Below are 55,017 nucleotides of genomic sequence, written 5' to 3'. Positions count from 1 at the left end.
CGCGACACGCTCGACTGCGACAGGCCCATCTCCTGGGCCATCGCCCGCGTCGACCAGTGCGTGGCGTTCTTCGGCGTGCTCTCCAGCGTCCGCTTACCACGGCGGCGACCTGCTCGTCGGTGACCGTTCCGGGCCCGCCGGAGCGCGGCATGTCGCCCAGGCCCGCGATCCGGTGCTCGACGAACCGCGCCCGCCACCGGCCCACCGCGTGCGGTGTCGAACCGAATCGGGCGGCGACATCCTTGTTCGACGCACCCGTCGCGCAGGCCAGGATGATCCGGCACCGCAGGGCCCACGCCTGCGGCGTGGAGCGGCGCCGCACCCACCCCTCCAGCGCAGCCCGCTCCTCATCCGACAGGATCAACTCGGCCTTCGGCCGCCCAGTACGCGCCACCCCACAACCCTACACATCTGAACAGAATTCCTGACTCAGAAGACTAGACCGCATCGGGCCGCTCGACGACGGACACCGCGGCCAACGCGGCGGAGACCGCGGCAGCCGCCCGCACGTCCAGCCGCGCACTCGTCCCGCGCGCCCGGTGCCCCAGCTCGTCCGCCGCGAGCCGCAGCAGCTGGGGCAGCAGGTCCGTGCAGCGCCGCACCACCCACGCGGTCCCCGCCGTGGCCAGCCACAGCAGGCTCGCCGACGTGGTGGGCGCCGGGAACTCCGGATCGGGCGAGGGCGCCCTGCCGGTGGCACGCTCCGCCTCCCGCAGCAGCGCGTGGAAGCGCACCGCCAGTTGGCGGTGCCCGCGCTCCCCCGGATGCAGCCGGTCCGCGCTCCACATCGCACGGTCCGTGATCCAGTCGGCCTCGGCCGCGTGCAGATGGACGGCCCCGTAGCGGTCGGAGAGCGCGTGGACCACCCGGTTGACCGCCCGCTGCCGCCGGGCCAGCGGGCGGGCCAGCGAGCCCGGGAGCCCGAGCATCGAGCCGGGGTCGGGCAGACAGGCCGTGAGCAGGGTCGCCCCCTGCCCGGTGAAGGCGGCGTAGACCGCGTCGAGCCGTTCGGCGACGGCGCGGATGTCGAACGTGCAGCGCAGGGTGTCGTTGACACCGATCACGACCGACGCGATGTCCGGCTTCAGTTCGAGACCGGCCGGTGTCTGGACCTCCAGCACCTCACGGGTCTGCGCGCCGCTCACCGCGAGGTTGGTGAACTCGACGCGGTGCGCGGCCAGCCCGTCGGCGAGCAGCGCAGCCCAGCCGCGCCACCCGTCCCCGACGGGATCGCCCACGCCCTCGGTCAGCGAATCCCCGAGGGAGACGAAACGCACCGGTCTCACGCCACGCTCCCGGGCAGGAAGGGACGCACCGGCACCGTCGCGTCGTGCGCGGCGAGGAAGGCGTCCACGGACGTGTTCCATCCGAAGCACTCCGCACGCGCGCGTGCGGCCCCGCGCCGGTCCCCCTCGGACAGGCCGAGCAGGATGTCGACGGCGTCGGCGAAGGCGTCCCCGTGGTCCGCCGCGACGGCTCCGGCCGACCCGATCACCTCGGGCAGCGCGGAGGACGTGCTCACCACCACGGGCGTGCCGCAGGCCATCGCCTCCAGGGCGGCCAGTCCGAACGTCTCGGCCGGACCGGGCGCCAGGCACACGTCGGCGGAGGCCTGGAGGGCGCCCAGCGCGGCGCGGTCGGAGACGTGCCCGAGGAAGGTGACCGGCAACCCGCGCTCCCGCGCGCGCTGTTCGAGCCGCGGGCGCAGCGGCCCGTCCCCGGCCACCACGAGCACCGCGCGCCTGCCCCGCCGCCGCAGCGCCTCCAGGGCGTCCAGCGCGGTGCCGGGCCGCTTCTCCACCGACAGCCGGGTGCAGGTGACGATCAGCGCCTCCTCCTCGCGCGCGTACCGTGCGCGAAGTCCCGGGTCGTGCAGCGCCGGGTGCCGCTCCACCAGGTCGACGCCCAAGGGGGCGCGGACGACATTGCGGGCGCCGATCCGCACGAACTCGCGCTCGGCGAACTCGGTGGTGCACACCACGCGCGCGTAGGTGTGCGCGGTGCGGACGTTGAGGGCGTCGGCGGCACGCCGGGCCGCCCCCTCCGGCACTCCCCAGGTCCGCAGCACGCCGTCGGCGGTCTCGTGGGAGACCATCACGGCGGGGACGCGGGCGCGCCGCGCCCACCTGCCGGTCCACCGGAGTGTCGTCCGGTCCGAGACCTCCAGCCGGTCGGGGGCCAGCTCCTCCAGAACCCGGGCCACGCGCCGCCTGTCGGTGAGCACCCGGTATCCGCCGGTGCCCGGCAGCAGCGGCCCGGGCAGGGTGATGACGCGCCCCTGCTCGGTGTCGCGGTCGTCGGCGCGCTCGCCGGGCACGATCAGCACGGGCTCGTGCCCGGCCGCCCGGAAGCCCTTGCCGAGTTCGCGCAGCGCGGTGCGCAGACCGCCGGACGCGGGGGTGACGAAGTTCGCCAGGCGCACGATCCGGAGCGAGTTCATGCCGCCACCGCCGTCTTCCTGCGCGCGGCCAGGACGTCCGCGTAGTGCCCGATGAGCTGATCGCCGACGGCCGCCCAGGTGCGGCCCTCGACGGTGGCACGCGCGGTGTCGCCGAAGGCGGCCCGCCGGGCCGGGTCGGTCACCAGGGACAGCACGGCGTCCCGTACGGCGTCGGCGTCGCGCGGCGGCACCAGCAGACCGGTGCGCCCCTGGACGACCAGGTCGAGCGGGCCGCCGACGGCGGGGGCCACCACGGGAACGCCGGCGGCCATGGCCTCCTGCACGGTCTGGCAGAAGGTCTCGAAGGGGCCGGTGTGCGCGAAGACGTCGAGGGAGGCGTAGATCCGGGCGAGTTCGTCGCCGGTGCGGCGGCCGAGGAAGACCGCGCCCGGCAGCGCCTCGCCGAGGGCCGGCCGGCTCGGGCCGTCGCCCACGACGACGACCTTCACGCCGTCGAGGCCGCAGACACCGGCCAGGAGCTCGATGTGCTTCTCGGGGGCGAGCCGGCCGACGTATCCGACGATCACCTCGCCGTTCGGGGCGAGCGCACGGCGCAGGGCCTCGTCGCGCAGGTCGGGGCGGAAGCGGTCGGCGTCCACGCCGCGCGGCCACAGCCTGACCCTGGGCACGTCGTGGGTCTCCAGGTCGCGCATCGACGCGCTGGAGGGGGCGAGCGTGAGGTCGGCGGCGGAGTGGACGGAGCGGATGCGCCGCCAGGCCGCGGCCTCGCCGGCGCCCATGTAGGTACGGGCGTAGCCGGCGAGGTCCGTCTGGTAGACGGCGACGGCCGGCACGCCGAGCCGGGCGGCGACCGCCATGCCGCGGACGCCGAGGACGAAGGGGCTGGCCAGGTGCACGACATCGGCCCGGTGCTCGGCGACGGCCGCGGCGAGGCGGCGGCTGGGCAGGGCGACACGGACCTGGGGATAGCCCGGGAGCGGAAGGGAGGGGACACGGACGACGGGGCACGGCGCCTGGGCGTCGGGCCCGGTACCGGCCCGGCCGACGAGAGCGGTGGCGGCCGGAGCGACGACGAGCGGGAGGTGACCGCGATCTACGAGGTGCCGGGCGGTCTGGAGCGCGCAGTGGGCCACGCCGTTCACGTCGGGGGGAAAGGATTCGGTCACGATGACGACACGCATACCCGTGTTCTCGCCGCACCGGACGTGGCCGCGTCAACGTGGATCTTTCCGGACGAGGAACGTCCCGTGAGCGTTCCTCCGCACGCCCGAGCAGGTCAGGCCGTGTCCATGACCGCCTGACCCGCGGGTCACCCGCTGTTCATCCGGCGGCCGTGCCGCCGACCGGACGATCGGTGCGGGGCCGGCTCACATCGCGGGCTCGTCGGGCGCGATGCGGCTGCGTACGGCTGTCTGCACCTCGGCCTCCTCGGCCGGGTCGGCGGCCAGCCTGCGGAGCTGCTCGACGACGCGGGCGTCACCGGTCTCGGCGTAGCGGGCGGCGACCTCCCGGGTGGTCTCCTCGCAGTCCCAGAGGCACTCGACGGCGAAGCCGGCCGGGAAGGAGGGATCGGTGGCGGCCAGGGCGCGGGCGGCCCGGCCGCGCAGATGGGACGAGGCCGTCTCGCGGTAGATGTGGCGCAGGACGGGGGCGGCGCAGACGATGCCGAGCCGTCCGGTGCCGTCGACGAGGGTCCACAGGGTCGGGGCGTCGGGCCCCTCGCCCCGTACGGCTTCGCGCAGTGCGGCGAGGACCAGGTCCCGGTCCTGGGCACCGCCGCGGCAGGAGAGCATGCGGCCGGCGGCGGCGCCCAGGGCGTCCGGCCGGCGGGCCCAGCCGCGGGCCCGTTCGACGGCGGCCACGCTCCGCATCCGTTCGAAGGCGTCCACGGCGGCCTCCACCACGAAGGGCGAGCCCGTCACGACGGCCGCCTCGATCAGATCGAGGGCGTCGGGATCATTGCTGTCGGCGAGGTAGCGCAGTGCGGTGCAGCGGGCTCCGTCGCTGCCGTCCTCGGCGGCCCGCACGATCTCGGGCCGGTCCTCGGGGCCGGCCACGGCCGTGAGACAGCGGGCGGCCGGGACGTGCAGCGCGGCCCCGCGCTCGACGCCCTGCTGAGCCCACTCGAACACGGCCTGCACGCTCCACCCCGGACGGGGCCCGGCGGGCCGCATCTGCCGCTGCCAGCGGTCGAAACAGCCGGTCTCCTGAGCGGCACGCACGCGCGTGGCGATCGATTCGCGCGGGTCCTCGGCCCACAGCCGCCACGGCCGGGGTTCGAAGGCGTCGCGCACGACGGCGGCCAGTTCGGCCTCGCCCTCGGCGTCGGTGGCGAAACGGGCCAGCACGGGCGCGGCCAGGGCGCGCAGCCCCGCGTCGTCGTCCCTGAGGGCCAGCTCGTCCAGGGCCCAGGCCCAGTTGGAGCCCGAGGCCGCGTACCTGCGCAGCAGCTCCAGCGCGTCCAGCCTGCCGTAGGAGGCGAGATGACCGAGCACCGCCAGGGCCAGGCCCGTGCGGGACTCCTCGGTGTCGAAGACGTCCTCGACGTCGAAGAGGTGCGCCTCGATCTCGTCCAGCTCGCCGTTCAGGTCGAGGTAGAGACGGGCGTAGTAGAGGGAGCGGTTCTCCACCTGCCAGTCGTGGCGGGGGTCGCGGAGCACACAGTGGTTCAGTGCAGCGAGCGCCTCGGCGCGCGGTGCGGTGAGTGCGTGCAGCGTGCCGTCGCCACGCCCCCTCTGCAGGAGGCCGAGCAGGGTTCCGCTGGGCGCTATGACCGGATCGAACATGGGAAACAGCCTCACATCAAGCGTCGACGCAACCGGGGAACACGCGTTACCTGGCCGCGTGACACAACGTCGGGGCGCCCGCCGTCTCTTGCTTGCTGTAGACCATCTTCCTCTGCCTCTCGTCAAGTGGCCCTCGCGGGCCGATCACGGTCCGCGCGGTGCGGCAACACCTGCCCAGCCATCGCGTCCGTGAATCACGACGTCATGATGACCCGGCACTTCGGCCTGCCGCGACCGAAATTTCGGCGGCCCTGTACCGCCTCCCCCGTTTCTAGTGTTTTCGCTGGTCGGAACAGACGGATCAGTGTGCGCCGAACAAGTCGAGCAGTTCCGCCTTGTCGAACATCCGTGCCGTGTCGACGGCCGACGGAGTACCCGCGGCCGGATCGGCACCGCCCTCCAGGAGGGCTTCGATCACTTCCGTCTCACCCTTGAAGACGGCCCCGGCGAGCGGGGTCTGCCCCCGGTCGTTGATCCGGTCGCCCTCGGCGCCGCGGCCGAGCAGCGCCCGCACCGCGTCGGCGTGTCCGTGGTACGCCGCGAGCATCACGAGCGAGTCCCCGCGGTCGTTGGTGAGGTTGGCCGGAACGCCCGCGTCCACGTACGCCACGAGCTCCTCGGTCCGTCCCTGCCTGGCCAGATCGAAGATCTTGGTCGCCAGCTCCACGACCTCGGGGTCGAGGGCTTCACTCATCGGCAGGACCGCCTTCCGTGCAACCGTTCAGGTGAATCGCCAGGGTACTGGCTCCGGTGGCACATGAGCCGCTTCACAAGAGGTAAGGATCAGCACAGAAGCGACCGGATGCACGAAATCACCTCGGCCCGTGCAGGACGGCGCGGCCATTCGAGTTAAAAACCCCGAATTTCACCCAATTGCACCTTTTGTAGTATGGATACATGCTGTGATCCTGGAAGTACTCATGGTGACTGTCCCCGTGAACCAGGAGAACTGAAATGATCTTGTCCATCTCCGGCGTGGTCCTGCTCGGCATCATCGTCTTCCTCTTCTTCCGCAAGGACGGGCTGAAGGCGTCGCACGCGCTGGTCTCGGCCCTGTTCGGCTTCTATCTCGCGAGTACGGCCATCGCCCCGAGCATCAAGGCCGGCGGCGAGAGCCTCGCGAGCCTCCTCGGCGGCATCAAGTTCTGACGCCGCCCGTCCCACCCGTACGCACCCACAGGAGACATCAGTGGCCCGGCGCCCCCTTCCTCGCATCCTGAGCACAGGCAGCGCGCAGATCGCCCGGGGCCGGGAACTGGCCCGGACCGCGGCCGACAGCGCCACCGACGTCCTCCACCCGCTGATCTCGATCACCCGTGGTCTGCGCCGGCTGGCAGCCGCCGGCCGGCGCAAGTGGGCCGACACGCCCCAGGACCGGCGCGGGCCGCTGCTGTTCCTGGCGGCCTCGGTGGTCCTGGTCGTGGCACTGATGCCGTACGGCCCGCTGCTCGCCGTCATCACCCTGATGGCGGCGGCAGCCTGGCAGGGCAGGGAGCAGCGCCGGCCGGCGGAGACCGACGGGCCCGACGAGTCCCAGTCCCAGCGCCTGCGGTCGCTCTACGAGGCGCTGGTCCCGTACTTCTCGCTCGCCGGCGACCCCTCCCCCCTGTACGCCCACGGCGGCGAGTGGGAGAAGGCGTTCCCCGCGTACGAGTTCGACGGGTCCGGCCGCATCACCCACCTCGTGATCCGCTACCCGGCGTACTTCACCGACGGCGAGATCGACTCCCGCACCCGCATCGAGCAGCTGCTGCACGCCAAGTCGGGCCGCGGCCGCGAATACCACTTCGCGTGGGACGAGGAAAGCAACCGGCTCACCGTCACGGTCCTTCCCCCGCTGCCCACCGACATCGCCGCCCAGCGATTCGTCACGGCGCCGGGCGAGACGGTCCTCGGCTTCACCGACCCCACCCAGGTCCGGCGCACGCTCCCGCTCACCCACGGCGAGGAGCGGCGCGACGTGCCACCGGTCGTCTGGCGCACCGGCGTCCGCTCCACCGAGCCGCATCTGCTGGTCATGGGCCAGCCGGGCAGCGGCACCACGTCCCTGCTGCGCTGCATCGCCCTCCAGGCGGTGCAGCACGGCGACGTGGTGATCATCGAGGGCGGCACCGGCGAGTACGCGTGCCTGACCGGCCGGGAGGGCGTACTGGCCGTCGAGTGCGGTCTGGCCGGGGCGCTCGCGACCCTGGAGTGGGCCGCCCACGAGACGGAGCGACGGCTCATCGCCGCCAACCGCGCCCGCCAGGCCGGCCACCCGCCGCCGGAGGACACCAGGCGCCCCCTGTGGATCCTCCTGGACCGGCCGAGCGCCTTCGCCCACCTCGCCGCCGCGGACGGCCGCACCGACCCGCAGTCCCTGCTCCAGGGACCGCTCCGGCACGGCCGCGCGGCGAACGTGACGGTCGTGGTGGCCGACCAGTTCGACAACGCGGAGGCGCTGAGCGACGCCGTACGGCAGCACACCCGCGCGCGTGTCGTCCTCGGCCCCGCCACGGCCGAGCAGCTGGCGGGCGTCCTCGGCGCCCTGCCGGTCACGACGCCGGCCGTCGACGTCCCGCCGGGCCGCGGCTACGCCCGCCTGGGCGCGGGCATGGTGCACCGGCTGCAGGTCCCCTCGACCCCGGACCCGTACGACGAGGAGACGAGCGACGCGGACCGCGAGGCGGTCCTGGCACTGCTTCCGCCGCGCACCACGCCGGCCGATGCGCGGCCCGCCGAGGGCGAGCCCGCCGACGCCGACGCGGCCGAGCCCTTCGGCGCGGACCCGCACGGGGCGCGCCCCGTCGTGCTGGAGAAGGAGCCGGTCACCACGGAGCGGGCACCCGTGGACATGACCAAGCAACCCGCCGGTCAGGACGGGGCCGAGGCCGAGCCGGTGTCCGCGAAAGCCGTACCGGCGGAGGCACCGTAGGGCTCCCGCCCGCCCGCTCCGCCCGGCTCCGGCCCGCTCAGCCCGGCTCCGGCCCGCTACGCCACGAACGTCCGCGGCGTCTCCCCGCCCCCCGTCGCCCCGCTCTCGACCAGCCGTGCCGCCGCGGCCAGCCGCACCGCCGCCTCCTCGGCGACCGCGCCTCCCACGGTGAACGGCAGCCGTACGTACCCCTCGAACGCACCGTCGACCCCGAACCGCGGCCCCGAGGGCACCCGCACTCCGACCCGCTCCCCCATCTCGGCGAGCCGCGAGCCGGACAGGCCACCGGTCCTTACCCACAGGGTCAGCCCGCCCCTGGGCACCTCGAACTCCCAGTCGGGCAGCTCGCGGCGCACCGCGGTGATCAGCGCGTCCCGGTTCTCCCGGGCCTGACCGCGCCGCACCTCGACGGCCTGCTCCCAGCCGCCCGTGCTGAACAGCCAGTTCACCGCGAGCTGTTCCAGTACGGGGGTGCCCAGATCGGCGTAGGCGCGCGCGGCGACCAGGCTGCGGATCACGTCGGGGGCCGCGCGCACCCAGCCGATGCGCATCCCCGCCCAGAAGGCCTTGCTGGCCGACCCGACGGTGATGACGCTGGAGCCGGCCGGGTCGAAGGCGCAGACGGGCCGCGGCATCGCCCCCTCCTGCAGGTCCTCGTCCAGCCACAGTTCGCTCATCGTCTCGTCGGCGATCAGCACCGTTCCGGCGGAGCGGGCCGCCTCCACCAGCTGCCGCCGCTGGCCGTCGCCGGCGAGCGCGCCGGTCGGGTTGTGGAAGTCGGCGACGATGTACGCGATCCGGGGCGCGGCGTCCCGCAGGACCTGCCGCCACCGGTCCAGGTCCCAGCCGGTCAGCCCCTCGGCCATCGCCACGGGCACCAGCCGAGCGCCCGCCTCCCGCATGAGCTGCAGGATGTTGGCGTAGGACGGCGACTCCACGGCGACGCGCTCGCCGCGGCCCGCGAAGAGGTGGCAGATCGCGTCGATGGCACCCATGGCGCCCGTGGTCACCATGATCTGCTCGGGCATCGTGGGGATCCCGCGCGCGGTGTACCGGTCGGCGATCATCGCGCGCAGCGCGGGGAGCCCGGCCGGATAGTCGCCGTGCGTGTGGGCGTACGGCGGCAGTTCCTCCAGGGCGCCCTGGACGGCGCGGGTCAGCCACGGCTCCGGCGCGGGCAGGGCGGCGCAGCCCAGGTCGATCATGGAGCCCAGGGCCTCGGGCGGCAGCGGCTCCAGGCCGCGCGCGGGCAGCGGGTTCCCGGCCGGCACGGCGGTCCAGCTGCCGGCGCCGCGCCGGGACTCCAGGAAGCCCTCGGTGCGCAGCGCCTCGTAGGCCGCCGCCACCGTCGTACGGCTGACGGACAGGGCCAGGGCCAGCTCGCGTTCGGCGGGCAGGCGCGCGGCCACCGGGACGCGGCCCTCCAGCACCAGCAGCCGGATGCCGTCGGCGAGCGCGCGGTAGGCGGGCGGGCGGCGTGTGCCGGGCCCCGCCGGGCGGTCCTGCTGGGAGTTGAGCAGTCTGGCCAGCTGCGCCGCGCCCATCGCCGAGGTCCACTGCGCCATGGAAATCAGTCCACCTTCCCCGAATTGGCCCTGGATGACACTTCCACCCAAGCCACAGGGTGACATGAGTCAGGCCACTGCCACCACTGGGGGGTATCTCTTGTCCACGAAGGGCCGTCACGGGCGGCGGCTGATCCAGCTGTACACCGGCCTGGTGCTGTACGGGGCGAGCTCCGCGCTGCTGGTCGAGGCGGGCCTGGGCCTGGAGCCCTGGAACGTCCTGCACCAGGGCCTCGCCGAACTCACCGGCCTCACCATCGGCGTCGTGTCGATCGTCGTGGGCGCGGCGGTGCTGCTCCTGTGGATCCCGCTGCGCCAGCGACCGGGGCTCGGCACGGTCTCCAACGTCTTCGTGGTCGGCCTCGCCATGGACGGCACGCTCGCCCTCGTTCCGGACGCGCACTCCCTGGCCGTACGGATTCCGCTCCTGCTGGCCGGCGTCCTGCTCAACGGCGCGGCCACCGGGCTCTACATCTCCGCCCGGTTCGGGCCGGGCCCGCGGGACGGGCTGATGACCGGACTGCACCGGCGTACCGGCCGTTCCATCCGTCTGATGCGGACGGCGGTCGAGGTGGCGGTGGTCGCCACCGGCTTCGCCCTCGGCGGCACCGTCGGCATCGGCACGGTCCTGTACGCGGTGTCGATCGGCCCGCTCGCCCAGCTCTTCCTGCGGGTGTTCGACGTCCCGTCGGCATCCGGCGGCAGCACGGTCGTTGCCGCGGGGCAACCGCAAGGGGCGATACTGCGTCCGTGACCTCGCGGATACGCCACCCCTATCTCGACCATCCCGGACCGATCGCCTTCGCCCATCGGGGCGGGGCCGCGGACGGCCTGGAGAACACGGCACTGCAGTTCGGGCGGGCGGTGGAGGCGGGCTACCGCTACATCGAGACCGACGTGCACACCACGGCGGACGGCAAGCTGGTCGCCTTCCACGACGCGACCCTGGACCGGGTGACCGACGGCGCGGGCCGCATAGCGGACCTGCCGTGGAAGACCGTGAGCCAGGCGCGCGTGGCGGGCAGGGAACCGGTGCCGCTGTTCGAGGAGCTGCTGGAGACCTTCCCCGGGGTGCGCTGGAACGTCGACCTCAAGGCGGAGTCCTCGCTGCACCCCTTCCTGGACCTGATCGAGCGCACGCGTGCGTGGGACCGGGTGTGCGTGGGCTCGTTCTCCGAGGCGCGGGTGGTGCGCGCCCAGCGGCTGGCGGGCCCGCGCCTTGCCACGTCGTACGGCACGCGTGGCGTGCTCAACCTGCGGCTTCGCTCCTGGGGCGTCCCGGCCGCGCTGCGCGCCACCGCGGTCGCCGCCCAGGTGCCCGAGGCGCAGTCCGGCATCCAGGTCGTCGACCACCGGTTCGTGCGCACGGCCCACGCGCGCGGGCTCCAGGTGCACGTGTGGACCGTCAACGAACCCGACGGCATGCACCGGCTCCTGGATCTGGGCGTTGATGGCATCATGACCGATCACATCGGAACGTTGCGCAAGGTCATGGAAGAACGCGGCGTCTGGGCCTGAGCGCCCGGCACGCCTCCCCGATCCTTCGCACCGCACGTCATCGGGGAAGCGAGGGCACGGGTGAGCGCGGACACCGTGCGGACGGACGTCCTGGACCGGCAGCGGGAACAGCGCGGCTGGTACTTCTACGACTGGGCCTGCTCCGTCTACTCGACGAGCGTGCTCACCGTGTTCCTGGGCCCCTACCTGACGTCGGTGGCCAAGTCCGCGGCGGACGCGGACGGGTACGTCCACCCGCTGGGCGTCCCGGTGCGCGCCGGCTCCTTCTTCGCGTACTCGGTCTCGCTGTCGGTGATCGTGGCCGTGCTGGTGATGCCCATGGTGGGCGCGGCCGCCGACCGGACCGGCCGCAAGAAGCCGCTGCTCGGCATCACCGCCTACGTGGGCGCCGCGGCCACCACGGGCATGTTCTTCCTGGACGGCGACCGCTATCTGCTCGGCGGCCTGCTGCTGATCGTCGCGAACGCGGCCCAGTCCGTCGGGATGATGCTCTACAACTCCTACCTGCCCCAGATCGCCCCGCCCGAGGAGCGTGACGCCGTCTCCTCCCGGGGCTGGGCCTTCGGGTACGCGGCGGGCTCGCTGGTCCTGATCGCCAACCTGGTGCTGTACCTGGCGCACGGCTCCTTCGGCGTCTCCGAGACCACGGCCGTCCGCATCTGCCTGGCCACCGCCGGCCTGTGGTGGGGGGCCTTCACCCTCGTCCCGCTGCGGCGGCTGCGGGACCGCGCCTCGACCGGGCCGAAGCAGGCCACCGCTCCCGGGGTGCGCCAACTGGCGGCCACCGTACGGGACATGCGCCGCCATCCGCTCACCCTCGCCTTCCTGGTGGCGTACCTCGTCTACAACGACGGCATCCAGACGGTGATCTCCCAGGCCTCGGTCTACGGCTCGGAGGAGCTGGGGCTCGGGCAGTCGACCCTCATCGGAGCCGTCCTGCTGGTGCAGGTGCTGGCGGTCGCGGGTGCCCTGGGGATGGGCCGGCTGGCCCGGACGTACGGTGCCCAGCGGACGATCCTCGGTTCACTGGTGGCCTGGACCGTGACCCTCGCGGCCGGGTACTTCCTGCCGCCCGGGGCGCCGGTGTGGTTCTTCGTCCTGGCGTCCGGGATCGGTCTCGTGCTCGGCGGCAGCCAGGCCCTGTCCCGCTCCCTGTTCTCGCATCTGGTCCCGCCCGGCAAGGAGGCCGAGTACTTCTCGGCGTACGAGATGAGCGACCGGGGCATGAGCTGGCTCGGCCCCCTGCTGTTCGGGATCACCTACCAGCTGACCGGAAGTTATCGTGACGCGATCATCTCGCTCGTCGCCTTCTTCGTCATCGGATTCGCCCTGCTCGCACGGGTACCCGTACGCCGGGCGATCTCCGAGGCGGGCAATCCGGTCCCGGACACGATTTAGCGCTCATGGCGAAAGGGCTGTAGTGTACGCGTTTGGCCTGCCAGGCGTACCGTTACTGCGCGTCAAAGATGCCGAAACGCTGGGTGACATCTGCTACCAGATGTGACAAACCGGGCGCCGGTGGGTACGACATTGGTCAGCAAGGCTGCGGCTACGACGGCGACGCATGACCCGGAACGGGACACGGGACGGGAATCTTTACCGCCGACCGGACGTTGACCGGATGACGACGACAGCGACACCTGTCCTGTGGGCGACAAGCCCGGGAGGCACGATTCATGAGTGAGCGAGCTCTTCGCGGCACGCGCCTCGTGGTGACCAGCTACGAGACGGACCGCGGTATCGACCTGGCCCCGCGCCAGGCCGTGGAGTACGCATGTGAGAAGGGGCACCGCTTCGAGATGCCCTTCTCGGTCGAGGCGGAGATCCCGCCGGAGTGGGAGTGCAAGGTCTGCGGAGCCCAGGCACTCCTCGTCGACGGCGACGGCCCTGAGGAAAAGAAGGCCAAGCCCGCGCGTACGCATTGGGACATGCTGATGGAGCGGCGCACCCGCGAGGAACTCGAAGAGGTCCTCGAGGAGCGCCTGGCCGTTCTCCGTTCGGGCGCGATGAACATCGCGGTCCACCCGAGGGACAGCCGCAAGTCGGCTTAGTTCCCGCCGGGGCCGAGCGGCGGACCGACGCACGCAAGCGACTGCGGGCGTCCACGTGGATTCACGTGGACGCCCGCAGTCGTCTGCCGTAAGGCGGTGATCAGCGCGTCAGCGGCGGAGGCGGGTCCTGCGGGGCGTCCCCGGGCTCGTCCCGGACGACCTCGCCCTGGACGACCTTGCCGTCGGGGCGGTGGATGCGCGCCTGCTGGAAGGCGTCGCCGAACCCGCCCGGCCGGGCCTCGCGCAGCCTGCGGTCGAGGGTGCGCCCGGTGAGGCGGCCGAGGGCCTTCTGGACCGGGGGGATCAGCAGGAGCAGTCCCACCGCGTCCGAGATCAGGCCCGGGATCATCAGCAGCAGACCGCCCAGCATCATCAGGCCGTTGCCACCACTGCTCTCGCTCTGCGGGGTGCCGCCGCGCTGCAGCGCCTCGTTGAGGCTCTGGAAGGCCCGGCGTCCCGCCTTCTTGATCACCGCCGCGCCGGCCACGAACCCGGCGAGCAGCAGCAGGAAGACGGTCAGCCCGTTCGACGCGCCCGCGACCACGGTCAGCAGCCAGATCTCCAGCACCAGCCAGGCCGCCACACCCAGCGGCAGGAAGGTCCGCAGCCGGGAGCGCCTCGGCCGGGCGGGATGGGTGGGGGTCGGAGCACCAGTCGTCATGCATCCAGTGTGCCTGGGCCCGGCTCAGTCCGGGATAAGCGCATGATCAACCGGTCCCGTGACACGAGGGGGACGCGGCGGCCGCTCAGCCCTTGCGGCCGCGGCCGGTGACCTTGTCGACCCGCTCCCCCACGCCCCACGCCGTGACCCGCCACAGGGCCTCGACGAGGATGTCGCGGCTCATCTTCGAATCGCCGAGTTCGCGCTCGACGAAGGTGATCGGCACCTCGACCACGTGGTAGCCGGCCCTGACCGCGCGGCGGGCGAGGTCGACCTGGAAGCAGTAGCCCTGGGAGGCGACCTGGTCGAGGCCGAGTCCCTCCAGCGTCTCGCGCCGGAAGGCGCGGTAGCCGCCGGTGATGTCGCGCAGCGGAAGGTCGAGGGCCAGGCGCGAGTAGAGGCTGCCGCCGCGGGAGATGATCTCGCGGCTCCGGGGCCAGTTCACCACGCGGCCGCCGGGCACCCAGCGGGAGCCGAGGACCAGGTCCGCGCTCTTGAGCGCGGTGAGCAGGCGCGGCAGTTCCTCCGGCTGGTGCGAGCCGTCGGCGTCCATCTCGACGAGGACTCCGTAACCGTTGTCCAGGCCCCAGCGGAAACCCGCGAGGTAGGCGGCGCCGAGGCCCTCCTTGCCCTTGCGGTGCAGCACCTGGACGTGGTCGTCCCCGACCGCCAGTTCGTCCGCGAGCTTGCCCGTGCCGTCGGGGCTGTTGTCGTCGGCCACGAGGACGTGCGCCTCGGGGACGGCCTCGCGCACCCGGCCGACGATGGACTTGATGTTCTCCGCCTCGTTGTAGGTCGGGATGATCACCAAGGCCGTGCCGAGCGGGCCGAACTTCCTCCCCGGGGACTGTGCCGCGAGGGTCCCGTCGCCGTCGTTCACTACTGCCCCTTCAAGTCCGTCGCAGACGTCCACCATAGTGGCCACGGCCTGCGATGACGTGACAGCTCGTTCGTATCGTGGTGTCGATTCCCCAAGAGCGGGGTAAGAACGCGTATTCGGGCGGGTTTGCGCCTGCGGATGGGGGCCCGGCGCCCTTCGGGCCGACCTGGGATCCGCTGGCTGCGGATCGACCGAAAGCCGTTGTCTACTGAGCGCCCGGGCCCCACCCGGGTCACACCTCCCCGGCCGGCCGGAACGTTCCCTCGTCGCGCGCGGGCGCTGAGCCTGGCTCCCAGTGGCGGTGCTCCGGTACGGCGCACCGTCCCTGACCCAGCGGCGCTGCGACTGGCGCGAAGAAGTTCCCCGGTCGGGCGTCCGGTGGTGGACTCGGCCGAACCTACCGGCCCCCTGCCATCGGCTGTCAACAGTCGTTTGACCTGCGAGTCTTTCGTCAAAGTCCTGGTCAGGGCCGAGGACACGCAGGTCGTACGACGCCGTGCCGGGCCCTGTTCGGCGCGGCGCCACCCCGGGAGATCACTCGCCCGGCCCTACGAAGACGGTCCGTCCGCCGACCACCGTGCGCAGACAGACGGGCAGGTCACGGCCGGGGGCGAGGTCGGGCAGGCCGGGGGTGCCGGAGCGGGGGTCGGTGGACCAGCGGGCGACCCGGTCGTCCGGAGCCTGGACCACCAGTTCGCCGGTGTGCCACACGGCGTAGTCGGCCGGCGCGCCGGGCACCAGGACGCCCGCGTCGTCCCGCCCGATCGCCCGCCAGCCCCCGCGGGTGTGGGCGGTGAACGCGGCGCGCACGGAGACCCGGTGCTCGGGAGTGCGGTGGAAGGCGGCGGCGCGGACCGTGCTCCAGGGGTCGAGCGGCGTGACCGGGCTGTCGGAGCCGAAGGCGAGCGGGACACCCGCCTTGAGCAGGGCCGCGAAGGGGTTGAGGGTACGGGCCCGGTCCACGCCCAGACGCCGGGCGTACATGCCGTCCTCGCCGCCCCACAGCGCGTCGAAGGCGGGCTGGACGGAGGCGGTCAGTCCCAGCTCGGCGAAGGCCGCGACGGTCTGCGGGGTGAGCATCTCGGCGTGCTCGACACGGTGCCGTGCGGCGCGGACGCGGGCCGGTCCGATCTTCTCGGCGGCGGCGCGCACGCCCTCGGCGACCGTGCTGACCGCGGCGTCGCCGATGGCGTGGAAGCCCGCCTGGAGCCCGGCCTCGGTGCAGGCCGTGACGTGGGCGGCCACGGCGGCGGCGTCCAGGTAGGCGGTGCCGGTGTGGCCGGCGTCGGCGTACGGCGTGTGCAGGCAGGCGGTGTGCGAGCCGAGGGCGCCGTCGACGAAGAGGTCGCCGGCCGCGCCCACGGCACCCAGCTCGCGCGCCTTCTGCACGTCCCGCTCCGCCCAGTAGCCGACGACCCGCGGGGTCGCCTCGTCGGCCGCCAGGCGCAGAAGGGCCGTGAAGTCGTCCTCGGAGGAGATGTCCGGGCCGGCGCACTCGTGGACCGAGCCGATGCCGAGGGAGGCCGCGTGGGCGAGCGCGGCGCGCTGGGCCTCGGCGCGCTGGGCCGGCGTCACGGCCGCGAACGCGGCGGCGCGTACGGCGTGGTGGGCGCCGGCGGTCAGCGGACCGTCGCCGGACTCCGCGCCCAGGCCGGGCGCGAGGTCCAGCAGGGAGGTCGTGACGACCGCCGAGTGGACGTCGATCCGGGAGAGATAGAGGGGGCGGCCGCCGGCGGCCTCGTCCAGTTCCGCGCGCGTCGGGGGGCGGCCGCCGGGCCAGCGGGAGGCGTCCCAGCCGTGCCCGAGCAGGACCGTGTCCCGCGGCCGGGCCGCGGCGAAGTCCCGCACGCGGGCGAGTGCCGTCTCCAGGGAAGGGGCGTCCGAGAGGTCGAGGCCGGTGAGGGCGAGACCGGTGGACGTGGTGTGCACATGGGCGTCGGTGAACGCCGGGGTGACGAGGGCGCCGTCGAGGTCGACGACCTCGTCGACCCCCTCGGCGAAGGCGTCGGCGGCGCCCTCGGAGCCGACCCAGGCGACCTGGCCGCGCTCCACGACCATCGCGGTCGCGAACGGGTCGGCGGGGCTGTGTACCTCTCCACGGCGGAGCAGGACGGTTCTCGGCTCGGGGGTGCGCGTGCTCATGACCGACAGTTTCTCGCGCCCCGGCGGCGGGCCCGCACCTGGGGCTCGCCTGCCGGGTCCCCCGGCGGGGCGGCGCGCCTCAGACGCGCGGCGGACGCGCCTCGTACGGCGTCGACAGGACCACCGTCGTGCGTGTGGAGACACCCGCCAGCGACCGCAGCCGGGCCAGCAGCTCCTCCAGTTCGTGCGGGGTCGCCACCCGGACCTTGAGGATGTAGTTCTCGTCGCCCGCGACGCTGTGGCAGGCCTCGATCTCGGGGACGCCGGCCAGGCGGTCGGCGATGTCGTCGGGGGCGCTGGGGTCGAACGGCTTCACCGAGATGAAGGCGGTCATGGGCAGCCCGACGGCTTCGGGGTCGACCACCGCGGCATAGCCGCGGATGACGCCACGCTGTTCCAGCCGGCGCACCCGCTGGTGCACGGCCGACGTGGACAGGCCCGTGGCCTTGCCCAGGTCTGTGTAGCTCATCCGCCCGTCCTTGACGAGCAGCTGCACGATCTGACGATCCAGCTCCTCCATGGCGCAAGAACCTACAGTGCGCCTGACCTCCCGGGATACCTCGGCAGCATGGCTCATGCCCGGTCTGTGACGTGGCCGGGGCCGGCGGTGAGCCGTCCCGGCGACACCCGGGCAGGCATCTGCGGGCGGCATGTGACGAACGCCACAGCCGACGGGGCCGCTCCGTGATGCTCTCGTGATTACCGCCGTGACGGGGCGGGAAGTGCTTGCTGTGGTCGAGGCCGCAGTGCCTGAACGGCCCAGCCCGAGGGGGAGAACCCATGAAGAGTCTTAAGCGCCCTGGCCGTACCGCGCCCAAGCGCCTCCAGGCGGTCACCGAGCCCGATCCGGAGGGCGTCGAACCGGACGACTTCGACGAGGAGTTGGACGCGTACGACACCTTCGAGATGTACCGGGTGATCTGCCCGGACTGCGCGCAGCCCATCGCGCTGCTGGCGGACGAGGAGATCCTGCCGGAGCACGCGCTGTGTGCCTCGCCGTGGAACCCGTTCGGCCTGACGGTGTGCGCCGGCACGGGCCGCAGGGCCACCGAGGCACGGGCCGCGGACGCGTCCTTCCGGCCCCAGGAGCAGGACACCGCGCTGCTGCTGACGCTCCCTCAGGGGCTCGACTGGCGGACGCAGCCGTTCTCGCACGTCGGCGGACCGGGCTCGCGCCCGATCCGGGTCCCCGTGCTGCGCGGCCAGGCCGCCTGAGCGCCCTCGCTCAATCCCAGTAGCTGCCCTGCACCATGGCCCGCAGACTGCCGTGGTGCAGGATCAGCGTGTCCGGGTCCGCCGGGACGGCCGCCTCGCCGAAGTGCACCTGCCGGTAGGCGATCCGCAGCATGACGATCGCGTGCCGCAGCGCGGCGTAGAGGGTGTGGAAGTCCATGTCGCGCGGTGTGTGGCCGGTGAGGCGGGCGTAGCGGGCCTCCACGCGATCGCGGCGCAGGAAGTCCGGCAGCCCCGGCCGGCCGAAGGCGCTCGTCAGGTCCTGGAAGAAGCGGTGCAGGTAGACGGTCCAGCCGAGGTCGACCTCGCGCGGGGCCAGGGCGGCCATCTCCCAGTCCAGGACGGCGACGGGCTCGAAGCCGTCGTAGACGACGTTGCCGATGCGCGCGTCGCCCCAGTTGAGCACCGGCGGGCCCGGGTCGCGCGGCCACAGCTCCTCCAGCCGGTCGAACGCCGCCTCGATGAGGGGTGAGCGGGCGCGCGTGTCGACGACCCACTCGTAGTAGGCGCGCTGGGCGGTGACATGCCGGCGCAGGGCGTCGCCCTCGCCCGGGAGGGCGAGGAACGCGGCCTCGGCGGGCGGCACTTGGTCGTGCAGCCGGGCCAGCAGCCCGATCGAGGCGGCCTCCAGCCGCCCGCGCTCGGCGTCACTGGCGGCGTGCAGCCAGTTGCCCTCGTAGGTGTAGGGCATCACGTCGGGCGGCACGCGGCCCTGGGCCCGCTCCATCACGAAGAACGGCGCTCCGAGCGGACCGGGGTCCTCCTCCAGCCACAGCAGCCGCGGCACGGGCAGGTCCGAGTGCTCCGCCACCACGCGCATCGTGCGGTACTGGCGCGGCATGTCGTACACCGGGAAGACGGTGTACGCGGCCGGGTCCGCCGCGAGCCGCAGCGCGCAGGCGCGCGCCGGGGGCCCGGGGTGCTCGATCTCGAAGAGCAGGGTCTCGCTGGACATGCCGTTGGACTCGGGGACGGCCGTCCTGACCGCACGGGCGCCGGGCAGGCGGGCGTCGAGCCAGGCGGTCAGGCGGCGGGCGGTCTCCTCGGGGTCGCGGGTTGCCCCGCGCGCGCGAAGCCGCGCCCGGGGTGGGGTGGTGGTACGAGGCCGGGGTGTCTTGGCCATGACGCGAACCCCCTACGGTGCGACCGATGTGAAGTCCGTGAAGCCGCTCGGGTCGTGCCGCCCGAACGAGCCGTGTTCGAAGATGCCGTACCCGGTGCGGCCGTCCAGGCGGAAGCGCGCGGCGTGGTCGGTGACGCCGTAGGCGGCCAGGCCGTGCGGCCGGCTCAGGTCGTAGGTGCGCCGGTCCGTCCAGCCGGGGCCGCGCCAGGTGCCGTGCTGCCAGTCGTCGGCCGGCGGGTAGCCGGCGCCGACGGCCAGCGGGGAGGAGGTGAGGATCTCGGCCTGAAGCTCCCGGGGCTCGCGGACGTCGCCCAGGTGGACGAGGGCGCGGACGGGCTCGCGGGTGCCGGGGCGGTAGCTGATCTCGGCCTGCGGCCAGCCGAGTTGGCGGTCGCGGTGGCCGGGGCGGACCAGGGTGGCGTCGTTCAGGGAGCGGTAGCCGTCCGCGTCCTCCTGGACGATCACCATCAGGAAGCGGTCCTCGAAGCGCACCGGGCACCACAGCCAGTGGAAGCCCTCGGTCGGATGCGCGTCGGCCAGGCGGCCGCCCTCCTCCCCCGGTATGGGCCGCACCCCCCAGCTGCGGTCACGGGTGCCGGTCCACCCGCCGGACGTGACCCGGAACTCCTCACCGCCGGCCCGGACGACCCCCGCCACCGTGCCCGCCTGCACGAAACGGCGCCCTTCCAGGGTGAGCCGGCCGCCCCGGCGCTGGAGGTGGTGGGGCTCCCACAGGGCCGGGAACCCGGCGGTCCAGGTGAGGTCGTACGAGAGCGCGTCGTCGTCGGCGACCAGCCGCAGCCGTCGCAGGGGCTGCTCCACCTCGATCCTGAGCGGGCCCACGGCCAGCTTCGTGCGGTCGTCGCCGAGGGCGTCCGAGGCGCGCAGCGCGTGCAAGGTGTCCCCGGTCCGCAGGGTCGCGTACGCGTCGATCACACCGACGTTGGGGTACACGCCGAGGCCCACGACGAGCAGCGCGCGTCCCTCGTGGTCGAGGACGTGGAAGATGCAGCGGTCGTAGGCGTTCCGGTCTCCGGTCGCCACGTGCTTCATGGAGAGCGGGACCTGGTGCACGGGGTACTCGTCGAGCGGTACGGGGCGGTCGTCGGCCACGCCAAACCTCCCTGGGGACACCTGACCTGACGGTACGTCAGACGGTCGGCGGTGACCAGGGCAGCGGCGGTACGTCCGCGAACTCACGCTCGATTCCGCGGAAAGGTGACCTGCCGCCCGTCTCCGCGTTGCCCTGGTATGACCCCCACCTACTCCGCCATCGGGCGTCAGCGCCGTGTGTTCGTGCCGCCTCCCACAGGAACGGTTCCGCCCGCGCCGCCGCAGCCGCAGGACCCGCCGATCTACCGCGACCTGATGCGCGTCTGGGCCGACCGGGGCCGCACGCTGCCGGGCCGCCACGACCCGGAGTGGGTCAGGCTGGCGGCCCCGCAGGTCGCGACGGGTGAGTTCAGCGGGTTTCCGGACCCGCGAGGTGACGCGCGATGACCATCCGCTGGATCTGGTTGGTGCCCTCGACGATCTGCAGCACCTTGGCCTCGCGCATGTAGCGCTCGACCGGGAAGTCCGCGGTGTAGCCGTATCCACCGAGGATCTGCACGGCGTCGGTCGTCACCTTCATCGCGGTGTCCGTGCAGTGCAGCTTGGCCATGGCCGCCTGCTTGGCGAACGGCCGCCCGGCGTCCCGCAGCCGCGCCGCCGCGAGATACAGCGCCCGGCCCGCCTCGACCTGGGTCGCCATGTCGGCGAGCATGAAGCGCAGCCCCTGGAAGTCGGCGATGGGGCGCCCGAACTGGCGCCGCCCGGTGGCGTAGTCGACCGCCTCGTCGAGCGCGGCCTGGGCGAGCCCGATGGCGCAGGCGGCGATGCCGAGCCGGCCGGAGTCCAGCGCGGACAGGGCGATCGCGAAGCCCTGGCCCTCCTCTCCGACCCGCCGCTCGTCCGGCACGCGCACTCCGTCGAGGTGGACCTGCGCGGTCGGTGAGCCCTTCATGCCCATCTTCTTCTCGGGGGCCGCACCGCTGAGCCCCTCGGCGTCTCCGCGCACCAGGAAGGCGGAGATCCCGCGCGGGCCGTCCTCGCCGGTGCGGGCCATGACCGTGTAGAAGTCGGCGATGCCGCCGTGCGTGATCCACGCCTTCGTGCCCGTGAGCACCCACGCGTCACCGTCCCGCACGGCCTTCGTGCGCAGCGACGCGGCGTCGGATCCGGAGGACGGCTCGGACAGGCAGTAGGCGCCCAGCAGGCCGCCGCCCAGCATCTCGGGCAGGTGCTCGACCTGCTGCTGCTTGGTGCCGTAGGTGGCGAGCGCGTAGGTGGCCAGTGTGTGCACGCTGACGCCGAGGCCCACGGTGAGACGGGCCGCGGCGAGTTCCTCCAGGACCTGGAGGTAGACCTCGTAGGGCTGGTCGCCGCCGCCGTACTCGGAGTCGTACGGCAGGCCGAGCAGTCCGGACCGGGACAGGAGCGTGAAGACCTCGCGCGGGAAGCGGCCGGCTTCCTCCTCCTCGGCAGCCTTGGGCGCGATCTCGCGCTGGGCGATGTCACGGACGAGCGAGATCAGATCCCGGGCCTCGTCCGTGGGCAGTTGACGGTCCACCGGCTGCGGGGCGCGGTCGGGCATGTCGACGCTCTCCTCCCTGTTTCGGGCACATCGGCGGATGCGCGCCTTGGGTGGGGGCGGCTCCGCCGGGTCGTACTGAGGCCGGGCCGATGCTCCGCCTCCGGGTCTCGGAAGCTGCTGACCAGCGGCTGTGCGCTGTGAGTATGCCCGATCGGAGACGGCCCGTCACCAGTTAACGACCGCTTACTTCAAGAATATCCCGACCCCCGCCGAACCGCCGCGCACTCCCCGTGCGATTGGTCCGCACCATCGACCGAAGTGGTCTAGTCCTCCTGCTGCCGCGCAGTACGTCGACTGGTACAACCCGATGACGTACGACTACTTCGGCGCCTGGGACGCGGCCGGGCCGACGGCCCCGCACTCGCCGCTGACCTCCTCCGGCATCCCCAGGGCCGCCTTCGACACCTCGTCGACCATCGCCAGGCTCAAGGGCCTCGGCATACCGGCGTCCAAACTGCTGCTCGGCATCGGCTTCTACGGCCGCGGCTGGACGGGCGTCACGCAGTCGGCCCCCGGCGGCTCCGCGACGCGTCCGGCCGCGGGGACGTACGAGCAGGGCATCGACGACTACAAGGTGCTGAAGTCCACGTGCCCGGCGACCGGCACGGTGGGCGGCACCGCGTACGCCAAGTGCGGCAACGACTGGTGGAGTTACGACACCCCGGCCACCATCGGCAGGAAGAGGACGTACAAGAACCGGCAGGGGCTCGGCGGCACGTTCTTCTGGGAGCTGAGCGGCGACACCGCGAACGGCGAACTGATCACGGCGATCAACCGACCGCGGCGGTGCGGTGACCGGGGGCGGCGGTGCGGGAGCCTCCGCCCCCGGTCACGAGTCCCGGCGGGCCGCGGCGGGCGCGGGGTAGGACGGGTCCAGTTCCTCCACGGCCCGCATGGCGCCGCCGAGCGTCTTGACCAGGAGTTCGCGCATCTGCTCACGGGAGATGCGGGGGCGGTCGATCCAGTCGAGCGTGGCGCCCTCGACGCTGCACACCCAGGCGAGCAGGCCCATGCGGGCGAGTGGGCTGATGTCCGTGCGGCCGTAGGCCCCTTCGGCGACGGTCGCGATGATCGCCTCGCGCACCCCGTCGCGGATCGCGTGCACCTCGGCGTCGAAGCCGACGCCGCCGCTGACGATCGCGCGGAACGCCGCCTGGTTGTGCTCGGCGTAGCGCAGATAGCTCTCCATGGTGCGGTGGACCCGGTCCACCTGCTCCAGTTCGACACCGCTCGCCGCATAGGTGACCAGGTCCGCGACGGAGTCCTGGATGATCGCCAGGTAGTAGCCGCGCTTGGACTGGAAGTAGTAGTAGATCAGCCCCTTGGCGACATGCGCCTGCCGCGCGATGTCGTCCATGGAGAGCGTGTCGTAGGACGTGTCGGCGAACAACTTCCGCCCGATGGAGATGAGTTCGGCGCGACGCGCCAGCGAGCGCTCGGTACCGCGCGCCCGGGGGCGGGTGGCCTCGCTCTGTTGGCTGATCTTCAATTTCGACCCTGGTCTCCAGCGGGCGGCGGGACCACCGCAGTATGTCAGAACAACCGCGCCCACTCGTTCGAGTCCGATCGACGGGCGGGCCCCGGGAGACCTGCCGGGGGTACGGGTCGGATCACAGCAGACCCAGCTGGACGACGAGCATCGCGACGGCCACGACGAGCGTCCAGCCCATGACGTGCTCGAAGATCTTCGGGCCGTCGTCCTTGGGGCCGCCGGTACGGGTGCGGGTGGCGGTGGCCGAGTGTGCGGTCATGGTGTCTCGCTGTGGTCGGGTATGTGGTGGAATCCCCCCTCTGCCCGTCCACCTTGCCACCGTGAACGGCGTTTGCGGCCGAGACCTTCGTCACACGGGAAAGGCCCCGGTCCCCCGGGGCCTTCGCACGGTGCGGGACGGGTCAGCGGACGCCGACCGCCGCGAGCGCCTTGCACTGGCGGGCCGTGGGACGGGCCGGGAAGTACAGGTAGCAGACGCCGCCGGTGCCGGAGACGACCTTGCCGCCGGCGTTGTGGCGCTTGGTGCGCAGCCAGATGTTCTCCCACTCGCGCCGCCGGTAGACGCGGCGCACCGCGTCGTCGCTCGGCGAGGCCGGGTCGTTGGCGATCACGTCGCCGTCGGCGGTGAAGCCGATGACCGTCATCAGGTGTCCCGAGGTGCCGTACCCCGCCCCCGTCAGCTCCTCCTCGAGGAACGACTGGGACGTGATGGCCGGGATGCCGGCCGCGATCAGCGTCTCCAGGTCGGTGAGCGAGCCGAGGCGGGTGACCACGCCCTGCAGTCCCTGGTACGTCGCCGCGTAGGCCGCGTTGAACGGCCAGTTGCCGCAGCCCCCGTACTGGTAGTCGTAGGTGAAGCGGGCGGCGTGGTCGACCTGGGGGTCGGCGTAGCTCGGGTCCACCCAGGACAGCTGCTCGGGGGTGAGCCGGCCGCCCCAGTACTCGATGATCATCTGGGAGGAGGTGGGGCTGCACCAGGCCTCGCCGCCGTTGTCGTACTCGGGGTACTGGCCCTGGTGGATCTCCTGCGAGAAGCGCGGCACGTTCAGTTCCTGGGCCAGGCCCGGCGTCGAGGCCGGGACCGTGAAGCGGTCCGGGATGTCGGAGCCCATCGCGCCGAGCCGCCACACGGTGGGTGTGAGCCTGGTGCCGGGCTTGCGGTAGAGGGTGAGGCGGAGGCGGTAGGCGACCAGGCGCAGGCCCGTCGTCGCGTCGTCGATCGCGAAGGTGTCCGTCCAGATCGTGCTCCTGCCGTCGGTCTGGTCGTCCACCGAGGTCCGCTTGATGTCCTGGTCGCCGGCCGCCCAGCGCCCCATCACGTACCAGGGGGTGCGGGTGCCGTCGGAGTACGTGCCGTGCAGTTCGACCTGGAGCCAGGTGCCGGCCGGGGTGTGCGCGTTCCAGGAGGCGATCACCTCGGTGGCGGGGACGTGGAGCCGGTGGACGGGGGACGTCCAGGTCGCGTACTCCCACGGGGCGGTGGTGCCGGTGTGCGGGTCCGTGTAGTCGGTCGTGCCGTCGGGGGCGGCGATCACCACGCCGGGCCGGGCGCCGGCGACGGCGCGGACGCCCTTCGAGGTGCCGCTGCGCCAGTCGTGATGGGTGGTCCAGGCGCGGTAGTCGACCGGTCGGGCCGGGGCCTCGGCGGCCTCGGCGACGCCTGCGGTGACCGTGGGGCCCACCACTGCCGCGGCGACCGCGGCGGCCAGGACGGTTCTGCGGGACGGCTTTTCGGCTCTGCTCATGGGCGGAATGACCCCCAGGTGTCCGAGTCGGTGCGAGTCCGAAGGCGGCGCTGCGCCGCGCCGCCGTGCTGCGTGTGCGCCAACTATGGCCGCAGGTGGGATGTCCTGCCAGCACTTCGGCCCGCGCCACGCCCATCAATATTGGTCTGGACCACTGGCGTGACCTGCTGCACCGTGCGGCCCGGCGCCCGGCGCCCGGCGACCCGCGGGGGCACGCCGGGCACCGGCGCTCAGATCAGGTCCATCGCCGCGACCTCGTCGGGGCGGCCGTAGCTGACCGGTCCCTGGAAGCGGCGGCGGGCGGTGGCGAACCACCAGACCGTGGCGACGATCAGGACGACGGCGAGCGCGATCGGCGCGTAGTTGAAGGAGTCGACGGTGATCGGCGATGCCTGCGGCAGCATGAACAGCAGGCTGCTGAGCAGGATCCACGTCACCGCGACCACGCCCACCGGGCGCCCCCAGCGTCCCAGGTTCCACGGGCCCGCCTGGAACTCGTCGCCCAGCCGCAGCCGCAGGAAGATGGGCACGCCATAGGCGAGGAAGAGCCCGACGACGTTGACGCTGACGATCGCGGTGAACGCCGTGTGCGACCACCAGCCGGGCAGGACGAGTGCCAGCGAGCAGCCGACCGCGAGCCAGACCGCGTTGACGGGCGTGCGGGTGCGCGGGGAGACGGTGTGCCACCAGCGGGAGCCGGGCATCGCGCCGTCGCGGGAGAAGGCGAAGATCTGCCGGGTGTTGCTGGTGAGATTCGCCAGTCCGCAGAAGAGCATCGCGCCGATCACGATGAGCAGCAGCACCTTGGCGGTGGTGAGGCCGAGTCCGTCCAGCAGAATCTGGACGGGCGGAGCGGAGGCGCTCGCCACGTGGCCGTAGTCGTGAATGCTGTAGACCAGTGCGAGCATGAGGATCAGCCCGGTGATCGCCGAGTATCCGATCGCCCGCGTGATCCCCTTCGGGGCGTTGACCGTGGCACGCACCGTTTCCTCGGACATGTGGAAGCTGCCGTCGAAGCCGGTGAAGGTCCAGCTGGTGACGAGCAGGCCGAGCATGCCGGCGTAAAGCCCGCTCGTGAAACCGGTGTTGTTCGTGAAATGTGTGACGAAGGACGCCGAACGGTGCTGATCGGGACCGGCGGTCAGGGCGGTCACGATCACCACGAGACCGATCAGCAGCCACCACACGGAGATCCGGTTGAGCAGGGCGACCAGCTGGACGGTGTAGGTGTTGGCCAGGCCCTGGAGCACGATGATCACGGCCGTGATCAGCACCGTCCGGTGGGCGGTCGGCACGTACGAGGACCATTGCAGGGCGACGAAGGCCTGGAGGAACGTGGCGGCGGCGTAGCCGGTGGCCGCCGTGCCGCCTATCTGGCCCACGAAGTTCAGCCAGCCCGTGTACCAGGACCAGGCGCCCCGGTGCCGTCGGGCGAGTTTACCGGCGGAGAAATACAGCGCACCGCTCGTCGGATAGGCGGAGGCGACTTCCGCCATCGCGAGACCGACGAAGAGCACCATGACGGATACACCGATCCAGCCGAACACCAGAATGCGGGGCCCGCCGGCATTCAGGCCGAATCCGAAACTCGAAAAGATTCCCGAGATGATGTTGATGATGGTGAACGAGATGGCGAAATTGTCGAACGCCTGGAAGCGGCGGGTGAGTTTCCTCGGATAACCCATCGCGTGGAGCGTGGCGTCGTCGTCCAGCTCGGTCGGTTCTGCCGTGCGTTCTGACACGTGCGCCCTTTCTCTACGGGGGGACGGGGAGGCCGCAGGCGCGGCGGGCCCGGGACAGCTGCTCGGCCGGCTCACCGAAGGCGGACCAGGGCATCCGGGAGGCGTACGGCCCCGCCGCCGTGAAGACCGCGCGCGCCTCGAACTCGCACTTGCCCATGACCAGCGCGTGCGCGAGGTAGGCCAGGTCGAGCACCGGGGTGAAGCGGTAGCCGGCGGCCGCGGGCAGCCAGTTCTGGTAGATCGCGAGGGCGGTGGAGCGCCACTGCGGCTGCTCCCACACGCTGTCGGCGAGCAGCTGGGTCGGGTTGTAGCTCTCGACGAGGGCGACGAGCGGCAGCAGCCGCAGCGGGGAGTCGGCGGGGGCCCGCTGGCCGAGGAAGGCGGCGACGTCCCAGGCGGCGTTCACCGGGCCGCCGTTGCGGCTGAAGAAGCAGGCCAGGAAGCGGTGATGGGCCTCGCGGTGCCACGGGTCGAGGGAGAGGACGTGCGCGAACAGCCGCCAGGGTCCGGGCGGCGCGGTGAGCAGTCCCCGCGGTGCGGGGTCGCTCAGCCGGTGCAGCCGCGCCATGGCCAGCCGGGCCGCCCAGGGCGTGGGATCCCCCGGGTTCGCCGCGGCCGCCCGGTCGCAGGCCGCGAGCGCGATCCGCTCCAGCGCCCCGGCCCGCTCGTCGCGTGTGTCGGCCGCGCGCACCGCCCGCAGCACCGCCACCCGCGCCCACAGCAGCGCCGCCTCGGGACCCGGCTCCTCGTCCAGCCAGCGCTCGGTCAGGTCGGAGTCGGCGGCCTCCGAGGCGAGCACCAGCGAGCGGTGGGCCCGCAGCCCCGCGTCCCCGCGTGTTTCGGCGAGGGCTTCGCGGGCACTGCGGTAGCGGCCGGCCCGTACGTCCACGCACACGCCGGCGAGCAGGCGGTCGTCCGCCGCCGGATGCCACACGTACTGCCCCTCGAATAACCCGGCGGCCATCTGCTCCTGTCTCCCCGTACGGCGCCTCGCAGTTGCGCTCCTGTACCTTACTCAGCAGGGGGCTCAACCGGAACGCGGTTTTCGACATGGCGTGCCGCAGTGGTCGGACCGTAATAAGGACGTTCGACCACCGGACGAAAACTTGTTTAATTCCGCACTATTCATGGCCGGCCCATTCGCCCCGATTTCGCCCCCCGCTAGAATGTTCCCGCCGAATATGCCCAGCCCCCGCCGCCCGAGGAAACCGCCATTCACGAGCTCGCCGCCCGGCTCCGCCGCCTTCCGCCGTCCTGCGGCCCGGTCCGCCTGATCGGTGTCGACGGGCACGCCGGCTCCGGGAAGTCCACCTTCGCCGGACGGCTGGCCCGCGCGCTCGACGGCGCGCCCGTGCTGCGCCTCGACGACATCGCCAGCCACGACGAGCTGTTCGCGTGGACCGGCCGGCTGACGGCCCAGGTGATCGAGCCGTTCGGCCGCGGCGAGAGCGCCCGCTACGCCCCCTATGACTGGCGCGCCCGCGGCTTCGGGCCGCCCCGCACCCTGCCGCCCGCACCGGTGGTCCTGATCGAGGGCGTCGGCGCGGGCCGCCGCGCGCTGCGCCCGCATCTCGCCGCCCTGCTGTGGATGGAGCTGCCGCAGGAGGAGTCCTGGACACGGGGACGGCAGCGGGACGGGGAGGAGCAGCGGGAGTTCTGGGCCGGGTGGGTCGGGGCGGAACGACGACACTTCGCCGAAGACCCCTCACGGGCGTTCGCGGACCTCCTGGTGCGCCAGACGGAGAAGGGATACGAGGTGCTCCCGGGGCCCGCGAAGACCTTTGGACCGGACCAGTCACTCACGCAGGGTGACGGACCATCGGCAATGTGCTGAACTTGTGAAGACCATCCCCGGGGAAGTTCCCGGAGAGCCCCAACTCCGCTTGACCCGGGGGCCGTACAGGTCTTACGTTCTCAATGTGCGGCCCTCGGAGGCCGCCCGCATACGCGAAGCCCCCGGTTGTTCCCCCGTGATCGGGGGCTTCGTTCTGCCCGCACCCCACTTTTCCGGACGCTCCGAGGTGTGATTCGCTCACCCACGGTCACCGTCCGAAGTGCGCCCCATCTGCTCCCACCTCGTCAAACGGCCCGTGCGGCACCCTTCGGCCCGCGACACCGGCGCAGGTACGATGCCCTCGGTGCGACCTGACGGACGGCTGCGCGCACCGCAACTCCGGTCCGCGGCACGGCGGTTCGATCAAGGCGGCCGACGGACGACGGTCCGGCGGTCAACCGACGGGGGCACGGTTTGTGGGGGACGTGATGGACTTCGGCACGCAGGGCCCCGAGGCCCCGGCCGACCTCGCCTGGCTGCGGGGTGTGGACGCCTACACGATGGGCGCCTATCCGCAGGCGGAGGAGGAGTTCCGGGCCGCGGTCCGGATGGACCCGGGCATGGCCGACGGCTGGCTCGGGCTGCACGCGCTGCGCGTGGACACGACGACCGCGCTGTTACGGATGTTCCGGCACCGCGACCGGTTCGGCGAACAGCGTGCCCGCCACCGCCGCTCCCTCAACTCCTGGTACTGGCTGGGCTGGTGGGTGCAGCCCGTGCTGGAGAGCCCGCGCGATCTGCTGCTCGCACACGCCTCCCACTGGCTGGACGGCCGCCACGTCCCGGAGCTGGACCGGGCGCTGGCCGGCCTGCCGCCCGTGGACACCGACCCCCAGGTGCGCTTCCTGCACGCCTGCCGCGCCTATCTGGTCAAGGACTGGGACCAGCTGGTCCGGCACACCGACCCGCTGATCGAGGACCCGCTGCTCGGCATCGAGGCAGGCCTGTTCGGCGGCATGGCACGGGTGCGTCTGGAGACGTACGGGCAGGCCGAACCCCTGCTCGCCGCCGCCCTGATGCGCTGCCGCAGCGAGCAGCCGCAGCGCAAGGAGCTGCGCTACTGGCTGGCGCGGGCGCACGAGGGCACGGGCCGCTCGGCCGCCGCACTCCCCCTGTACCGCGCCGTGCACCGCGTCGACCCCGCCTTCATGGACACCTCGGCCCGGCTCGCGGCGATCGCCGAGGGCGACGGCTACGACGAGGTCACCGACCTCGCGGCGATCACGCTCTCCGGCGGCCAGGACGCCCTGGAGGGGCCCGACGCCCTGGACCCGCTCTTCGGCACCGACGGCCGGGACCTCAGGCTGCCCGACCCGGACCTGCCGCCCGTCGGCCCGCTCCCGTCGGCGATCGACCCGGCGGTGCGCCACAAGTCCGGCCCGTCCGGGTCCGCGCTGCCCGCGGGTCCCACCGACCCCCTGCTGCTGGAGGAGGCGCTCGCCGAGCTGGAGGGCATGGTCGGCCTGGAGCCGGTCAAGCGGCAGGTCAAGGCGCTGTCGGCGCAGTTGAACATGGCGCGGCTGCGTGCGCACCAGGGCCTGCCGGTGCAGCCGCCCAAGCGGCACTTCGTCTTCTCCGGCCCCTCCGGCACGGGCAAGACCACCGTGGCCCGCATCCTCGGCCGCGTCTTCTACGCCCTCGGCCTGCTCGGCGGTGACCACCTCGTCGAGGCCCAACGGGCCGACCTGGTGGGCGAGTACCTGGGCCAGACGGCCGTGAAGGCCAACGAGCTGATCGACTCCGCGATCGGCGGCGTGCTCTTCGTCGACGAGGCCTACTCGCTCTCCAACTCCGGCTACGGCAAGGGCGACGCGTACGGCGACGAGGCGCTGCAGGTGCTGCTGAAGCGGGCCGAGGACAACCGCGACCACCTGGTGGTCATCCTGGCGGGCTACCCGGAGGGCATGGACCGCCTCCTGGCCGCCAACCCGGGCCTGTCCTCCCGCTTCACCACCCGCGTCGACTTCCCCTCCTACCGCCCGCTCGAACTCACCTCGATCGGCGAGGTGCTGGCCGCGGAGAACGGCGACGTGTGGGACGAGGAGGCCCTCGACGAACTGCGCTCGATCGCCGGGCACGTGGTGGACCAGGGCTGGATCGACGAGCTCGGCAACGGCCGGTTCCTGCGGACGCTGTACGAGAAGAGCTGCGCCTACCGGGACCTGCGGCTGTCGACGTATCCGGGGGCGCTCTCCCGCGACGACCTGTCCACCCTGCGGCTGCCGGACCTGATGCAGGCGTACGGCGAGGTGCTGTCGGGCCGGGGGCCGCAGGACCCGTCACCCATGTGACGCAGCCCCGGCCCCCGGCCCCCGGGCTCAGCCGGTCAGCGCGCTCTCCGGTTCGCCGCTGGAGCGCGGCTCGGTCACCTTCACCGGCGGCACGTCGCGGTGCGCCGGGTCCGTGACCTCGCCGACCAGGAGCTCCAGGACGTCCTCCAGGGCGACCAGGCCCAGCACCCGGCCGGACGCGTCGGCCACCTGGGCCAGATGCGTGGCGGCCCGGCGCATGACCGTCAGGGCGTCGTCCAGCGGGAGCTCGGAGCGGAGGGTCGTCATGGGCCGCCACAGCTGCTGGGGCACCGCCCGGTCGGAGTCCTCCAGGTCCAGTACGTCCTTCACGTGCAGATAGCCCATGAAGGCGCCGTTCTCCGCCGCGACCGGGAAACGGGAGTAGCCGGTGCGCGCGGTGAGCTCGACGATCCGGCCCGGCGTCACCGACGGCGGGACCGTCACCAGGGACTCCCGCCCCAGGAGCACGTCCGTCACCGGGCGCGAGCCCAGCTCCAGCGCGTCCTCCAGGCGTTCCTGCTCCTCGGGGTCGAGCAGCCCCGCCTGGCCGGAGTCCTCCACCAGGCGGTTGAGCTGCTCGCTGGTGAAGACGGCCTCGATCTCGTCCTTCGGCTCCACCCGGAACAGCCGCAGGACGCCCTTCGCGCAGGCGCCGAGGAAGACCGTGATCGGCCTGCACAGGCGGGCGAAGGCGACCAGCCCGGGGCTGAGCCACAGCGCGGCCTTCTCCGGCGCCGCCATCGCCAGGTTCTTCGGGACCATCTCGCCGATGACGAGGTGGAAGAAGACCACGGCGGCGAGCGCGATGACATAACCCAGCGGGTGGATCACCCCGTCCGGCAGATGGACCCACTGGAAGACCGGCTCCAGCAGGTGTGCGACGGTCGGCTCGGCCACCGCGCCGAGCGTCAGCGAGCAGACGGTGATGCCGAACTGGGCCGCGGCCATCATCTGCGGCAGCCGCTCCAGGCCGTAGAGGACCTGACGGGCCCGGGCCGTGCCGAGCGGTTCGATCTGGCTGCGGCGCACGGACACGAGCGCGAACTCGGCGGCGACGAAGAAGCCGTTGGCGAGCACGAGCAGCCCGGCGAACAGGAGTTGCAGCACGCTCATCGGGCCACCTCCACGACCGGACCGGTCCTGACCAGCCGGACCCGCTCGGCGCGGTAGTGCCCCACGCGGCGCACGGTCATCCGCCAGCCCGGCAGCTCGGCCTTGTCGCCGACGGCCGGGATCCGCCCCAGCCGGTCGGCGATCAGGCCGGCGACGGTCTCGTACGGCCCCTCGGGCACGTCGAGGCCTATGCGCTGGAGGACGTCGACGCGGCAGCTGCCGTCGGCGTCCCAGGCGGGCCTGCCCTCCTCCGGCGCAGCGGCGGCGAGTTCGGGCAGGTCCTGCCCGTCGTGCTCGTCGCGGACCTCGCCGACGATCTCCTCGACGATGTCCTCCAGTGTCACGACGCCCGCCGTGCCGCCGTACTCGTCGACGACGACCGCGATGGGCTGCTCGCTGCGCAGCTGCGCCAGCAGCGGCTGCACGGGCAGCGTCTCGGGGACCAGCAGGGCCGGACGGGCGATACGGCCGACGGGCGTGCGCAGCCGGTCGGGCGCCGGGACGGCCAGGGCGTCCTTGAGGTGGACCATGCCCACGACCTCGTCGATCCGCTCCCGGTAGACCGGGAAGCGGGACAGGCCGGTGGCGCGGGTGAGGTTGACCACGTCCTCGGCGGTCGCCGACGACTGCAGCGCGCTGACCTTCACCCGCGGCGTCATGACGTGCTGCGCGGCCAGCTCACCGAGCGACAGCGTCCGTACGAAGAGGTCGGCCGTGTCCTGCTCCAGGGCACCGGCCTGTGCGGAGTGCCGGGCCAGGGAGACGAGCTCGCCGGGGGTGCGGGCGGAGGCCAGTTCCTCGGTGGGTTCCACGCCCAGGGCGCGCACCAGCCGGTTGGCGACCGTGTTCAGCGCGGCGATGACCGGGCGGAACAGGCGGGCGAAGACGTGCTGCGGGCCGGCGACGAAGCGCGCGACCTGCATCGGCCTGGACACCGCCCAGTTCTTGGGCACGAGTTCACCGATCACCATCTGCACGGCGGAGGCCAGCAGCATGCCGACGATCACCGCGACGCCGGGGACGGCGCCCTGCGGGATGCCGATGGCGCCGAACGGGCCGTGCAGCAGCCGCGCCAGGGCCGGTTCGGCGAGCATGCCGACGACCAGGGAGGTGATGGTGATGCCGAGCTGGGTGCCGGAGAGCTGGAAGGACAGCTCCCGGAGCGACTCGGCGACCCGGTGGGCCCGCTTGTCGCCCTCGGCGGCGGCCTTCTCGGCGTCCGTCGCCTCGACCGTGACCAGGCCGAATTCCGCGGCCACGAAGAAGCCGTTGGCGAGGATCAGCACGAATGCCGCGGCGAGAAGAAGCAGGGAGGTGGTCATGATGCCGCCGCCTCGTGATGTCGTGAGGGGGCGGCGCAGGTACTGCCGGACGAACCGTCCATCGCTGGAGGGAGTCACTCCTCGGGTAGCAGGGGACCGCCGAGGGCCGGTGCGGACCGGCCGGAATCATCGGCGGCGGAGGCGCAACGACAACGCCTCCGACAACAGATTAATCAAGACAGGGGGCAGTGCGGCAGGGTGGACGTCCCCGAGTCGTCCCGGAAAGCGCTCCCGGTCAGCCCTGACGCTGTTCGGGATCGCGGATGGACCGGGATTCGGCGAGCGCGCGCAGCGTGCGCGCGTCGGCGATGGCGCGCTGCCTGGCGATGCCCGGCTGGATGCCGAGCGCGGGCAGGCTGGTGCCGTCGCTGAGGTTGAGGAACACCCAGGGATCGCCGGGCCGCAGGTTGACCTGCAGGATCTCGGCCCACTCCAGGTGCCGCCGGCCCGCGATGTTGACGACGGTGACGCCGGACTCGTCGGCGACGACCTTCACCCGGGCCAGCAGCGCGAGCACGCCGAACAGGAGCGCGCCCGTGACGACGAAGCTCAGCCGCTCGCCGGGGCTGAGCTGCTCCAGCAGCAGTGCGACCACCGTGATGACGGCGAAGATCGCGGCACCGGAGGTGAGCAGCACGGCACGGGTGCGGCCCGGCCGGAACGTGACGGGGAGCTCGGGCAGGTCGGACATCTCTCTGCGCCCCTCAGAGACGGCAGGCGTGGATGGCCGTGGTCAGGATGGCCCGCGCACCGATCGCGTACAGGTCGTCCATGATGCGCTGGGCGTCCCGGGTGGGGACCATGGCGCGGACGGCGACCCAGCCCTCGTTGTGCAGCGGGGAGATGGTCGGGGACTCCAGACCCGGGGTCAGGGCCACGGCCTTCTCCAGCTGCTCGACACGGCAGTCGTAGTCCATCATCACGTACGTCCGGGCCACCAGGACACCCTGGAGGCGGCGCAGGAACTGCTGGACCTTCGGCTCCGCGGACTCCTCGGCGCCCGCGCCGGTCCGGCGGACGACGACGGCCTCGGACTTCATGATCGGCTCGCCGAAGACCTCCAGACCCGCGTTGCGCAGCGATGTGCCGGTCTCCACGACGTCGGCGATGACCTCGGCGACACCGAGCTCGATGGCCGTCTCCACCGCGCCGTCGAGGTGCACGACGGAGGCGTCGACGCCGTGCTCGGCGAGGTGGCCCTCGACGATGCCCTCGTAGGAGGTGGCGACGGTGCGGCCCTTGAGGTCCGCCAGTCCGTTCGCCGTGCCCGCCTTGGCCGCGAAGCGGAAGGTCGAGCGGGCGAAGCCGAGCGGCAGGATCTCCTCGGCGTCGGCGCCGGAGTCGATCAGCAGGTCGCGGCCGGTGATGCCGATGTCGAGCCTGCCGGAGGAGACGTAGATCGCGATGTCCCGGGGGCGGAGGTAGAAGAACTCGACCTCGTTGGCCGGGTCGACGATCCGCAGCTCCTTGGACTCCCGGCGCTGCCGGTAGCCGGCCTCATGCAGCATCTCCGCCGCAGGGCCGGACAGGGAACCCTTGTTGGGGACGGCGATGCGCAGCATGAGGTCGGCTTCCTTTGCGTGATGGGGTGGGTGTCCGAACCGGGATGAACCGGGGCGAAACGGGACGGCTCACAGGTGGGCGTAGACGTCGTCCAGGGAGATTCCCCGGGCGACCATCATCACCTGGACGTGGTACAGCAGCTGCGAGATCTCCTCGGCGGCCGCCTCCTTGCCCTCGTACTCGGCGGCCATCCAGACCTCGGCGGCCTCTTCGACGACCTTCTTGCCGATGGCATGGACGCCCTTGCCGACCAGTTCGGCGGTGCGGGAGGAGGCGGGGTCGCCGTGTGCGGCCTTGTGCTGGAGCTCGGTGTAGAGCTCCTCGAACGTCTTCTTGGACATGATGACGCTCAGCCTATGCCACACGGGCTCCGCGTCAGCGCCACGGTTCGGATACTGAGCGGAGGGTGGCCGCGGTCGCCACCGCCGCCGTCACCGCCTCGTGCCCCTTGTCCTCGTTGGAACCGGCCAGTCCGGCACGGTCCAGGGCCTGTTCCTCGGTGTCGCAGGTGAGGACGCCGAAGCCGACCGGGACGCCGGTGTCGACGGAGACCTGGGTCAGGCCCTGGGTCACGCCCTGGCACACGAAGTCGAAGTGGGGCGTGCCGCCGCGGATGACGACGCCCAGGGCGACGATCGCGTCGTAGCCGCGGCCCGCGAGGGCCTTGGCGACCACCGGGAGCTCCCAGCTGCCGGGGACCCGCAGCAGGGTCGGCTCGTCGATCCCCAGGTCGTGCAGGGCGCGCAGGGCGCCGTCCACCAGGCCGTCCATCACCTTTTCGTGCCACTGCGCCGCGACGACGGCGACCCGCAGGTCCCCGACGTTCCGTACCGACAGCTCCGGTGCGCCCTTGCCGCTCACGTCCCGTGTCTCCTCTGTGCCTTCTCAGGTGCTTCTACTGGTGCTTCTACTGGTTGCTGCAGGTGGACACGGGGGCCGTGTCCAGCCAGGGCAGGTCGTGCCCCATCCGGTCCCGCTTGGTGCGCAGGTAGCGGAGGTTGTGCTCGCCCGCCTGTACGGGCATCGGCTCCCGGCCGGTGACCTTGAGCCCGTGCGCGACGAGCGCGTCGGTCTTGTCGGGGTTGTTGGTCATCAGGCGCACGCTGTGCACGCCGAGGTCCTCCAGGATCTGGGCGCCCGCGCCGTAGTCCCGGGCGTCGGCGGGCAGCCCGAGCTCGAGGTTGGCGTCGAGCGTGTCGCGGCCGCGCTCCTGCAGCTCGTACGCGCGCAGTTTGGACAGCAGCCCGATGCCGCGCCCCTCGTGCCCGCGCAGATAGACCACCACTCCCCTGCCCTCGGTCTGGATGCGCTGCAGGGAGGCTTCCAGCTGGGGGCCGCAGTCGCAGCGCAGGGAGGCGAAGATGTCGCCGGTCAGGCACTCGGAGTGGACCCGGACCAGGACGTCCTCGCCGTCGCCGATCTCGCCGTGGACGAGCGCGACGTGCTCCACGCCGTCCACCGTGGAGCGGTAGCCGTAGGCCGTGAACGCACCGTGCTTGGTCGGCAGTTGGGTCTCGGCCTCACGACGGACGGTGGGCTCGGCGGTGCGGCGGTAGGTGATCAGGTCCTCGATGGAGATGATCGTCAGGCCGTGCTTGCGGGCGAACGGGATCAGTTCGGGCAGGCGCAGCATGCGGCCGTCCTCGCCGGCGATCTCGACGATCGCGCCGGCCGGGCGCAGGCCCGCGAGCCGGGCGAGGTCGACGGCGGCCTCGGTGTGGCCGTCGCGGGTCAGGACGCCGCCGGCCCGGGCGCGCAGCGGGAAGATGTGGCCCGGGCGCACGAGGTCGGACGGCTCGGCGTCACCGCTCGCCAGCAGCTGGAGCGTGGTGGCGCGGTCGGCGGCCGAGATGCCGGTGGTGACGCCGTGCGCCGCGGAGGCGTCGACGGAGACCGTGAAGGCGGTCTTCATCGACTCGGTGTTGTCCTCGACCATCTGCGGCAGCCGGAGCCGGTCCAGCTCCTCGCCCTCCATGGGGGCGCAGATCAGGCCGCGGCACTCGCTCATCATGAAGGCGACGATCTCGGGGGTGACCTTCTCGGCGGCGACGACGAGGTCGCCCTCGTTCTCGCGGTCCTCGTCGTCGACCACCACGACGGGGCGGCCGGCCGCGATGTCGGCGATGGCCTGCTCGATGGGGTCGAGGGACCAGTCCTCGATGCCGTCGGTGCTGTAGAGAATGGGTGCCGAGGTCATGCCGGCGCTCCTTCCAGGACGGGCTGCGGCGCCCTGCGGGAGCGCAGCCACCAGTCGCGCATGCCCCACAGGACGAGTGCGCCGTAGATGACGTAGACGAAGCCGGAGAAGGCGTAGCCGTTGGCGAAGTTGAGGGGGACGCCGACGACGTCCACCAGGAGCCACGCGATCCAGAACTCGACCATGCCGCGCGCCTGCGCGTACATGGCGACGACGGTGCCGACGAAGATGTAGGCGTCGGGCCAGGGGTCCCAGGACAGGGAGGGGTAGGCCTTGAAGAGCAGGGCGACCACGACCGTGCCCGCCGCGGCGGCGGCGGTCATCGCGCCGCGCTCGCGCCAGGTGGCGAACCGCGGGGTGATGTGGCCGTCGCCGCCGTCCTCGGTCCGGCCCTGGTCGCGGTTCCACCGCCACCAGCCGTACAGGGCCACGACCATGACGACGGTCTGCTTGCCCGCGCTGCCGGCGAGGTGGCCGTAGAAGGCGACGAAGAGGACCAGGCCGGAGAGGAACTGCACCGGCCAGGTCAGCAGGGAGCGGCGCCAGCCGAGGGCGAGGGTGATCAGCCCGAGGACGTTGCCGATCATGTCCGACCAGATGATGCGCTGGCCGAGGAGCGTGAACGCCTCGGAGTTCAGCCAGTTCACCGGGTCGCCCCCTGACCGCTGGCGAGCAGGCGCTCGACGTACTTGGCGACGACGTCCACCTCGAGGTTGACCGGGTCGCCGGGCTGCTTGTGGCCGAGCGTGGTCAGGGCGAGGGTGGTCGGGATGAGGCTGACCGTGAAGTGGTCGGGGCCGGCGTCCACCACGGTGAGGCTGATGCCGTCGACCGTGATCGAGCCCTTCTCCACCACGTAGCGGGTCAGATCCGCGGGGAGGGAGACCTTCACGATCTCCCAGTGCTCCGAGGGCTTGCGCTCCAGGATCTCGCCCGTGCCGTCGACGTGGCCCTGGACGATGTGGCCGCCGAGGCGGGCGCCCACGGCCATGGGGCGTTCGAGGTTGACGCGGGAGCCGACGGCGAGTGCGCCGAGGCTGGAGCGGTCGAGGGTCTCCGCCATGACGTCGGCGGTGAATTCGTCGCCCTCGTGGTCGACGACGGTGAGACAGACCCCGTTCACGGCGATGGAGTCGCCGTGCTTCGCGCCGTCGGTGACGACGGGTCCACGCAGCCGGAAGCGGGAGGCGTCGCCGAGATTCTCGACGGCCGTGACCTCGCCCAGCTCTTCGACGATTCCGGTGAACACTTCCCGGGTCCTCCCTCTTCGGGCACGGACTCCGGGGCCTGTCGATGACGACAGAATGAACGAGCGAGGACACCGGGGGCGACGCCGGACGCTCTCGTCCCTCGGGACGAAGCCGATACGGCGGCGCGCACGAATGCCCGCCCGCCGCGCACTGCCTCCCATCCGGACTTTAACCGTCGGTCCAGGAATTTCACCTGGTCAACCGGCCGCTGGAAGCGGTCGGGTCGCGGACTGTAACCGCCGGTTCGGAATTTCACCGACCCCGGAGTGCGCTGCTTCTGGTACGAAACCAGTGTGCCACGCCTGATCGAGGTCCATACGGGCGATCGGTGTGCGTTGGCTCACAGGACGTGACGGTGGACTTCTCAACCGCCCCGATCTGCTGGACCCTTTGGTCTAGTCCTTTTGGCTCCACGATCCGGTCCGGCGGTGGTGACGACGGCCCTTGCCCACCGCCGGGCCTTCAACTCCCGGGCCGGGCCGCTCTGGCAGGGTGGTGCCCATGAGCAGCGCGATCGCCGACGAGTTCGAGACGCACCGCCCCCGGCTGTTCGGCCTCGCCTACCGCATGCTCGGCTCGGCCGACGAGGCGGAGGACATGGTCCAGGACGCCTATCTGCGCTTCAGCGCGGCCGATCGCGCGGCCATCGAGCATCCGGCGGCCTGGCTCGCCAAGGTCGTCAGCAACCTCTGCCTCAACCGGCTGACCTCGGCCCGGGCCCGGCGCGAGAGCTACGTCGGCGTCTGGCTGCCGGAGCCCGTGGTCACCTCCGACGGCACGCTCGGCCCGCTGGAGTCGGCCGAGCAGCGTGAGGCGGTGTCGCTCGCACTGCTGGTCCTGCTGGAGCGGCTCGGCCCCACCGAACGCGCGGTGTACGTGCTGCGGGAGGCCTTCGGGTACGGGCACCGCGAGATCGCCGGCGCCCTCGACCTGACCGAGGCCAACTCCCGCCAGCTGTACCGGCGGGCGGTGCGGCGGGTGAACGAGGAGCGCCCCCGTTTCGAGCCGGCGCCCGAGCAGCAGGAGGAACTCGTCACCTCCTTCATCACCGCGGCCCGCGACGGTGACCTGGCCGGTCTGGAGAAGCTGCTGACGGCGGACGTGACGTTCTCCAGCGACGGCGGCGGCAAGGTCCGCGCGGCGCTGCGCGCGGTCGGGGGCCCCGACAAGGTGGCGCGGCTCGTGGCGGGGGTCGTCGAGCGGTTCACGGCGGGGCTCGCCTTCACGCGGCCCGAGGTCAACGGCGCGCAGGGACTGGCGATCTGGGACGGAGGCGCCCTGTTCGGCCTGATCGCGTTCGAGGTGCGGGACGGTCTGATCTCCCATGTCCGGGCCGTGCTGAACCCTGACAAGCTGGACTTCGCGCAACGCCAGCTCACGGGCGCGTAGCGCCCCCGTCGCCGCCGCCCGCGCGGACCTGTCACACCGCGGACCCGCTGTCCGGTCTGAGCTGTCGAAGGGCGTGCCACCCGGGCGCGCCCGGCGTCGAAGGAGCTGAACAGCATGACCACGATCCTGGTGACCGGCGGCACCGGAACCCTCGGCCGGCTCGTCACCGAGCGGTTGCGGGCGGACGGCCACGAGGTCAGGGTGCTCAGCCGCCACAGCCGGCCCCACGCCGTCGATCTGCGCCGGGGCGGCGCCGCCCTGGACGCGGCGCTGGCGGGCGTCGGCACGGTCGTGCACTGCGCGACCACGCAGACCGGCGGGGACGAGAAGGCCGCCCGGCACCTGGTCGAGGCGGCGCGGCGGGCCGGTGTGGAGCACCTGGTCTACATCTCGATCGTCGGCGTGGACCGGGTGCCGCTCCGGTACTACCGGACCAAGCTCGCGGTCGAGAGGATGATCGAGGAGTCGGGGCTCGGCTGGACGGTGCTGCGCGCGACACAGTTCCACGACCTGCCCGTGATGATGTTCCGGGCGCTGGCCAAGCTGCCGGTCCTGCTGCTGCCGGCCGGGGTGCGGGACCAGCCCGTCGAGGTGGCCGAAGTGGCCGAGCGGCTGGCCGAGTTGGCGGCGCGGCCACCCGCCGGGCACGTCCAGGACATGGGCGGGCCCGAGATCCGCACCGTCGAGTCGCTGGCCCGCGCCTGGCTGAGGGCGACGGGGCGCCGGCGGCCGGTGCTCGGCGTGCCGCTGCCGGGCAGAACGTACCGGGCGTTTCGCGACGGCGGTCATCTGGCGCCGGAACAGGCCACGGGGAAGGGCACGTTCGAGGACTACCTGAAGCGATCCTGAACGGCGGACGGGGACGTCGGGGAGACCGGACGGACCGGGGCCCGGGAAACCGGACGACCGGGGAGACCCGAAAGCCTGGACGACCGGGCAGACCGGGCAGACCGGGCAGCCTGGTGGACCGGGTAGACCCGGAAGCCTGGTGGACCGGGGAGACCTGAAAGCCCGGGCGACCGAACAGACCCGGGGGGACCGGGAAGCTTGGGCGGACCAGGCGGGTCGGGTGGACCGGGCGGGTCGGGGCCCAGGCGACCGATCAGACCCGGCAGCCCGGCCGGCCGAACGGACCGGGAAGCCCGGGAGACCAGGGCGGACCGGGGGACCGGGAAGCCGGGGAGACGGGGCGGACCGGGGCTCGGCAGACCGGGCAGACCCAGAAGCCCGGCGGATCGGGCAGACCCGGAAGCCTGAGCGACCGAACAGACCCGGGGGGGACCGGGAAGCCCGGGCGGACCGGCCGTACCGGGCGGACCAGGCGGACCGGGGAGACCAGATGGCCCGCCGGGTTCAGGGAGCCCGGGGAGCGCGGTGTCCGGTCGGGATCTGGCGCTCCGGAGGCGCGAACAGCTCCTCCTGGGCGCGGTCCCGGGCGGTGAGCAGGGCCCCGCGCAGGACGGCGCCGCCACCGAGCGTGCTCGGGCGGACCTCGGTGCCCAGCGGGGTCATCCGGCGCACGCGCTCCGCCACCCGCCGGGCCAGTTCCTCGCCGCCGGCCTGTCCGACCTCGCCCCCGAGCACGACGCATCCGGGGTCGAGGACCGCCACGACGGAGGCGACCCCCACGGCGAGCCGGTCGGCGAGGGCGTCGAGGAAGCGCCCTGCGTCCCCGCCCCGCGCCGCGGCCGAACCCGCGTCGCAAGCAGCATCCGCCTCCGCATGCCAAGCCCCTCCCGAAGCCGCAGCCGCATGCCAAGCCCCTCCCGAAGCCTCAACCGCATCCGCATCCACGTCCGCCTGCGAAGCCCCTGCCCAAGCCGAAGCCGAAGCCGCATCGCGAGCCCCTCCCGAAGCCGAAGCCTCCACCGCATCGCAAGCCCTTCCCGAAGCCGAAGCCGAAGCCGAAGCCGCGGCCGCAGCCGTTCCCGGGGCTCCGTCCGGCGCCGTGTCCGTGCGCGGTGCCGACGCGGCGCGGGCCGCCTCGCGCACCACCCCGGCGGCGGCCGGCCGCTCGGCCGTGTCCGCGGCGGTCAGTCCGTGCTCCCCCGCCAGCCCCACGATCGCGGCCGACCCGGCCAGGGAGTGGAAGCCGCCGTCGCAGTCGGTCGCCGAGGGCAGCCCGGCCGTCCCCGGCACCGGCAGGAAGCCGATCTCGCCCGTGCCGCCGGAGGCCCCGCGGCGCAGGGCTCCGTCCAGCACCACGGCGGCGCCCGTGCCATGGCTCAGCCACAGCAGGACGAACGTGTCCCGGTCGCGGGCCGCACCGTCGCGCTGCTCGGCCAGCGCCGCGAGGTTCGCCTCGTTGTCGACGCTGACGCGGGCCTCGGGGAACCGCTCCTGGAGCGCGGCGACCAGGCGCCGGTGCCATTCGGGCAGGCCGGAGGAGTCGCGCAGCTCGCCGGTGGCCGGGTCGATCAGGCCGGGGGCGCCGATGCCGACGGTGTGCAGCCGCCCCCACGCCCGGGCCGCCTCCTCCGGGGGCGCTCCCGCCACTCCGGCCTCCTTCGCCGCCCGCTCGACCAGGGCGACCGCCTGCTCCACCTCGGGCCCGGTCCCCGTCCCGCCGGCGATCGGCACGGACGCCTCGGCGAGCATCCGGCCCACCAGATCGGTCACGACCACCGAGACACCCTCGGTGCGCACGTCCACGGCGGCGAGGTGCGCGCGGTCGGCCACGATCCCGTAGAGCCGGGCGTTCGGGCCGCGCCGCTGCTCGCCCGCCTCCCCGACGACGGTGATCAGCCCGGACGCGGTGAGGCGGTCCACGAGGTCGGCGACGGTCGGCCGGGACAGCCCGGTCAGCCGCTTCAGCTGCCCCGCCGTGAGCGGGCCCTCCTCCTGGAGCAGACGCAGGGCGAGCCGGTCGTTGATGGCCCGGGCGGTGCTCGGAGAGGCAGGCATGCCGGGATCCTTCCAGATCGGCGGGACCGCACCGCACCACGTCCGGCCGCCCGCACGGCCATTGAAAGCCCTATCTATCAGGCAGGGTTCCTGATAGTTTACCCGGCGCAGGTGCGGAACCTGGGGAACTCGGCGGGACCGGGAGGGGTCGGAGAATGAGTGACGTGGTCTACGACCTGCGCGAGGTGCGGCGGGCCCGGTATGCCGTGGCCGCCGTGTTCGCCGTGCACGGAGCCGTCACGGGCTCCTTCGCGACCCGCGTGCCCTGGGTCCAGGACCACGCCTCGCTGAGCGCGGGCCAGCTCGGCTTCGCCCTCGCCTTCACGGCGTTCGGCGCCTCCTGCGCCATGCCGCTGGCGGGCAGGATCAGCCACCGCTTCGGCAGCCGTACGGCGCTGCGCGGTCTGCTCTCGCTCTGGACGCTGTCCCTGATCCTGCCGTCCCTGGCGCCGAACCTGCTCACCCTGTGCCTGTCGATGTTCCTCTACGGCGCGAGCGCGGGCATGGCCGACGTCGCCATGAACGCGCTCGGCGTCGAGGTCGAGCGGATGCTCGGCAGGTCGATCATGTCCGGGCTGCACGGCATGTGGAGCGCGGGCGCCCTGGTCGGGTCGGCGGCCGGCACGCTCGCCGCGCACCTCGGCGTGGACGCCCGTGCGCACTTCGCGCTGGCCGCGGTGACGCTGACGCTGCTGGGGGTGGTGGCCTGCCGCTGGGTGCTCGACCTGCAGCCGGCCGAGGACGAGGAGCCGCCGCCGCGGTTCGCGCTGCCGCCCAGGTCCGCGCTGCTGATCGGCGCCGTCGGCTTCTGCGCGGTGTTCGCCGAGGGGGCGAGCCTGGACTGGTCCGCGGTCTATCTGCGCGACCGGCTGGAGACCTCGGCGGGTCTCGCGGCCGCGTGCACCACCGGGTTCATGCTCACCATGGCGGTGGCCCGGCTGGTGGGCGACGCGGTGGTCAACCGCTTCGGCGCGGTCCGCACGGTCCGGGCGGGCGGTGCCCTGGCCGTCGCCGGCGGGCTGCTGATCGTCGTCGCCGGTCATCCGGCGCTCGCGATGGCCGGGTTCGCCCTGATGGGCCTCGGCATCGCCGTCGTCGTACCGCTCTGCTTCGCGGCGGCCGGGCACAGCGGCCCGAACCCGAGCCAGGCCATCGCGGGCGTCGCGACCATCACCTACACGTCGGGCCTGATCGCCCCGGGCCTGATCGGCGGCGTGGCCCAGGCCACCAGCCTGACGGTGTCCTTCGTCCTGGTCACCGTCCTCGCCTGCGGGCTCGCGGCCTTCGCGGGCGTGCTGCGCTCGGGCGATCGCAACCGCACGCGGATCGGCCGGCCGAAGGCCGCGGTGCCCGACCCGCGCCCCTGACACCGCCGCACGGATGCCCGGGGAGAGGGACTCCGGCACCCACGTGCCGTGGTCACGTCCTCCTACGGCGACGCCAGGTCGTAGGCGTAGGACGGGCTGAAGGTGCCCGGCGCGCCCTGGCACCCGTCGGACTCCCCGGGCGGCTTCACCCACAGATAGCCGTCGATCCGGGCCGCACCGGTGCTCAGCGTCGGCGCCCGGCCGATCCTGCGTCCCGCGGGGTCGCACCAGGCGCCGTCGGCCGGGGCGCCGTTGCCGTTGCGGCTGGTGTCGACGACCGCGCCCAGGCTCGCGGGTCCGCCGAGCGCGGCGAGGACCCGGCGGTCGTAGGCGATCTCGTCCGCCGTGGTGTTGAAGTTGGAGACGTTGCTGAACACGCCGTCGGAGGAGGCGGCCGAGGCGGCGCCCGCCTGCCTGAGCAGGGACGCCTGCTGTGTCGCCGGGTTCCAGTCGGAGTGGCCGGCGTCGTGGTAGACGCGGGCCTTGGGGTCGGCGGCCTTCAGCACGCGGCCCGCGCGGGCCAGCGAGGCGAAGCGCGCGGCCCGCCGGGCCCCGGTAAGGCAGTCGGACTGCGCGATCGCGTCGGGTTCGAGGATGACGACGACCTCGCCGGAGCCGAGCCCCGCCGCGAAGGCGTCGATCCAGCCGTCGTAGGCGGCGAGGTCGGGCGCCCCGCCCTCGGACGCGCCCCCGCAGTCGCGGCCGGGTATCGCGTACGCCACCACGACCGGCACCCGGCCCTGCGCCGCGGCGCCCGAGGTGACGGCGCGGACGCGGGCGGTGATGGTCGTCGGCGTGAAGTCGGCGAACCACACCGCGGCCGGACGGTCGGCGATCCGCGACGCGATGACCGGTGTGCGCGGGTCGCCCGGATGGGCGCGGACCCAGTCGAGCGCCTGGGAGTCGGGGTGGCGGTACAGGCGCGTGGCGGGCGGGACGGTCGCGCGCTTCTTCGCCGTCCCGGTCGCCGACGGAGCGGGGCTCGCCGTGCGCGTCGCGAAGACGGAGGGCGACGCCTCGGCCGCCGACGGGGACGGCACCACCGGAAGCCGCTCCAGGCGGGGCGAACGGGTCGCCTCCGGCCTCGCCTCGTCACCGGCCCGGCCCTGGTCGAGCGCGCTCAGCACACCGGCCACGGTGCCCACGGCGACGACCACCGCGGCCGCCGCGACCAGGGCGGCGCGTCCGCGCCCGGCCCTGCGTGCGGCCCGTCGCCGCGCACGTCGGCCTCCCACCGCGCTGCTCCCCTCCCCCGGCGGGTCCGTTCCCCCGATCCGGGGAAGCGCCGGGCCCGCCTGCACTCGGGTCAGCCTAGGACTGGGACGCTTCCCCCATGGCGCAATGGGAACAGATCACCACATCCGTAGACGCGGTCGTCTCCCGTCTGCGCGCCCTCGACGCGAGCCTGCCGGCGAGGGACGGCGTCGCGGTCTTCAACCGCGTCTACCTCGCCGTCACCGAGGCCGTCGACCGGCGCATCGACACCGGCCGGTTCGCCGACGCGCAGGCCGCGACCACGCTGGACGTGCGGTTCGCGGAGCGCTATCTGGCCGCCGTCGACGCGGTGGACGACGGGCGCCGGCCACCGGCCTGCTGGCGGCCCCTGTTCCAGCTCCGCCGCCATCCCGGCGTACGTCCGCTGCAGTTCGCGCTCGCGGGCATCAACGCGCACATCGGCCACGACCTGGCGCTCGCCGTGGTGGACAGCTGCCGTACGCTCCGCTGCGAACCGGCCGACCTGGAGGACGAGTTCGACCGCGTGGGCGATCTCCTCGTCTCGCTGGAGGAGCGCATCCGCGAAGATCTGATGCCCGGCCCCGACCTCCTCCAGATCGCCGACCCGCTCACGCATCTGCTGGGCGCCTGGAGCCTGGAGCGCGCCCGGGACGCCACCTGGTCGGCGGCGCGGGCCCTGTGGGCGCTTCGTGAACTGCCCGACGTGGCGGAGGAGTTCACCGAACGCCTGGACGCGGCCGTGGGATTCGCCGGCCGCATGCTGCTCACACCGCTGCCCTGACGCACGGTGTACGTTCGACGCCGGTGCCCCTTCTGCACAGGAGCACAGGCATGGCGTCGTGGAGGACCTGGCCGGCTACGCCGCGGCCGGCCCGGACGAGATCGTCGTCGACCTCCAGAGCACCCAGGGCGACGCGCAGGAACTCAAGGACGTCGCCGCCGAGGTCCACGAGAAGGCACGCGCCGCCGGTATCTAGCCTTCGGGGACCAGATCGTCTGGGGCATGGGGCAGCCCCCGGGGGTGTCAGACACTCCCTAGTCCTCGGGCAGCTCGACCGGTGCGATCTCGTCGTACAGGTCGCCGGGGCCCGGGTTGGTCGCGTCGGTCCCGCCACCGAGGTGGTGCATGACGCCCCACACCGCGTTCAGCGCGGTCTGGATCGCGCCCTCGGCCCAGCCGGCCGTCCAGGAGATGTCGTCGCCGGCGAGGAAGATGCCCCGCTTGTCCTCGGGCAGCCGGTCCTGCATGAAGTGGGTGAACAGGCGCCGCTGGTAGCGGTAGTGGCCGGGCAGGTTGGCCTTGAACGCGCCCATGAAGTACGGCTCGTTCTCCCACGACACGGTGATCGGGCTGCCGATGATGTGCTTCCTGATGTCGACCTTCGGGTAGATCTCGCCGAGCGACTTCAGCATGACCTCCATCCGCTCGTTCGCGGACAGCGGCAGCCACTTCAGGCTGTCGTCGCACCAGGTGTAGGAGAGGCAGATGACGGCCGGCCTGCCGGGGCCGTCGTCCAGGAGGTAGGTGCCGCGCGTCATGCGGTCGGTGAGCGTCATCGACATGACGTCCCGGCCGGTCTCCTCGTCCTTGTCCAGCCAGAAGGGCCGGTCCACCGGCACGAACAGCTTGGAGCTCTCCATGTAGTGGGTGCGCTCGATGGCGGTCCAGTGGTCGATCGGGAAGAGCGAGTCGTCGCAGTCGATCTTCGACAGCAGCATCCAGGACTGGGCGGTGAAGACCGCCGCCGGGTAGGTGCGGATGTCGCCGCCCGCGTCGGTCACGGTGATCCGGTTGCCGGCGGTGCGGGTGAGGCGGGTGACGGCCGGGCGCGGGGCGCCGCCGTCGTGCAGCGCCGCCAGCGAGGTGCCGTACGCCCAGTGCACGATCTTCTCCGGCTCGCGCTCCCAGAGCCGCAGCGGCAGCTGCTGGGAGCCGCCGACGATGCCGCGGTGGTGGTCGTCGGCCTCGGTGTAGACGACCCGCAGGATCTCCAGGATGGAGTTGGGGAAGTCGGTGTCCCAGCCGCCGGTGCCGAAGCCCACCTGGCCGAAGATCTCACGGTGCCGGAAGGACCTGAAGGCCTCGGAGTCGCAGAGGAAGCCGTAGAAGGTCTGGTTGTCGAGCTTCTCGACGAGCTTCGCCCAGATCTCCCGGATGCGCGGCACGTCCCGCTCGCGCAGGGCGCGGTTCATGTCGGAGAAGTCGGCGCCCTCTTCGAGGCAGCGGTTCCAGGCGTCGGCGACGTCGCGGTAGACCTGCGGCAGGTCGTCGATCGTCTCGGCGTAGTGCGACCGGCCCTTGAGGTCGACGACCGTCGAAGGCGTGGCCTCCGCGAGGGGGTTGGGGAACGGCCGGGTCTCCAGCCCCACCAGGTCGATGTAGTGCTGGAGCGCCGTGGAGGACGGCGGGAAGCGCATGGCGCCCATCTCCGCGGTCAGGCCCTCGGTGCCGGTGCCCTCGAAGCCCACCGTCCGCAGCCTTCCGCCGATCCGGTCGGCCTCGTACACGACGGGCTTGAGGCCCATCTTCATCAGCTCGTACGCGGCCACGATGCCGGAGAGGCCGCCGCCGACGACCGCGACCTCGGTGCCGTGCCCGGTGGCCGGGATCTGGCCGAGGCCCGCCGGGTGGGCGAGGAAGTCGTCGTACGCGTACGGGAAGTCCGGGCCGAACATGGTGATCGGCGGCAGCTGCGGCGCGTCCGCATGCTCGACGGCGTTGGGCACGGTGGACGTCATGGGGTACGGACTCCTTGCGGGGACGAACTCGGGTGAGGCTCAGGGGGGTCAGACGAGGGACCCGTACAGGCCGGGCCGGCGGTCCCGGAGGTACGGGTTCGCCTCGCGGGAGGCGGCGAGGAAGGCGGGGTCGGCGTCGGCGAGGACGAGATCCTCGCCCCGTCCGGCGCGGGTGCGCGCGATCCCGTCGGGACCGGCCAGCGTGGAGAGGCCGACGAAGTCGAACTCCCCTTCCCGGCCGACCCGGTTGACGTAGGCGACGTACATCTGGTTCTCGAAGGCGCGCACCGGGATCATCGACTCGGCGACGAACTGGAAGGGGTGCATCTGCGCCGTCGGCACGAGCAGCAGGTCGGTGCCGGCCAGGGCGTGGGCGCGGACGTTCTCCGGGAACTCCACGTCGTAGCAGATCATGAGGCCGACGGTCAGGCCGCCCAGCTCGGCCTGGACGACCGGCTGCCCGCCCGGCGTGAAGTGGTCGCGCTCGAAGCGGCCGAAGAGGTGGGTCTTGCGGTAGTGGGCGAGGCGGTCGCCGGCGGCGGAGATCAGCTGGGCGGAGTTGAACACCGCGCCGCCGTCGCGCTCCGGGTAGCCGTAGGCGATCGCGAGGCCGTGCCGGGCGGCGATGCCGGCGATCGCGTCCGCGGAGTCGCCGTCGGCGGGCTCGGCGAGGCGGCCGATGCCGTCGCCGATCGCGTACCCGGTCAGGAACATCTCCGGCGCGGCCAGCAGCGCGGCCCCCGCGGCTGCGGCACGGCCGGCGGCGGCGTCGAGGACCTTGAGGTTCTCGGCGACGGAGCCGGGGCGGCCGGAGCTCTGGAGCAGGGCGGTACGCATGCGTGTTCCTCACCGGTACGGGTGCGTGTGGGGGGCACCTAGACGGTACGGTCGCGCGCCCGGCACCGGCAAGAAGGAGCCGTTGCGCGCCGGTGAGCGGTTCGTTGCGTCCGCACCGGGCCCGGCGGCGATTCGTTGCGCGCCCGCGGGCACGGCTCCGCCCGTCCCGGCGGCGCGGCGCGCGGGAGGGGCCGGCACCGGAACGGCGGTGACCATCCGGCCCACCCGCGGAGCACCGGCGGCTTCGCGGTGGTGCCCCGGAAGCCGGACGTCTCGGCGCGGCCGGGTCAGAGCGCGCGCAGCCGCTCGACGATCTCCCGCAGCAGCTCGGGATCGGCCGCGGGCCCGGCCGGTGCCGTCGGCGGTGCGTCGATGCGGACGAGGCCGGTCCCGGCCAGGTCGCCGAGCAGGACGCGGACGACGGTCAGGGGCAGGTCGGCGTCGGCGGCGAGCTCGACGACCGGCCGGGGACCGCGGCGCAGCAGGGCGAGCAGCCGGGCGCCCGCGTGGTCGGTCACGGACGGCGCACCGTCGTCGCGCAGGGCCGTGACCTGCGACATCAGGTCGATACGGGGGCCGTCGGAGGGCCGGGTGCGGCCTCGGGTGACGGTGTAGGGCCGCACCATCGCCCCGGTCTCGTCCTCGTACCAGTGCTCGTCGCTCACGGCAGGGTCGCCCGCGCCGGGACGTCCCCCGTCCCTTCGGTGCCGTGGCCCTCCTCGGCCAGCACCGTCTCCGGCAGCGAGACCACCGCCGTCGTCCCGCCGTACGGCGACGGGCCCAGCTCGACCTCGATGCCGTGCCGTGCGGCGAGACGGCCGACGACGTACAGGCCGAGGCGTTCGTGCCGGGTCGGGTCGAAGTCGTCGGGGGCGCTGATCGTCCGCTGCGCCTGAGCCAGGTGCCCGGCGTCGAGGCCGAGCCCCCGGTCGTCGATCCGCAGCACGAACGCGCCGCCCGTCCGGTCGGTGCGCAGGGTCACCCGGGTGTCCGGCGGCGAGAACACCGTGGCGTTCTCGACGAGTTCGGCGATGAGGTGGACCACGTCGGCGACGGCGTCCGCCGCCACGCCCACGTGCGCCATCGGCGGCACCTCGACCCGGGCGTAGGCCTCGATCTCGCCGACCGCGGAGGCCACGACGTCGGTGACGGGCACCGGGCGCCGCCATCTGCGGCCGGGTGCCGCGCCGGAGAGGACGATCAGGTTCTCGGCGTGCCGCCGCATCCGCGTGGTGAGGTGGTCGATGCGGAAGAGCTGCTCCAGGACGTCCGGGTCGCCGGTGCGCCGCTCCAGGGTGTCGACGAGCTTGAGCTGCCGGTGCACCAGCGACTGGTTGCGGCGGGCGATGTTGAGCAGCACCGCGGACAGGCCCCGGCGCAGGGCCGCCTGCCGCACGGCCGCCTCGACGGCCGCGAGCCGGGCGGCGTTGAAGGAGCGCCCCACGGCGCCGATCTCGTCGGTGACCGCCTCCCCGTCCGCCAGCGGCGGCGCCTCGGCGGCCGCGTCCACGTCCTCGCCCGCGCTCAACCGCGCCATGACGTCGGGCAGCTGGCGCGTGGTGAGCAGGTCGGCGGCGTCGCGCAGCCGCTCCAGCCAGCGCGAGATCCGGCGCGCTCCGCGCACCGCGAGCCACCACGACAGGGCCACGCCCGCGAGCCCCGCCGCACCCGCGACGACGGCCTTGGTCAGCTCCCGGTGGGCGAACTGCCGTCCGCGTGCCGCGGCGTTCCCGGCGGACCGGGTGCACAGCTGCATGTAGCGCTTGACCGCCCGGTCGGTGGTGGAGCGCCAGGAGTCGGCTGCGACGGCGTGGCCCGCCCCCGCCGCTCCCGCCCTGAGCAGTGCGTCCTCGCCGCTCACCAGTGCGCGGTACAGCTGCCCGCGCTGGAAGTCCTCGAACAGCGCACGGGAGTCGCCCGGCAGGTCGGGCACGTACGTCCGCTCGAAGACCCGCCGGTCCTCGACCGTCGCCGTGAGGGTGTCGTACTGCCGGTCGGTCAGCGTCCCGGCGGCCCGCGCCCCGGCGACCAGCGCGTCCTCCCGGGACACGAACTCCCGCACCCGCACCAGCTCGACGACGACCTGCGCCTCCCGCGCCAGCTGTCCGGCCTGCAGTGCGGTGAGCGTCGACTGCACGTCGAAGCCGGGCTCCACCAGGGCGCTGTACTCGCCGACCGCCCGGTCCCAGGAGATGTCCCGGGACAGCACCCGTTCCCGCAGGCCCTCCAGCCTTCCGGTGGCCGCGACCATGGCGTCCAGGGCCTGCCGCTGCCGCGCGGTGAGCAGGTCCCGGTCACCGTTCCCGACGGCGTCACGCATGGCGTTCACGGCCCGGTCCGTGCGGCGCTGCTGCTCCATCAGGCCCACGACGGGGGGCGAGCGCCGGTCGGTGCCCAGGTAGGCGGCCGACAGGCGCCGTTCGATCTGGATCTGCCCGACGGCGGTGTCCACGGGCGTGCCGAACTCCTCGTAGACCCCCTGCACCCGGACGAGCGCGCGCAGTTCGCCGGTGACGGACACCATGGCGAAGCCCCACAGCACCAGCAGGGCGAGCACCGGGGCGAGCACCAGGGCCACGATCCGGGAGCGGATCGTCCTCGGACGGCCGATGAGCCGGCGCATGCGCTCCCCCTGGAGTGTTACCCGCCAGTGTTACCCGTCGGTAGTGAACGGCGGACAACCTACGGGATGCCGCGCCGGAACCGCAATGGCCTCCGGAGCACCAGCAGCACCGCCGTCACGAGATAGGGCACCGCGAACACCGCGAAGGCCGTGCTGTGCGCGGATCTCGACGCGACGGCCGCGTACAGGCCGTACACCACGACGGTGGCGAGATCGCCGCCCAGGCCCGCCACCGAGGTCAGCGTGGCCCGGGCCGTGTCGTCCAGGCGCCGCTGGAGACGGACGTCGGCGAGCACGGTCGCCAGCTGGAAGCCGCCGAACGCCAGGGCCACGAGCCCGAGGGCGACGGGGGTCCGCGCGGCGGCGCCCGCGGCGAGCGCGAGCGCCGCACCGGTGAGCACCGCCGCGAGGCCCGCCGTGCCCAGCCGCGCGCACGGCCCGGCGAGCAGGCTCCCGGCGGTCGCTCCCGCCCAGATCAGCAGGAGCAGATACGGCACCGTCGCCTCGGCGACGCCGGTGTCCCGCACCAGCAGCGGGGTGTACTCGTCCAGGGCCTCCCACACGGCCCCGACCGCGGGCACCAGCAGGAGCGCGCCGCGCAGCGACCGGTCGCGGCGCACCGCGGCCAGTCCGTCCCGCAGGGTCGTGGCCCAGCCGTCGCCCTCGCCCCGTACCGCCGTCCGGTCCTCGGGGAACCGGGTGGCGGTCGCGGAGCCCGCCAGACAGGCCAGGACGCCCGCCGCGCCCACGGCCGGATAGCCGCCCCAGGCCAGCACGGGACCGGCGAGACCCATCGCCGCCATGACCGCGACCAGGCCCGTGGCCCGGGCCCGGCCCATGACGCGGGCGTAGCGGCCGGCCGCGCCGAGCCGTGCCAGCTCCTCGTAGACCAGGGCCTCCAGAGCACCGGAGCCGAGGGCTCCGCGCGCGCCCCACAGGAAGAAGCCGAGGGCGAAGGCCCAGTAGGACGGGGTGAGCACCCACAGGGCGAAGCCGACGGCGGTCAGCAGCGGACCCAGCCACAGCAGCAGACGCCGGGAGACGGTGTCGGCCCAGGCGCCGGAGGGCACTTCGAGCAGCACGCCGGTGAGCGACCAGACGGCGAACAGGGAGGAGATCTGCCACAGGGACAGACCGGTGTCGCTGAAGAGCAGGGCGTACACCGGGTAGAGCAGGACGAAGTCGTCGAGGAACGCGTAGCCGTACAGCGCGGCCGTGAGCCGGCGGACGCCGGCGGTGGCGGGCACGCGCGCAGGTGAGAGTGTCATGAGGCCTTCCCGCAGGGACGGATCGGACGCCGGAGGTACGGCGTGCGAGGCGGCCCTCGGGAGGCACGGCTGGTGGATCAATGTCGCCAGGTCATGACACCGATGGTAGGCGGACGGGGCGCGGGCGGCCGGTGTATTACGGCCGGCCGGGCCCTCAGGTCGGCGAACCCGACGAGAAGCGGCGCAGCAGCGGCGACAGCACCAGCACGGACTTGGTGCGTTCGACGAACGGCTCCCCCGCGATGCGCTCCAGGACCCGCTCGAAGTGCCGCATGTCGGAGGCGAAGACCTGGACGACGGCGTCCGCGTCGCCGGTGACCGTGGAGGCGGCCACGACCTCCTGGTAGCGCTCCAGGCCCCGCCGGATGGTGTCCGGCGAGGTGTTGTGCCGGCAGTAGATCTCGACGAACCCCTCGGTCTCCCAGCCGAGGGCACCCGGGTCCACCCGCACGGTGAAGCCGGTGATGGCCCCGGTGGCGCGCAGCCGGTCCACCCGCCGCTTGACGGCGGGGGCGGACAGGCCCACGAGCTGCCCGATGTCCGCGAAGGAGCGGCGGGCGTCCTCGGCGAGGGCGTGCACGATGCGTTCGTCGAGATCGTTCAGCACTGCTGGTGGTTCACTTCTCTTCGGGCGCGAGGGCTTCTCGCGTGGCGAGACGGGAGCGGCGGTGGCCGTATCCGAAGTACACCACGAGCCCGACCGCCATCCAGACCCCGAAGACCACCCAGGTGACGGCGGACAGACTGCCCATCATCCAGACGCAGAAGGCGAATCCCACGGCCGGCAGGAGGGGCGACAGCGGGACGCGGAAGGTGCGGTTCATGGTCGGGCGGGTGCGGCGCAGCACCACCACGGCGACGTTGACCAGCGCGAAGGCGAAGAGGGTGCCGATGCTGGTGGCGTCGGCGAGCTGGCCGAGCGGGATCGCGGCGGCGAGGACACCGCAGAACAGCGAGACGATGACCGTGTTGGCGCGCGGCGCTCCGGTCTTCGGGTGGACCTTCGCGAACACCTTGGGCACGAGCCCGTCCCGGGACATCGCGAACAGGATGCGGGTCTGGCCGTAGAGCACGGTCAGCACGACGCTCGCGATGGCGACGACCGCGCAGGCGGCGAGCAGTGTGCCCCAGAAGCTCTGGCCGGTGACCTCGCGCATGATCTGGGCGAGCGCGGCCTCGGAGTCGCCGAAGCGCCGCCAGGGCTTGGCGCCGACGGCGACCGCGGCGACCAGGACGTACAGCGCCGTCACGACGACCAGCGACAGCATGATCGCGCGGGGCAGGTCGCGCTGCGCGTTCTTCGCCTCCTCACCGGCGGTGGAGGCGGCGTCGAAGCCGATGTACGAGAAGAACAGCGTGGCGCCCGCCGCGCTGACCCCCGCCATGCCGAGCGGCATGAAGTGGGCGTAGTTGCCGGAGCGGAAGCCCTGGACGCCGATGGCGCAGAACAGCACCAGCGCGGCGATCTTCACACAGACCATGATCGTGTTGGCCCGGGCGGACTCCCGGGCACCGCCCAGCAGGAACGCCATGGCCAGCAGGACCACGATCAGCGCGGGCAGGTTGAAGACGCCGCCGTCACCGGGCGGCGCGGACAGGGCGTCCGGGATCGTGACGCCGATCGTTCCGTCGAGCAGTTCGTTCAGGTACTCGCCCCAGCCCACGGCCACGGCGGCCACCGACACGCCGTACTCGAGGATCAGGCACCAGCCGCAGATCCAGGCGATCAGCTCGCCCAGCGTTGCGTACGCATACGAGTAGGAGGACCCGGCGACGGGGATCGTGCCGGCCAGTTCGGCATAGGACAGCGCGGAGAAGAGCGCCGTCAGGCCGGCTATGACGAAGGAGAGGGTCACGGCCGGGCCGGCCTTCGGGACGGCCTCGCCGAGGACCACGAAGATGCCGGTGCCGAGGGTGGCACCGATGCTGATCATGGTGAGCTGCCACAGCCCGAGGGAGCGACGCAGGGTCCCTCCCTCACCCTGCCCGCCCTCCGCGACCAGGCGCTCCACCGGCTTGCGGCGCATGAGGCGCGTGGCCACCCCCGGGGACGGTGGGGCGTCGGTGGTGCGATCGTGCGGGGGTGCGCCTTGGTCGAGCACGCGTCGACTCCTTCGTCACTGCGGTCAGGGCTGCGGGGACCGGCGGCATCCCTGCGTGCGCAGGGACCCACCGAGCGGGGTCCCCGCCACGCCA

At 72.9% G+C, this 55,017-nt stretch carries 50 protein-coding genes, 2 pseudogenes and 1 riboswitch; of the genes and pseudogenes, 15 read left to right on the top strand and 37 right to left on the bottom strand.

The features are described 5' to 3' along the window. From ACIRPX_RS33300 to ACIRPX_RS33275, 6 genes are all read right to left on the bottom strand, one after another. On the bottom strand, nucleotides 1-322 hold a 322-nt coding region (locus ACIRPX_RS33300), incomplete at its 3' end, for a helix-turn-helix domain-containing protein (protein ID WP_404202236.1). A gap of 115 nt (nucleotides 323-437) precedes the next feature. Beyond that, a complete protein-coding gene (locus tag ACIRPX_RS33295) occupies nucleotides 438-1,286 on the bottom strand; it encodes an SGNH/GDSL hydrolase family protein (RefSeq protein WP_404202223.1) in 849 nt (282 codons plus the stop codon). After that, complete coding sequence (locus ACIRPX_RS33290; RefSeq protein WP_404202221.1) at nucleotides 1,283-2,440, bottom strand: glycosyltransferase; 1,158 nt, start codon at nucleotides 2,438-2,440, stop codon at nucleotides 1,283-1,285. Before ACIRPX_RS33290 ends, ACIRPX_RS33295 begins: the two co-directional genes overlap by 4 nt. Then, nucleotides 2,437-3,582, bottom strand: a complete 1,146-nt coding sequence (locus ACIRPX_RS33285) for a glycosyltransferase family 4 protein (RefSeq protein WP_404202219.1) — start codon at nucleotides 3,580-3,582, stop codon at nucleotides 2,437-2,439. The genes ACIRPX_RS33290 and ACIRPX_RS33285 overlap by 4 nt, the downstream gene beginning before the upstream one ends. A gap of 186 nt (nucleotides 3,583-3,768) precedes the next feature. Further along, complete coding sequence (locus ACIRPX_RS33280; RefSeq protein WP_404202217.1) at nucleotides 3,769-5,187, bottom strand: HEAT repeat domain-containing protein; 1,419 nt, start codon at nucleotides 5,185-5,187, stop codon at nucleotides 3,769-3,771. Between the two features lie 301 nt (nucleotides 5,188-5,488). Further along, entirely contained in the window at nucleotides 5,489-5,881 is a 393-nt protein-coding gene (locus tag ACIRPX_RS33275; protein ID WP_404202215.1) for an ankyrin repeat domain-containing protein, read from the bottom strand. Between the two features lie 260 nt (nucleotides 5,882-6,141). On the opposite strand from ACIRPX_RS33275, the gene ACIRPX_RS33270 reads away from it, so the two are divergent. Next, nucleotides 6,142-6,336, top strand: a complete 195-nt coding sequence (locus ACIRPX_RS33270; protein WP_016434155.1) for a hypothetical protein — start codon at nucleotides 6,142-6,144, stop codon at nucleotides 6,334-6,336. Between the two features lie 40 nt (nucleotides 6,337-6,376). Further along, nucleotides 6,377-8,101, top strand: a complete 1,725-nt coding sequence (locus ACIRPX_RS33265) for a hypothetical protein (protein ID WP_404202213.1) — start codon at nucleotides 6,377-6,379, stop codon at nucleotides 8,099-8,101. Between the two features lie 56 nt (nucleotides 8,102-8,157). Here the strand turns inward: ACIRPX_RS33265 and ACIRPX_RS33260 are convergent, their stop codons facing one another. Next, nucleotides 8,158-9,666 carry a PLP-dependent aminotransferase family protein gene (locus tag ACIRPX_RS33260; RefSeq protein WP_404202211.1) on the bottom strand — a complete coding sequence of 503 codons (1,509 nt, stop codon included), beginning with the start codon at nucleotides 9,664-9,666 and terminating at the stop codon, nucleotides 8,158-8,160. A gap of 64 nt (nucleotides 9,667-9,730) precedes the next feature. On the opposite strand from ACIRPX_RS33260, the gene ACIRPX_RS33255 reads away from it, so the two are divergent. From ACIRPX_RS33255 to ACIRPX_RS33240, 4 genes are all read left to right on the top strand, one after another. Further along, the gene (locus ACIRPX_RS33255) at nucleotides 9,731-10,420 is read left to right on the top strand and encodes a YitT family protein (protein ID WP_404202209.1); all 690 of its coding nucleotides are present in this window, start codon (nucleotides 9,731-9,733) and stop codon (nucleotides 10,418-10,420) included. After that, entirely contained in the window at nucleotides 10,417-11,184 is a 768-nt protein-coding gene (locus ACIRPX_RS33250) for a glycerophosphodiester phosphodiesterase (RefSeq protein ID WP_404202207.1), read from the top strand. Before ACIRPX_RS33255 ends, ACIRPX_RS33250 begins: the two co-directional genes overlap by 4 nt. 60 nt (nucleotides 11,185-11,244) lie before the next feature. Next, nucleotides 11,245-12,582 (top strand): MFS transporter, encoded by a 1,338-nt coding sequence (locus tag ACIRPX_RS33245; protein ID WP_404202206.1) that lies wholly within the window; start codon nucleotides 11,245-11,247, stop codon nucleotides 12,580-12,582. Between the two features lie 278 nt (nucleotides 12,583-12,860). Beyond that, entirely contained in the window at nucleotides 12,861-13,235 is a 375-nt protein-coding gene (locus tag ACIRPX_RS33240) for an RNA polymerase-binding protein RbpA (protein ID WP_003977404.1), read from the top strand. A gap of 100 nt (nucleotides 13,236-13,335) precedes the next feature. On the opposite strand, the gene fxsA is transcribed toward ACIRPX_RS33240, so the two are convergent. The 4 genes from fxsA to ACIRPX_RS33220 all read right to left on the bottom strand — a co-directional run bounded on the left by fxsA (nucleotide 13,336) and on the right by ACIRPX_RS33220 (nucleotide 17,438). Beyond that, entirely contained in the window at nucleotides 13,336-13,896 is a 561-nt protein-coding gene (fxsA, locus tag ACIRPX_RS33235) for an FxsA family membrane protein (RefSeq protein WP_404202204.1), read from the bottom strand. A gap of 85 nt (nucleotides 13,897-13,981) precedes the next feature. Next, nucleotides 13,982-14,776 (bottom strand): polyprenol monophosphomannose synthase, encoded by a 795-nt coding sequence (locus tag ACIRPX_RS33230; RefSeq protein ID WP_404202202.1) that lies wholly within the window; start codon nucleotides 14,774-14,776, stop codon nucleotides 13,982-13,984. Between the two features lie 534 nt (nucleotides 14,777-15,310). Further along, the gene (locus tag ACIRPX_RS33225) at nucleotides 15,311-16,918 is read right to left on the bottom strand and encodes an amidohydrolase (RefSeq protein WP_404202200.1); all 1,608 of its coding nucleotides are present in this window, start codon (nucleotides 16,916-16,918) and stop codon (nucleotides 15,311-15,313) included. A 79-nt stretch (nucleotides 16,919-16,997) separates the two neighbouring features. Next, complete coding sequence (locus tag ACIRPX_RS33220) at nucleotides 16,998-17,438, bottom strand: Lrp/AsnC family transcriptional regulator (protein WP_016434164.1); 441 nt, start codon at nucleotides 17,436-17,438, stop codon at nucleotides 16,998-17,000. Between the two features lie 260 nt (nucleotides 17,439-17,698). On the opposite strand from ACIRPX_RS33220, the gene ACIRPX_RS33215 reads away from it, so the two are divergent. Beyond that, a complete protein-coding gene (locus ACIRPX_RS33215) occupies nucleotides 17,699-18,133 on the top strand; it encodes a hypothetical protein (protein ID WP_404202198.1) in 435 nt (144 codons plus the stop codon). A 10-nt stretch (nucleotides 18,134-18,143) separates the two neighbouring features. Here the strand turns inward: ACIRPX_RS33215 and ACIRPX_RS33210 are convergent, their stop codons facing one another. The 3 genes from ACIRPX_RS33210 to ACIRPX_RS33200 all read right to left on the bottom strand — a co-directional run bounded on the left by ACIRPX_RS33210 (nucleotide 18,144) and on the right by ACIRPX_RS33200 (nucleotide 21,909). Beyond that, entirely contained in the window at nucleotides 18,144-19,274 is a 1,131-nt protein-coding gene (locus tag ACIRPX_RS33210) for a phosphotransferase family protein (RefSeq protein WP_404202196.1), read from the bottom strand. A 12-nt stretch (nucleotides 19,275-19,286) separates the two neighbouring features. Beyond that, nucleotides 19,287-20,387, bottom strand: a complete 1,101-nt coding sequence (locus tag ACIRPX_RS33205; protein ID WP_404202194.1) for a hypothetical protein — start codon at nucleotides 20,385-20,387, stop codon at nucleotides 19,287-19,289. A gap of 349 nt (nucleotides 20,388-20,736) precedes the next feature. After that, nucleotides 20,737-21,909, bottom strand: a complete 1,173-nt coding sequence (locus ACIRPX_RS33200) for an acyl-CoA dehydrogenase family protein (RefSeq protein WP_404202192.1) — start codon at nucleotides 21,907-21,909, stop codon at nucleotides 20,737-20,739. Between the two features lie 277 nt (nucleotides 21,910-22,186). Between ACIRPX_RS33200 and ACIRPX_RS33195 the strand changes: the two are divergent. Then, nucleotides 22,187-22,684 (top strand): annotated as a pseudogene (locus ACIRPX_RS33195) (glycosyl hydrolase family 18 protein); the annotation flags it as partial. A gap of 54 nt (nucleotides 22,685-22,738) precedes the next feature. Here ACIRPX_RS33195 and ACIRPX_RS33190 read toward each other — a convergent pair. From ACIRPX_RS33190 to ACIRPX_RS33170, 5 genes are all read right to left on the bottom strand, one after another. Then, nucleotides 22,739-23,398 carry a TetR/AcrR family transcriptional regulator gene (locus ACIRPX_RS33190; protein WP_404202190.1) on the bottom strand — a complete coding sequence of 220 codons (660 nt, stop codon included), beginning with the start codon at nucleotides 23,396-23,398 and terminating at the stop codon, nucleotides 22,739-22,741. Between the two features lie 121 nt (nucleotides 23,399-23,519). Next, nucleotides 23,520-23,660, bottom strand: coding sequence for an SCO1431 family membrane protein (locus ACIRPX_RS33185; RefSeq protein ID WP_404202189.1), 141 nt, complete (start codon nucleotides 23,658-23,660; stop codon nucleotides 23,520-23,522). 142 nt (nucleotides 23,661-23,802) lie between these two features. After that, nucleotides 23,803-25,146: a peptidase C39 family protein gene (locus ACIRPX_RS33180; RefSeq protein WP_404202188.1), complete on the bottom strand. Its 1,344-nt coding sequence runs from the start codon at nucleotides 25,144-25,146 to the stop codon at nucleotides 23,803-23,805. A 230-nt stretch (nucleotides 25,147-25,376) separates the two neighbouring features. Further along, nucleotides 25,377-26,831, bottom strand: coding sequence for an amino acid permease (locus ACIRPX_RS33175; protein ID WP_404202234.1), 1,455 nt, complete (start codon nucleotides 26,829-26,831; stop codon nucleotides 25,377-25,379). A gap of 70 nt (nucleotides 26,832-26,901) precedes the next feature. Next, the gene (locus tag ACIRPX_RS33170; protein WP_404202186.1) at nucleotides 26,902-27,852 is read right to left on the bottom strand and encodes a hypothetical protein; all 951 of its coding nucleotides are present in this window, start codon (nucleotides 27,850-27,852) and stop codon (nucleotides 26,902-26,904) included. Between the two features lie 249 nt (nucleotides 27,853-28,101). On the opposite strand from ACIRPX_RS33170, the gene ACIRPX_RS33165 reads away from it, so the two are divergent. Then, nucleotides 28,102-28,722: a uridine kinase gene (locus ACIRPX_RS33165; RefSeq protein WP_404202232.1), complete on the top strand. Its 621-nt coding sequence runs from the start codon at nucleotides 28,102-28,104 to the stop codon at nucleotides 28,720-28,722. Nucleotides 28,723-29,150: 428 nt separating this feature from the next. After that, complete coding sequence (locus ACIRPX_RS33160) at nucleotides 29,151-31,013, top strand: AAA family ATPase (RefSeq protein WP_404202184.1); 1,863 nt, start codon at nucleotides 29,151-29,153, stop codon at nucleotides 31,011-31,013. Nucleotides 31,014-31,040: 27 nt separating this feature from the next. Here ACIRPX_RS33160 and ACIRPX_RS33155 read toward each other — a convergent pair whose 3' ends face one another. The 9 genes from ACIRPX_RS33155 to ACIRPX_RS33115 all read right to left on the bottom strand — a co-directional run bounded on the left by ACIRPX_RS33155 (nucleotide 31,041) and on the right by ACIRPX_RS33115 (nucleotide 38,457). Next, nucleotides 31,041-32,126, bottom strand: a complete 1,086-nt coding sequence (locus ACIRPX_RS33155; RefSeq protein ID WP_404202182.1) for a hemolysin family protein — start codon at nucleotides 32,124-32,126, stop codon at nucleotides 31,041-31,043. Continuing rightward, nucleotides 32,123-33,448, bottom strand: a complete 1,326-nt coding sequence (locus tag ACIRPX_RS33150; RefSeq protein WP_404202180.1) for a hemolysin family protein — start codon at nucleotides 33,446-33,448, stop codon at nucleotides 32,123-32,125. The genes ACIRPX_RS33155 and ACIRPX_RS33150 overlap by 4 nt, the downstream gene beginning before the upstream one ends. A gap of 235 nt (nucleotides 33,449-33,683) precedes the next feature. Then, nucleotides 33,684-34,139, bottom strand: a complete 456-nt coding sequence (locus tag ACIRPX_RS33145) for a PH domain-containing protein (RefSeq protein ID WP_404202178.1) — start codon at nucleotides 34,137-34,139, stop codon at nucleotides 33,684-33,686. A 13-nt stretch (nucleotides 34,140-34,152) separates the two neighbouring features. Then, entirely contained in the window at nucleotides 34,153-35,010 is an 858-nt protein-coding gene (gene hisG / locus ACIRPX_RS33140) for an ATP phosphoribosyltransferase (RefSeq protein WP_404202176.1), read from the bottom strand. Nucleotides 35,011-35,079: 69 nt separating this feature from the next. After that, a complete protein-coding gene (locus tag ACIRPX_RS33135) occupies nucleotides 35,080-35,352 on the bottom strand; it encodes a phosphoribosyl-ATP diphosphatase (protein ID WP_404202174.1) in 273 nt (90 codons plus the stop codon). A 34-nt stretch (nucleotides 35,353-35,386) separates the two neighbouring features. Continuing rightward, a complete protein-coding gene (ribH, locus tag ACIRPX_RS33130; protein ID WP_404202172.1) occupies nucleotides 35,387-35,872 on the bottom strand; it encodes a 6,7-dimethyl-8-ribityllumazine synthase in 486 nt (161 codons plus the stop codon). A 46-nt stretch (nucleotides 35,873-35,918) separates the two neighbouring features. Then, a complete protein-coding gene (locus tag ACIRPX_RS33125) occupies nucleotides 35,919-37,208 on the bottom strand; it encodes a bifunctional 3,4-dihydroxy-2-butanone-4-phosphate synthase/GTP cyclohydrolase II (RefSeq protein WP_404202170.1) in 1,290 nt (429 codons plus the stop codon). After that, nucleotides 37,205-37,855, bottom strand: coding sequence for a nicotinamide riboside transporter PnuC (pnuC, locus tag ACIRPX_RS33120; RefSeq protein WP_404202168.1), 651 nt, complete (start codon nucleotides 37,853-37,855; stop codon nucleotides 37,205-37,207). The genes ACIRPX_RS33125 and pnuC overlap by 4 nt, the downstream gene beginning before the upstream one ends. Next, nucleotides 37,852-38,457 carry a riboflavin synthase gene (locus ACIRPX_RS33115; RefSeq protein WP_404202166.1) on the bottom strand — a complete coding sequence of 202 codons (606 nt, stop codon included), beginning with the start codon at nucleotides 38,455-38,457 and terminating at the stop codon, nucleotides 37,852-37,854. The genes pnuC and ACIRPX_RS33115 overlap by 4 nt, the downstream gene beginning before the upstream one ends. A 144-nt stretch (nucleotides 38,458-38,601) precedes the next feature. Next, a riboswitch (FMN riboswitch) is annotated at nucleotides 38,602-38,732 on the bottom strand. 227 nt (nucleotides 38,733-38,959) lie between these two features. Here ACIRPX_RS33115 and ACIRPX_RS33110 point away from each other — a divergent pair. Beyond that, on the top strand, nucleotides 38,960-39,847 hold the full coding sequence (locus ACIRPX_RS33110; RefSeq protein ID WP_404202164.1) for an RNA polymerase sigma-70 factor: 888 nt from the start codon (nucleotides 38,960-38,962) through the stop codon (nucleotides 39,845-39,847). 114 nt (nucleotides 39,848-39,961) lie between these two features. Beyond that, complete coding sequence (locus tag ACIRPX_RS33105; protein ID WP_404202163.1) at nucleotides 39,962-40,696, top strand: SDR family oxidoreductase; 735 nt, start codon at nucleotides 39,962-39,964, stop codon at nucleotides 40,694-40,696. A 504-nt stretch (nucleotides 40,697-41,200) separates the two neighbouring features. Here ACIRPX_RS33105 and ACIRPX_RS33100 read toward each other — a convergent pair. Continuing rightward, nucleotides 41,201-42,751: an ROK family transcriptional regulator gene (locus ACIRPX_RS33100; RefSeq protein ID WP_404202161.1), complete on the bottom strand. Its 1,551-nt coding sequence runs from the start codon at nucleotides 42,749-42,751 to the stop codon at nucleotides 41,201-41,203. A gap of 155 nt (nucleotides 42,752-42,906) precedes the next feature. On the opposite strand from ACIRPX_RS33100, the gene ACIRPX_RS33095 reads away from it, so the two are divergent. Beyond that, nucleotides 42,907-44,118: an MFS transporter gene (locus ACIRPX_RS33095; protein WP_404202159.1), complete on the top strand. Its 1,212-nt coding sequence runs from the start codon at nucleotides 42,907-42,909 to the stop codon at nucleotides 44,116-44,118. A gap of 62 nt (nucleotides 44,119-44,180) precedes the next feature. On the opposite strand, the gene ACIRPX_RS33090 is transcribed toward ACIRPX_RS33095, so the two are convergent. Beyond that, nucleotides 44,181-45,293 (bottom strand): glycoside hydrolase family 6 protein, encoded by a 1,113-nt coding sequence (locus ACIRPX_RS33090; protein WP_404202231.1) that lies wholly within the window; start codon nucleotides 45,291-45,293, stop codon nucleotides 44,181-44,183. Between the two features lie 158 nt (nucleotides 45,294-45,451). On the opposite strand from ACIRPX_RS33090, the gene ACIRPX_RS33085 reads away from it, so the two are divergent. Together ACIRPX_RS33085 and ACIRPX_RS33080 are read left to right on the top strand one after the other, a co-directional pair. Continuing rightward, nucleotides 45,452-46,135, top strand: a complete 684-nt coding sequence (locus ACIRPX_RS33085; protein ID WP_404202157.1) for a DUF5995 family protein — start codon at nucleotides 45,452-45,454, stop codon at nucleotides 46,133-46,135. Between the two features lie 55 nt (nucleotides 46,136-46,190). Beyond that, nucleotides 46,191-46,331: pseudogene (locus tag ACIRPX_RS33080) on the top strand (LLM class F420-dependent oxidoreductase); the annotation flags it as partial. Between the two features lie 58 nt (nucleotides 46,332-46,389). Here ACIRPX_RS33080 and ACIRPX_RS33075 read toward each other — a convergent pair. The 7 genes from ACIRPX_RS33075 to ACIRPX_RS33045 form a co-directional block, all read right to left on the bottom strand. Continuing rightward, nucleotides 46,390-48,093 (bottom strand): flavin monoamine oxidase family protein, encoded by a 1,704-nt coding sequence (locus tag ACIRPX_RS33075; RefSeq protein WP_404202155.1) that lies wholly within the window; start codon nucleotides 48,091-48,093, stop codon nucleotides 46,390-46,392. A 48-nt stretch (nucleotides 48,094-48,141) separates the two neighbouring features. Continuing rightward, a complete protein-coding gene (locus ACIRPX_RS33070; RefSeq protein ID WP_404202153.1) occupies nucleotides 48,142-48,930 on the bottom strand; it encodes a carbon-nitrogen hydrolase family protein in 789 nt (262 codons plus the stop codon). A 287-nt stretch (nucleotides 48,931-49,217) separates the two neighbouring features. After that, entirely contained in the window at nucleotides 49,218-49,595 is a 378-nt protein-coding gene (locus ACIRPX_RS33065) for a DUF742 domain-containing protein (RefSeq protein ID WP_404202151.1), read from the bottom strand. After that, a complete protein-coding gene (locus ACIRPX_RS33060) occupies nucleotides 49,592-51,553 on the bottom strand; it encodes a nitrate- and nitrite sensing domain-containing protein (RefSeq protein WP_404202150.1) in 1,962 nt (653 codons plus the stop codon). Before ACIRPX_RS33060 ends, ACIRPX_RS33065 begins: the two co-directional genes overlap by 4 nt. Before the next feature lie 59 nt (nucleotides 51,554-51,612). After that, the gene (locus ACIRPX_RS33055) at nucleotides 51,613-52,821 is read right to left on the bottom strand and encodes an MFS transporter (protein ID WP_404202148.1); all 1,209 of its coding nucleotides are present in this window, start codon (nucleotides 52,819-52,821) and stop codon (nucleotides 51,613-51,615) included. Between the two features lie 154 nt (nucleotides 52,822-52,975). After that, nucleotides 52,976-53,428, bottom strand: a complete 453-nt coding sequence (locus ACIRPX_RS33050; RefSeq protein ID WP_384264026.1) for an Lrp/AsnC family transcriptional regulator — start codon at nucleotides 53,426-53,428, stop codon at nucleotides 52,976-52,978. Between the two features lie 10 nt (nucleotides 53,429-53,438). Further along, complete coding sequence (locus tag ACIRPX_RS33045) at nucleotides 53,439-54,923, bottom strand: amino acid permease (protein WP_404202145.1); 1,485 nt, start codon at nucleotides 54,921-54,923, stop codon at nucleotides 53,439-53,441. Nucleotides 54,924-55,017 lie beyond the last annotated feature (94 nt).

Source organism: Streptomyces sp. NPDC101225, from assembly GCF_044767585.1.
Classification (GTDB): domain Bacteria; phylum Actinomycetota; class Actinomycetes; order Streptomycetales; family Streptomycetaceae; genus Streptomyces.
Note: the sequence above shows the minus strand (reverse complement) of the source record. Positions and strands in the feature narration are given on the sequence as shown.

Coding starts and splice junctions, on each gene's coding strand:
- ACIRPX_RS33290 (WP_404202221.1), bottom strand. CDS start 2,440: ATGAACTCGCTCCGGATCGTGCGCCTGGCGAACTTCGTCACCCCCGCG.
- ACIRPX_RS33285 (WP_404202219.1), bottom strand. CDS start 3,582: ATGCGTGTCGTCATCGTGACCGAATCCTTTCCCCCCGACGTGAACGGC.
- ACIRPX_RS33280 (WP_404202217.1), bottom strand. CDS start 5,187: ATGTTCGATCCGGTCATAGCGCCCAGCGGAACCCTGCTCGGCCTCCTG.
- ACIRPX_RS33275 (WP_404202215.1), bottom strand. CDS start 5,881: ATGAGTGAAGCCCTCGACCCCGAGGTCGTGGAGCTGGCGACCAAGATC.
- ACIRPX_RS33270 (WP_016434155.1), top strand. CDS start 6,142: ATGATCTTGTCCATCTCCGGCGTGGTCCTGCTCGGCATCATCGTCTTC.
- ACIRPX_RS33260 (WP_404202211.1), bottom strand. CDS start 9,666: ATGGCGCAGTGGACCTCGGCGATGGGCGCGGCGCAGCTGGCCAGACTG.
- ACIRPX_RS33255 (WP_404202209.1), top strand. CDS start 9,731: ATGAGTCAGGCCACTGCCACCACTGGGGGGTATCTCTTGTCCACGAAG.
- ACIRPX_RS33240 (WP_003977404.1), top strand. CDS start 12,861: ATGAGTGAGCGAGCTCTTCGCGGCACGCGCCTCGTGGTGACCAGCTAC.
- fxsA (WP_404202204.1), bottom strand. CDS start 13,896: ATGACGACTGGTGCTCCGACCCCCACCCATCCCGCCCGGCCGAGGCGC.
- ACIRPX_RS33225 (WP_404202200.1), bottom strand. CDS start 16,918: ATGAGCACGCGCACCCCCGAGCCGAGAACCGTCCTGCTCCGCCGTGGA.
- ACIRPX_RS33220 (WP_016434164.1), bottom strand. CDS start 17,438: ATGGAGGAGCTGGATCGTCAGATCGTGCAGCTGCTCGTCAAGGACGGG.
- ACIRPX_RS33215 (WP_404202198.1), top strand. CDS start 17,699: ATGAAGAGTCTTAAGCGCCCTGGCCGTACCGCGCCCAAGCGCCTCCAG.
- ACIRPX_RS33210 (WP_404202196.1), bottom strand. CDS start 19,274: ATGGCCAAGACACCCCGGCCTCGTACCACCACCCCACCCCGGGCGCGG.
- ACIRPX_RS33200 (WP_404202192.1), bottom strand. CDS start 21,909: ATGCCCGACCGCGCCCCGCAGCCGGTGGACCGTCAACTGCCCACGGAC.
- ACIRPX_RS33185 (WP_404202189.1), bottom strand. CDS start 23,660: ATGACCGCACACTCGGCCACCGCCACCCGCACCCGTACCGGCGGCCCC.
- ACIRPX_RS33180 (WP_404202188.1), bottom strand. CDS start 25,146: ATGAGCAGAGCCGAAAAGCCGTCCCGCAGAACCGTCCTGGCCGCCGCG.
- ACIRPX_RS33175 (WP_404202234.1), bottom strand. CDS start 26,831: ATGGGTTATCCGAGGAAACTCACCCGCCGCTTCCAGGCGTTCGACAAT.
- ACIRPX_RS33170 (WP_404202186.1), bottom strand. CDS start 27,852: ATGGCCGCCGGGTTATTCGAGGGGCAGTACGTGTGGCATCCGGCGGCG.
- ACIRPX_RS33160 (WP_404202184.1), top strand. CDS start 29,151: ATGGACTTCGGCACGCAGGGCCCCGAGGCCCCGGCCGACCTCGCCTGG.
- ACIRPX_RS33155 (WP_404202182.1), bottom strand. CDS start 32,126: ATGAGCGTGCTGCAACTCCTGTTCGCCGGGCTGCTCGTGCTCGCCAAC.
- ACIRPX_RS33150 (WP_404202180.1), bottom strand. CDS start 33,448: ATGACCACCTCCCTGCTTCTTCTCGCCGCGGCATTCGTGCTGATCCTC.
- ACIRPX_RS33145 (WP_404202178.1), bottom strand. CDS start 34,139: ATGTCCGACCTGCCCGAGCTCCCCGTCACGTTCCGGCCGGGCCGCACC.
- hisG (WP_404202176.1), bottom strand. CDS start 35,010: ATGCTGCGCATCGCCGTCCCCAACAAGGGTTCCCTGTCCGGCCCTGCG.
- ACIRPX_RS33135 (WP_404202174.1), bottom strand. CDS start 35,352: ATGTCCAAGAAGACGTTCGAGGAGCTCTACACCGAGCTCCAGCACAAG.
- ACIRPX_RS33125 (WP_404202170.1), bottom strand. CDS start 37,208: ATGACCTCGGCACCCATTCTCTACAGCACCGACGGCATCGAGGACTGG.
- ACIRPX_RS33110 (WP_404202164.1), top strand. CDS start 38,960: ATGAGCAGCGCGATCGCCGACGAGTTCGAGACGCACCGCCCCCGGCTG.
- ACIRPX_RS33105 (WP_404202163.1), top strand. CDS start 39,962: ATGACCACGATCCTGGTGACCGGCGGCACCGGAACCCTCGGCCGGCTC.
- ACIRPX_RS33100 (WP_404202161.1), bottom strand. CDS start 42,751: ATGCCTGCCTCTCCGAGCACCGCCCGGGCCATCAACGACCGGCTCGCC.
- ACIRPX_RS33095 (WP_404202159.1), top strand. CDS start 42,907: ATGAGTGACGTGGTCTACGACCTGCGCGAGGTGCGGCGGGCCCGGTAT.
- ACIRPX_RS33085 (WP_404202157.1), top strand. CDS start 45,452: ATGGCGCAATGGGAACAGATCACCACATCCGTAGACGCGGTCGTCTCC.
- ACIRPX_RS33075 (WP_404202155.1), bottom strand. CDS start 48,093: ATGACGTCCACCGTGCCCAACGCCGTCGAGCATGCGGACGCGCCGCAG.
- ACIRPX_RS33070 (WP_404202153.1), bottom strand. CDS start 48,930: ATGCGTACCGCCCTGCTCCAGAGCTCCGGCCGCCCCGGCTCCGTCGCC.
- ACIRPX_RS33060 (WP_404202150.1), bottom strand. CDS start 51,553: ATGCGCCGGCTCATCGGCCGTCCGAGGACGATCCGCTCCCGGATCGTG.
- ACIRPX_RS33055 (WP_404202148.1), bottom strand. CDS start 52,821: ATGACACTCTCACCTGCGCGCGTGCCCGCCACCGCCGGCGTCCGCCGG.